This window comes from Janthinobacterium sp. GW821-FHT03C10, from assembly GCF_059420865.1.
Genome location: NZ_JBWKUN010000001.1, coordinates 686,384 through 741,618 on the forward strand (window position 1 = coordinate 686,384; position 55,235 = coordinate 741,618).

The following is a 55,235-nucleotide window of genomic DNA, read 5'->3' on the forward strand; positions in this document are numbered from 1 at the left end:
CCGTGCCGTCGCTCATGTAGACGAATTGACTGTCGCTGGCCAGGCCCCAGCCTTCGCCCTGGTAGCTGAACTTGCGTTTCAATTTGAAGGTTTTCAGGTCGAAGACATAGCCCGTCTGCGAAATCCACGTCAGGCCCAGGATCTCATCGCCCACGTCCGTGATGCCTTCGCCGAACACATTCTTGTCGAGCATGCTTTTCTGCAGCACCTTGCCCGTCGTCAACTCCACCTTGCGCAAGGAAGACTGGCCGTTCTGGCCCGTGCTTTCATACAGATGCCCATCCTTGAACAGCAAGCCCTGGGTGAACGCCTGGGGATCGTGCGGGTAGGTGTTCTTGACGAAATAGCCATACACGGGAATGGCGGCATGGGCGTAGCCCATTTCACTCATCAGCCCCACGGTGCATAACAATCCCAGCAGCAATGAGCCGGCCGTGCGTTTGAGTCTGGTATTGACGTTGATGTTCATCGGGTCGGGCGGAAGTTGGGATTCGCCTATTGTAAACGTGCCGCGTCCGCCATGCGCGCCCTGACGAGCTCAAGCCAGGCGCGCGCCGCGAACGACAGCCGCCCGCCCCGGCGCCAGGCCAGCATCAGATTCCACTCCACGGGCGGGCCGTCCAGGGGAATCACGTCAAATTGCGCGGCATCAAGCGTGTCGCAATACATCTTCGGCAGCAGGCACACACCCACGCCCAGCCGCACCAGCGAGGCGATAAAGTCCCACTGACCGCTGCGGCCCGTGATGCGCGGCGCGAAACCGGCGCGCTGGCAGGCATCCTGCACGATGTCGTTGAGGGCAAATGCGGCGCCGTAGAAAATGAAGGGGCTGTCGGCCAGCTCGGCCAGGGCGACCGAGGCGCGGCCCTGCCACGGCGAGCCAGGCGCGGCCAGCAGGCACAGCGGCGAGCGTACGAGGGGCAAGGCTTCGAAATCCTGCCAGGTGGCCGCATTGCCCGGGTAGTCGAGCATGGTGCCCAGTTCCACCGTGCCGGTGCGCAAGTCGCGCTCGATGGCCTGCGTGCCACTTTCATACATCTTCAGTTCGATGCCCGGATAGCGCTGGTGGTATTCGGCCAGCCATGGCGCCAGGGTCGAGTGCGTCTGCGGCGACACGCCGACGCGCAATTCGCCCCGCTCCAGATGTTGCAAGTCGCGCAATTCCACCTTCAGTTCCGCGTGCAGGGCCAGCAGTTCATGCGCGCGCGACAGCACCACCTTGCCCGCGTCCGTCAAAGTAAAGCGCTTGCCGGCGCGGTCCAGCAGAGCCAGGTCCAGCGATTGCTCCAGCTGTTGCACCATCTTGCTGACGGTGGGCTGCGTCACGTGCAGCCTGGCGGCCGCGCGCGTAAAACTGTTCTGTTCGACCACTTCGACGAAGTAGCGCAGGGAGCGGATATCCATAATGCATTCCAAAATAGAATGATGATCATGAGTTTAAGTCATTTTGTCTTTTGATGTGGGCTCACTACAATGAAACCTTCCTCCTGCCGTTTGAAAGCCCGCCGTGAAAGCCTTGCCCTGTTCCGCCGCCGCCCTGCCCTCCGTCCCCGTCTGGCGCCAGCCCGCGCAGACCGCGTGGCAAGTGGGTATCATGATTGCCGCCTGGTGGCTGGCCGACGCGGCCGCGTCCGCCCTGCACTTGCCGTTTTCCGGCGGGGTCGTAGGCCTGTTCGTGCTGGTGGCCCTGCTGCTGGCGGGCTGGGTGCGTCCGACCACCATCGAACTGGGCGCGAACTGGCTGCTGGCCAACATGCTGCTGTTCTTCATACCGCTGGTCGTGTCGGTGGTGCAATTTACGCAACTGTTGAAGTCGCAGGGCTTGATGCTGTTCGTAAATATCGGCCTGGGCTTTGCCAGCGTGATGCTGGCCACGGCGCTGACGGTGGAAGGGGTGTGCCGCTATGAACGCAAGTTGCGTCTGAATAAGCTGCTGCGCCAGCGCGCAGCCCGGGCGGCAGCATGAGCACCCTGCTGCTGTCGCTGCTGTTCCTGCTGCTGACCCTGGTATTGTTCTACGCCAACCAGGCCGTGCACCGCCGCCACCCGCATTTTCTGCTCACGCCCGCCATCTGCACCTCGGCGATATTGATTGTCATCGTGCAGGCCACCTCGACGCCGTTCGCCACGTATTTCGGCGAGACGCGCTGGCTGCCGTGGCTGCTGGGCCCGGCCACCATCGCGTTTGCGCTGCCCATCTTCCAGGAGCGCAAGCTGATCCGCAAGCATTGGCTGGCCTTGTCGCTGGGCAGCTGCGCCGGCATCGTGGCATCGGTCGCCGCCACCCTGCTGCTGGACCGGGTATTTGGCGTGCACGGCGACATGGCGCGCAGCCTGCTGGCCCGCTCCGTCTCCACGCCGTTCGCGCTGGAAGCGTCGCGCCACATGGGCGGCTCGGCGCAGCTGACGGGCATCTTCGTGGTGATGACGGGCTTGTTCGGCTTGATGCTGGGCAAGCCGCTGCTGAAACTGCTGCCCTTGCGCATGCGCATCGCCCGCGGCGCCCCATACGGCGCGGCCGCGCACGGCTTTGGCTTGTCCGTGGCGCGCCGCGTGGGCACGGAAGAAGGCGCAGTGGCCAGCTTGACGATGATCTTTTCCGGCGTCGTGACGGTGCTGCTGGCGCCGCTGCTGGGGCATGTGCTGGGCTAGCGGCCCGCTTGCAGCGCCTGCATGCCATGCACGATCAGGTCGATTCCCGCCAAAAAATCCGCGCGGTCGTCGTGCGCGCGCAGTTGGCCCGCCACCTTGCGGGCAAACGGAAACGCCTGCGCATCGAGGCGTGACCAGGCGCCCGCCAGGGTGTCGAGGAAATGCGCGCGTTCCAGGCCCCGTTCCCGGGCGATGACGGCATTGGCCGCATTCTGCCCGCTCACGCCCAGCAGATAATTGAGCAAGGCGCAAGCCGCCATCCACTGCCGGTCCTGCGGCACGCCCAGCGCATCGACCTGCCGGCCCAGGCGCTCCAGGATGCGCACGGTGGGCAGCTGGCCCGGCGCACGCGACAGGGCCGAGCCCAGCCATGGATGCGCATCCATGGCCTCGAACATGGCCAGCGCCACGGCGCGGATGCCCGCCTGCGGCGTATCGCCAGGCGGGGCGGCCTGCATGGCGCGGGCGACGATGGCGTCGCTGGCGGCCGTGAACAGGTCGTCCTTGTCGGCCACGTGCCAGTAGATGGCACCCGCTCCCGTGGCCAGGCGCGCGGCCAGGGCGCGGAAGGTCAGGCCGCCCTCGCCCGCTGTGTCGAGCAGGGCAATGGCGGCGTCGATGATGGTGTCGCGCGTCAGCGAGTCGGCGCGTCGTGGTGGGGTCGCTACGGTATGGGGCATCGCTTATCTTGACACAGATGATGGCTTGCCGCAAAATTCTTCTGGAACGTCGTTCCACTGTTATTTTGAACACCACCTGAAGGATCACCATGCATATCGCCATCATCGGCGCAGGGCTGGGCGGGCTGATGCTCGCCCGCGTGCTGCACGTCCACGGCATCGCCGCCACCGTGTATGAAGCGGATGCGTCGCCCCAGGCGCGCCGCCAAGGCGGCATGCTCGATATCCACGAAGAAACGGGCCAGCAAGCGCTGCGGGCGGCCGGCCTGCATGACGCCTTCCGCGCCCTCATCCATGCGGGCGGCGAAGCGAGCCGCGTGCTCGACCAGCACGGCACGGTTCTGCACGACGAAGGCGACGACGGCACGGGCGGCCGCCCCGAAGTGGCACGCGGGGAACTGCGCCGCATCCTGCTCGATGCCTTGCCTGAAGGCTGCGTGCGCTGGGGCCACAAACTGACCAGCATCGCAACGCTGGACGGCGGCCAACACCTTTTACACTTTGCGCATGGCGCCACGGCGGCCAGCGACCTGCTGGTAGGCGCGGACGGCGCCTGGTCCCGGGTGCGGCCGCTGCTCTCCAGCGCGCAGCCCGCCTACAGCGGCATTGTTTTCATTGAAACGTATCTGTTCGACAGCGACCGCCGCCATCCGGCCAGCGCGCAAGCCGTGGGCGCCGGCGCCCTGTTCGCGCTGGCGCCCGGCAAGGGCATCCAGGCCCACCGCGAAGCCGATGGCGTGCTGCATGCGTATGTGGCCCTGAGTAAACCCGAGGAGTGGCTGGCAGGCATCGATTTTGCCGACCCGGCCGCCGCGCGGGCAGCCATCGCCGCCCAGTTTGCCGGCTGGACGCCGGCGCTCACGGCCCTGATCACGGATGCGGACACGCCGCCCGTGCCCCGTCCCGTGCACCTGCTGCCCGCCGGCCACCGCTGGCAGCGCGTGGCGGGCGTAACCTTGCTGGGCGACGCGGCCCATTTGATGGCCCCGGCTGGAGAAGGCGCCAACCTGGCCATGCTGGACGGCGCCGAGCTGGCGCAGGCGCTTGCCGCGCACCCAAGCGACGTGGCGGCGGCCCTGCTGGCGTACGAAACGGCGCTGTTTGCGCGCAGCAGCGCGGCCGCGGCGGAGTCGGAGCGCATCCTGCGCCTGTGCTTCGGCGACGACGCGCCGCACGGCCTGGTGCGGTTCTTTACGGGCATGCAGGACGCCGGCCCGGCGCGCGCAGTGTGAACGGCGGCGCCAAAGCCCCACGCCGGCGGCCTTTATCGGGGATAATACGTCTTTCCCCATTCCAAGCAGCCGCGCCACGATGAAATACCCCGCAGTCCTTCCCTTCAGCGACATCCTGCCACGCCTGCATGAATTCGACGCCATCATCGACGTGCGCAGCCCGTCCGAGTTCGCGGAAGACCACTTGCCGGGCGCCATCAACCTGCCCGTGCTCGACGACGAGCAGCGCGTGCGCGTCGGCACGCTATATAAACAGACCAGTGCCTTCGAGGCGAAGAAGCTGGGCGCGGCGCTGGTGGCGAAGAATATCGCGCGGCATATCGAAGACGGTTTCCTCGGTCATCCGCAGCATTGGAAGCCGCTCGTCTACTGCTGGCGCGGCGGCAACCGCAGCGGCGCCATGGCGCACATCCTGGCGCGCATCGGCTGGCCTGTCACGCAGCTCGACGGCGGCTACAAGGATTACCGGCGCCACGTGAACGCCGAGCTGGCCACCCTGCCCGCGCGCTTCGATTTCATCAACGTGCTGTGCGGTCCGACAGGCAGCGGCAAGAGCCGCTTGCTGCAAGTGCTGGACCGGCAAGGCGCGCAGGTGATCGACCTGGAGCGATTGGCGGCGCACCGCGGCTCCGTGCTGGGCGGATTGCCCGAGGAAGACCAGCCCTCGCAAAAGGCGTTCGAAAGCGCGTTGTGGCAGCAGTTGCGCCAGTTTGACCCGGCGCTGCCCGTGTTCATCGAATCGGAAAGCAAGAAAGTGGGCCGCGTGCGCGTGCCCGACGCGCTGATGGAAAAGATGCGCGCGGCCGCCTGCACGGACGTGCGGCTGGCCACGGACCAGCGCGTGCAATTGCTGATGCAAGACTATGCGCATTTCGTCGGCGATGCACAGCGCCTGAACGTGCAGTTGGCCCTGTTGACGCAGCTGCACGGCAAGGAGAAAATCGCCCATTGGCAGCAGCTGGCGACGGCGGGCCGGATGGCCGAGCTGGTGGAAGAGCTGCTGGTCCAGCATTACGACCCCGTCTACCGGCAATCGATCGCCCGCAACTTCAGCCGCTATGCCCAGGCGACGCCGCTGGTCTTGCCCGATATTTCAGAACATGCCTTTGAGCAAGCCGCGCGCGCATTATGTGCTATCGTCGGCGAACCCCGTACCGCCAGCGCCGCGTAAGCGCCGGCGCAGCTTTTAGTGACCTTTTTCAGCAGGATGACGACCATGTCCGATAGCGCAGCAACATCCAATACACCCATCCGATTGACCGAATTTGCCCATGGCGGCGGCTGCGGCTGCAAGATTGCGCCCGGCGTGCTGGCCGACATCTTAAAGGGCAGCGGTGGCTTTCCCCTGCCGAAGGAATTGCTGGTCGGCATAGAAACCTCCGACGACGCGGCCGTCTACCAGCTCAACGACGAGCAGGCGCTGATCGCCACGACGGATTTCTTCATGCCCATCGTCGACGATCCCTTCGACTTCGGCCGCATCGCCGCCACCAATGCCATTTCCGACGTGTACGCCATGGGCGGCACGCCCATCATGGCGCTGGCCCTGGTGGGCATGCCGATCAACAAGCTGCCCGTGGAAACCATCGGCCTCATCTTGAAAGGCGGCGAAACCATCTGCGCCCAGGCCGGCATCCCCATCGCGGGCGGCCACACCATCGATTCCGTCGAGCCGATCTACGGCCTCGTCGTGCTGGGCCTGGTGCATCCGTCGCAAGTGAAGCGCAACGCGGGCGCGCGCGCCGGCGATAAACTGGTATTGGGCAAGCCGATCGGCGTGGGCATCCTGTCGGCCGCGCTGAAGAAGAATGCGCTCGACGCGGACGGCTACGCCTCGCTGATCGACAACACCACCAAATTGAATACCCCGGGCAAGAAACTGGCCCTGCTCGACGGCGTGCATGCGCTGACGGACGTGACGGGCTTCGGCTTGCTGGGCCACACCCTGGAACTGGCGCGCGGCGCCAAGTTGCAGGCGCGTATCGCCATGGCTGACGTGCCGCTGCTGCCGCAAGTGCAGCAACTGGCGCAGAATGGCAACATCACGGGCGCCTCGGGCCGCAACTGGCAGGGCTACGGCGCGCAAGTGGCGCTGGACGACAGCCTCAGCGCCATCGACAAGGCGATCCTGACGGACCCGCAAACGGCCGGCCCCCTGCTGGTGGCCTGCGCGCCGGAAGCCGTCGAGCAAGTGCTGGCGATTTTCCGCGCCGAAGGCTTTGGCGACGCCGGCGTCATCGGCGAGATGCAGGATGGCACGACCGGTGTTTCCGTATATTAATGAACAATCTTTCAAAGGCATTCCCATGACCACGTTCTCCAACAAGTTCCCCGCCATCCTGGCCACCGTCGCCGCCACCCTGGCCATCCACAGCGGCCTGGCGCAGGCGCAGCAGGTATTGCGTGTGTCCGCCATCCCCGACGAAGCGCCGACGGAATTGCAGCGCAAGTTCAAGCCGCTGGGCAGCTACCTGGAGAAAAAGCTGGGCATGAAGGTGGAATTTACGCCCGTCACCGATTACGCGGCCTCCGTGGAAGGCTTGATCAATCACAAGCTCGACATGGTCTGGTTCGGCGGTTTCACGTTTGTACAAGCCAACGTGCGCAGCGGCGGCAAGATCGTGCCGCTGGTGCAGCGCGAGGAAGACACGAAGTTCCGCTCCGTGTTCGTGACCACCAGCAAGGACATCAACCAATTGTCTGACCTGAAAGGCAAGAACTTCACGTTCGGCTCGGAATCGTCGACCTCGGGCCACTTGATGCCCCGGTACTACTTGCTGGCCGCCAAGATCAATCCGGATACGGACATGAAGCGCATCGCGTTTTCGGGCGCGCATGACGCCACCGTGGCCGCCGTCGCCGGCGGCAAGGTCGATGCGGGCACCTTGAACATTTCCGTGTGGGAAAAGCTGGTGGAAGCGAAAAAGGTCGATCCCGCCAAGGTGCGCGTGTTCTACACGACGCCGGGCTACTACGATTACAACTGGAGCGTGCGCGCCGACATGAATCCCGTCGTGCGCAAGAAGCTGACGGACGCCTTCCTGGCCCTGGACCCATCGACGGCCGAAGGCAAGGAAATCCTCGAACTGCAGCGCGCCACGAAGTTCATCCCGACCAAGGCCGAGAACTACAAGGATATCGAAGCGGCCGCGCGCGACGCGAAGCTGTTGAAGTAAACGACGTCGACGCGTTTTATCGTAGGTCGGATTAGCGGCAAAGCCGCGTAATCCGACACAAGCGATAATGCCAACAATGTTGTCGGATTACGGCCTCCGGCCTAATCCGACCTACGCTGCCGTCGCATGGCGTCATCCGACACACCACCGCCCCCCCCACACCGAACATCGCATGACATTCCAACTTCACAAGGTCTGCGTCCACCACGCGGGTGCCGCCGGCAGTGCGCTGGCCCTGCGTGACGTGGACCTGGACGTGGCCCAGGGCGAACAGATCGCCCTGATCGGCCCTTCCGGCGCCGGCAAGACCAGCCTGCTGCACACCTTGGCCTGCGCGCTGCGCCCTGAGTCCGGCAGCTTGAGCATACTCGGCAGTTCTCCCTGGCAACTTGCCAACGGCGAACGCCACGCCTTGCGCGCGCGCCTGTTTTTGGCGCCGCAAACGCCGCCGCTGCCGCCGCGCCAGCGCGTCGTCAACGCCGTGCTGGCGGGCCGCTTGCCGCAATGGAGCTTGTGGACGGCCATCCGTTCGCTGGCCGCGCCCGTCGATCCGCGCGCCGCGTGGGAAGCGCTGGGCAAATTCAACCTGCAGGATAAGCTGTACGCCAGGGTCGACCGCCTGTCCGGCGGCGAACGCCAGCGCTGCGGCATGGCGCGCGCGCTCGTGTCGGATGCGCAACTCTTCCTCATCGACGAACCGCTGTCCGCGCTCGACCCCACGCTCGCCTTGCAGACGATCCATGTGCTGCAGGCGGAAGCGACGGCACGCAATGCCACCCTGATCTGCAGCCTGCACCAGGTGGACATCGCGCGCGCCTGCTTTACGCGCATCGTCGCCTTGCGCGACGGCCAGATCGTCTTCGACCTGCCTGGCTCCGAGGTCAGCGACGCCATGATCGCCGAGCTGTACCGCAACAAGGCGGACGCCGCGCCCCAGTTCGAGGCCGTGGAAGCGAAACTGGACGCCGCGAGGCCCCTTTGCTGAAGAATACCGCCATGCCGCGCGACCCCGCCTGGCGCGGCCGCCTGACCGGGACTGCCATCGTGCTGCTCGTGCTGTGGCCGATGCTGGTGCAGGCCGAGTTCAAGCCGTGGATACTCTGGGATGCGCAAAGCCTGGCTGCCACCTGGCAATTCATCGCCAGCTTCGTGCCGCCCGCCCACTCGCTGGAATTTTTGCAGCTGGTGGCCATTTCCAGCTGGGAAACCATCGCCATGGCCACGGCCGGCATGGCGCTGGCCATGCTGGGCGCCATTCCCTTGACCTTGCTGGTGACGGAGCGTTTGTCGATTTCGCGCATCGGTTCCGGCCAGGTGTCGCCGCTGGCCGCCGCCGTGCGCCACGCCGTCCGTGCGCTGCTGGTGCTGCTGCGCAGCGTGCCTGAACTGGTCTGGGCCTTGCTATTGGTACGCATCGTGGGACTGGGGCCGACGGCGGGCGTGATCGCCATCGCCCTCACGTATTGCGGCATGCTGGGCAAGGTGTATGCGGAAATCCTCGAATCGTCGGACGCCGCCGCCTGCAACGCACTATTGAATAACGGCAGCGGCAGATTAAAGGCATTGCTGTACGGCGCCCTGCCCGAATCGGCCGCCGAACTGGTCTCGTACACGATCTACCGCTGGGAATGCGCGATCCGCGGCTCCGTCGTCATGGGGTTTGTCGGCGCGGGCGGCCTGGGCCAGCGCATGGATGAATCGATGAAGATGATGGCGGGCAATGAATTGGCCACCATGCTGATGGTGTTCGTGCTGCTGGTGGCGGGCGCCGATGCCGTGTCCGCCATGCTGCGCCGGAGGCTGGCATGAAGACGGAACCGATGTTGCCCGTCCCTGCTCCCGTGCGCTGGTCGACCTGGGCCTTGCTGGCCGGTTTGCTGCTGCTGGTCATCGCCAGCTTCGCCACCCTGCCCCTGAAATGGGGAGAATTCTTCAGTGCCGACGCCGTGCGCACGAGCGCCGATTTCCTGCACGGCTTCGCCCCGCCCGAGCTGGCCAGCCCCTTCCTGATGAAAGTCGGCGTGGCCACCTTCGAGACCCTGGCCATGTCGGCCATCGGCACGGTGATTGCCGCTCTTCTGGGGGCGCTGCTGGCCCTGCCCGCCAGCGGGCGTTTCGGCGGCCTGGCGCGCAATGCGACGCGCGCCGTGTTGAATGTGCTGCGCTCGATTCCCGAACTGGTGTGGGCTTCGATCCTGCTGATCGCCGCCGGCCTGGGCCCGTTCGCCGGCACCCTGGCCCTGGCCCTGCACACGGTGGGCGTGCTGGGGCGCTTGTTTGCCGATGCCTTCGAAAATTGCCCGCCCTTGCCGGCCGCCACCTTGCGCATCAATGGCGCCCGGCCCGCCGTGGCCTTTTTGTATGCGACCTTGCCGCAGTGCGGGCCGCAGATGATGTCCTACACCCTGTACCGCTGGGAGAACAATATCCGCGCCGCCGCCATCCTCGGCGTCGTCGGCGCGGGCGGCCTGGGGCAGATGCTGAAGTACCATTTGTCGCTGTTCCAGATGCAGAACGCCGCCACCGTCATCGTCGCCATGCTGCTGATGGTGGCCGCCGTCGATGGCCTCAGCTACCTGCTGCGCCGCGCCATGACCCGTTAATTTTCACTTTTCATAAGGAATACCCATGTCAGGCTGGTGGACGATTATCTCGACAGAAACGCCGGAGCAAATGGCCGATATGACGAAAGTCAACAAGGATGCGTTTCTCGCCAGCTGGGAAGCGGGCCTGTTCGGCGCCGACTGGATCGCGCAATTGTGCCAGCAAGGCAAGGCGACTCAGCTGGCCTTCAACGGCTTTCCCAACCGCTACACGGCCCAGGCCGGCGTCATCGCGCCCCTGCTGCTGGCGGGCATCGCCGAAGCGCAGGAGGGCGAGTTTCCGCAAGATCAGCTGACGGGCTGGCCCGGCAGCATTACCGTGTATCCGGAGCGCATCGCCGCCTGCGCGCCCGGACAGCTGCTGACGGTGGAAATATGGGATCAATCATGACAGCTCAACATGGCAAGGTTCCCCTGCAGACCGAGCACCTGGCCTGGTTCAGCCAGCACCTGGGCGGGCGCTTCCGCACGGCAGGATTGCGCATTCAATTTCATGACAACCAGCAAGCTGGCATCCATTGGCAGGTGGCATGTCCCGAAGAATACCAGGCGGCCATCCTGCAAGGCTTGCATGAGGGCATGAACGACGCTTTCCCCCACTATCTGGCAAGCCACGGCATGTGGATCACGGCCGTGCTGGTGGACGACGTCAACTCTTCACCCGATGCCTTTTACCGCGCGGGCTTGCTGGTGGTCGCCCAGGCCAGGGCACTGCTGGAACTGTCAGGACGCGCATACAACTTGGCGTGAGCAAATGTACGGGAACGGCAGCAAACCAGGCTGCGATCCTGTTAATATTATTCAATACTTTTCACCTCCACGGCCGCCCCGGCCAGTTAAGGAATGCCGCAGCGTTGAATCCCCTTCTCATCCGCGCCACCACCGCCAGCGACTGGCCAGCGCTGAAGTCCACGCGCCTGGCCGCGCTGCTCGATGCCCCCACGGCCTTTGGCGCCAGCCACGCCAGCGCGGCCCGTTTTTCCGATGCCGACTGGCGGCAGCGCGCCGTCAGCACGCGGCAGCGCGCGTTTTTTCTCGCCTTCGATGGAGAGCAAGCCATCGGCCTGGCCGCGCAAGTGGTGGCCGGCAATGGCGAGTGCCATTTGATCGCCATGTGGGTACAGTCCGCATATCGCGGCCTGGACGTGGCGCAAGGCCTGGTCGACGCCGTGAAACAATGCGCGGTGAACAACGGCCATTCCCGGCTGGTACTCGACGTCGCGCCCGAGAATGTACGCGCGGCAGCGTTCTATCAGAAACAGGGCTTTGTGTTCTTGCCGGAATGGGAAGCGCTGGAAAGCCATCCGCATATTCAGGTACAGAAGATGGAGTGGCTGGCGCCGGCATAATGGCCTTATTTTGTTATGTATCCGGCGGCCAGTCCGGCGGCTATGCGATATCTTGCCATCGAATCCGGGAAAACAGCGGTTTCAAGCACTTCATTCATCCCAATTGACGCTCTGTCTTAAAAACCTGCTCGTCCCTGTGTTTTTTTCTACACTCACGTTTTCATTGATGAATAGAAAGATCGGGTATGCGTGCCATTAAAAGAGCGGGGTTTCTGCTGTGTTTGTGCGGTGCTGCGGCGCAGGCCTGCGCTGATACGGAACCAGCCGCGGAACAGGCCAGCCAAGAGGCGGCTGCGTCAGTCAGCGTAAAGGGCATGCGGGATCCGGACTGGAAGCCCTACAGTGCCATGCTCAAGGGCGTCGAACGCTTCGAGGAAAAGCATGCGCTGGCGCCCGGCACGGAGTTGAAATTCATCCTGGAGCCGCGCCGTGCCGACGTTGACATGCATGGCATCGCGCTGCGGCTGGAAAGCGACGAGGCGGGCCTGGCGATACCGTTGGAGGAGCGCAATATCTTCAGCTTGCCCGTCGGACAGGGTCCGCTGTACTACAAGGCCGAGCTGACAGTGAACCGCAAGGCGGGCTCGGTCAGGTGGATACCCTACGTCAGGAGCGCGGCGACCAGCGACACGCTGCGCCGTCTGGGCGACCTGCGGCTGGCCTGCGAAGTCCACTGGGCCATCGACAAGGAGACCTTGCCTTTCGCCATGCGCACCATGATGAGCGCAATGGGCGGGCCCTGCAATTTCGTGTCGAAAAAGGGCACCTACAGCTTTACGGAAACGCGGCGCATCACGGCCGCGACGATCAGTTTCAATGGGAAAAGCGCGCCCGTGCCATTCAGCGGCTCGTCGTTCACTCCGCCGTTGCGGGAGCAGGACTGGAGCGACGACAGTTCGATCGAACTGACATTCGAGAACGACCACACTGCGCAGTGACTACCGAAATGTCTACTTGACCCGCTGCTTCTCCAGCTTGCGCGCCAGGGTGCGCCGGTGCATGCCCAGCCTTCTCGCCGTTTCCGAGATATTGAAATCCGTCTCGGCCAGCATTTCGTGGATGCGCTCCCACTCCAGGGTCTTGATGTTGGTGGCGCGATTCGTCAGTTCGATGTCGGCGTTGCCGGCCACGTGGCCGAAGGCCGCTTCGATGTCGTCCGTGTTCGACGGTTTCGCCAGGTACTGGCAGGCGCCCAGCTTGATGGCTTCGACGGCCGTGCCGATGCTGGCGTAGCCCGTCAGCACGACGATCAGCATTTCCGGGTCGTGCTGGTGCAGCATCTGCACGCAGGCCAGGCCCGAGGTGTTGCCATTGAGTTTCAAATCGACGACGGCGTAGTCGGGGCAATGCTGCTCCAGCAAGGCGCTGGCCTCGTCGAAATTGGTGGCCAGGATGACCTGGTAGCCACGCCGTTCGAACGAGCGGCCCAGGGTGCGGGCAAACGCGGCATCGTCTTCCACGATCAGTAACAGACGGTCATCCTGCATGGTGGTCGCTTTCTCTTTCCAGTTTGATGGCCGCCAGCGGCAAGGCCAGGTGCACCACCGCCCCGCCCTGCACCCGGTTGCGCGCCGTCACCGTGCCGCCCAGGGTACGCGCGACATTGACCACCAGGAACAGACCGAGGCCGCCGCCGGGCTTGCCCTTACTGCTTTGATATGGCTTGCCCAGGTGCGTCAGCATCGACGGCTCGAAGCCGGGGCCCGCATCGGTAACGACCAGGTGCAGGGCGTCCGCTTCGCGCGTCGCTTCGAAGCGCAGCCACTCGGGCGACGCTTCCAGCGCATTGTCGAGCACGTTGCAGATGGTTTGTTTCAGGGTCGAATCGAAGACGACGGGCACGTCGTGCTCGATGCGGTTATCGTACTCGAAATCCTGGATCGGGCGGCTCGTGCGCCACTCGTCGACCAGGTCGTTGAGGAAGGTATTGATCGTCGTCTTGACGGAAGATTCCCCGCGCGCCTCGCCCGCAGACAATAAAATGCCGCTGACGATGCTCTTGCAGCGCTGCAATTGCGCTTGCATTTCCGTGATTTCTTCCAGCAATTCGCTGTTCTTGCTCAGTTCCGGCATGCGGCGCCAGTCGCCGAGGATGACGGACAGGGTCGCCAGCGGCGTGCCCAGCTCGTGCGCGGCGCCCGAGGCCAGCAGGCCCATGCGGATGATGTGCTCTTCTTCCGCCGCGCGCTGGCGCAAATCGGCCACCTTGGCGTCGCCGGCGCGCTGGTTGCGGTTGATGCGCGTGATGAACACCACCAGCAAGGCGGCGTTCAAAATAAAACAGATCAGCAGGCCCTGCACGTACAGGCTGGAAAACCCCCGCTCGGGGTCGATCGGCAGGATCAAGGGGCCGGGCAGCAAGGCCAGGCCGGCCAGGCACAGGCTGGTAATGGCCACCATGATCCAGGTCGACCACACTTCCAGCAGCACGGCGCTGAGGATAACTTGCAGTAAGTACAGGAAGGCAAACGGGTTGCTGATGCCGCCGCTCAGGTAGAGCTGTGCCGTCAGCACGGTGACGTCGACCAGCAGGGCAAGAAAGAGCGCCGTGTTGGAAACGGGCTGGCGCTCGTGCCAGCGCAAGAGGCTGGCCAGATTGAAGGCGATCAGGCAGGACAGCACTTCGAGCATGTAGGGCACGGGCAAGGCGATGCCCAGTCCCACGCCCACGCCGAAGATGGTGCTGATCTGGCCGATCACGGCCAGCCAGCGCAGCTGGATCAGCAGCTTCATGTTCTGGTGGCCGGCCGGATGCTCCATCTCGGCCGCCACCGTACCGCGCTCCAGTACTTCGCGGTTGGGCAGGATTTCAATCCTGCCCGGCATGGTCGCTTTCTTGCGTGGCGGCGCTACGGCGCGCGCGGCGGCGCTTGTCCTCGCGCACGATCCACCACGTGATGCCGGCCACCATCAGGGCCAGGGCGAACCAGGTCAGCGCATACACGAGATGGTTGTTGTGGAAGGAGATCACGGTCAGGCCGCCGACGGGGGCGTCAACGGCCGTTTCCGATTTTTCCTTCGCATCGACGAAATACGGCGCCACGTTGGTGAGCATGTGCGAGGCGGCGATGGCGGCCACGTCGCGCGAATACCAGTGCTGCGTGGCGGGACTGTTTTCACGCAGGAAACCGCCGCCCGTCTCGCTGACGCGCAGCAAGCCGTCGACCTCGACGATGCCGGGCGGCGTGCCGGCGGCGATGCCGGCGCGCTTGGCCACGAAGCCGCGGTTGATGAGTACGGTGCTGCCGTCGGTCAGGCGCAAGGGTGTGATTAACCAATAGCCGCTGCCCAATGCCGTCGTTGCCTGCACCAGGGTATTCAAAATGGGGAGATAGGTACCGGAGAGTCGCACGTGGCGGTATTCATCCGTTTGTGGCGTGATGCTGACCCAGGCTGCGGGTCCAGGCGCGTCCGTTGCGGGCGCATGTACGCGTTGTTCGACGCGCTCGATCAGGTCAAGCTTCCAGAACAGGCGCTTGACTTGCCAGGTGCCCAGGGCACAGAAACCGGCAAACAAGATCCCCGCCAGCAAGGCTAGCGCATACCGCACAGCCATGCCGCGTGGGCCTGGCGCGGCATCTTGCGATGCGGCGCCAGGGGCGCGCCCGGTGTTGCTTGGGCGCGTATTACTCATCATGGAGCCGTTTTCGTATGCATGTACTCAGGCATCAGATCCGGCATCATGTTGTGGTTCATGTGGTACATGACCCACAGGGAACCGGCCATGGCGATACCCACGATCATGATCGTGAAGATCAGCGCCATCATGTTCCAGCCGCCTTCGGACTTGGTGTTCATGTGCAGGAAGTACACCATGTGCACCACCACTTGAACGGCCGCGAACGCCAGCAGGACGAGGCCCATGGTGCCCGAGTTGGTGATGGCTTTCGTCATCACCAGCCAGAACGGAATGGCCGTCAGGATCACCGACAGGATGAAACCGATGGCGTAGCTTTTCAGGCTGCCATGATCGTGGTTGTCATGGTGGTGGCTATCGCCGTGTGTGTGGTGGTCGCTCATGGCAGCACTCCCATCAGGTAGACAAAGGTGAAGACGCCGATCCAGATGACGTCCAGGAAGTGCCAGAACAGCGACAGGCACATCATGCGGCGGCCGTTTTCCGGGGTCAGGCCATGCTTGTTCAACTGGAACATCAAGGTCACGAGCCAGATCACGCCGAACGTCACGTGCAAGCCGTGGGTACCGACCAGGGCAAAGAACGACGACAGGAACGCGCTGCGTTGCGGACCGGCGCCTTCGTGGATCAGATGCATGAATTCATACATTTCCAGCGACAGGAAGGCCAGGCCGAACAGGCCCGTGATGCCCAGCCAGACCAGGGTGCTGCGCAATTGCTTGCGCTGCATGGCCAGCATGGCGAAGCCGTAGGTGATCGACGACAGCAGCAGCATGGCCGTGTTGACGGCCACCAGCGGCAGGTCGAACAGCGCGGCGCCCGTCGGGCCGTCCGCATAGCTGCGGCCCAGCACTGCATAGGTGGCGAACAGACAGGCGAAGATCAGGCAATCGCTCATCAGGTAGAGCCAGAAACCCAGCAGGCTGCCGTTTTCCGGGTGGTGCTCGCGCACAAAGTAGCTGCGCGTGCTTGGTGCGGCGCCAGCGGCGCCGGTGTTATGGGCGATGGTATCAGACATGGCTGCTCAGCAATTTAGTATAAGCGTCTTCGGTACGGACCACTTCTTCCGCAGGAATGTAGTAATCGCGCTTGTAGTTAAAGGTATGGACGATGATGGTGACCATCATGATCACGAAGCCGATGCTGGCGACGAGCCACATTTGCCAGATCAGGCCAAAACCGACCAGTGCGGACAGTGCGGCGATCACGAAACCAGCCCAGGTGTTCTTCGGCATGTGGATCTTCGTGAAACCGGACGTCGGACGCTGGTAACCGTGTTTCTTCATGTCAGTCCATGCATCGAGTTCGTGCACTTGTGGCGTGAAGGCGAAATTATAGTCTGGCGGTGGCGACGACGTCGACCATTCCAGCGTACGGCCGCCCCATGGGTCGCCGGTGACGTCGCGCAGGGCGTGACGGTTGCGGAAACTGACATAGAACTGCATCAGCAGGGAACCGATGCCCAGCGCGATCGAGACGGCGCCGAACCAGGCGATGATGGTCCAGATTTGCAGCGACGGATCTTCAAAGTGGTTGACACGGCGGGTCACGCCCATCAGGCCCAGCACGTACAGCGGCATGAAGGCCAGGTAGAAGCCGACGAACCAGAACCAGAACGAGCATTTGCCCCAGAACGCGTCGAGCTTGTAGCCGAAGGCTTTCGGGTACCAGTAGTTAATTGCAGCAAATACACCGAACACCACGCCGCCGATAATCACGTTATGGAAGTGGGCGATCAGGAACAGGCTGTTGTGCAGCACGAAATCCGCTGGTGGTACGGCCAGCAGCACGCCGGTCATGCCGCCGATGGTGAAGGTGACCATGAAGCCGATCGTCCACAGCATCGGCAGTTCGAAGCGGATACGGCCGCGGTACATGGTAAACAGCCAGTTGAAGATCTTCGCGCCCGTCGGGATCGAAATGATCATCGTCGTGATGCCGAAGAAGGAGTTGACGCTGGCGCCCGAACCCATGGTGAAGAAGTGATGCAGCCATACCAGGTACGACAGGATCATGATGACGCAGGTGGCGTACACCATCGAGGCGTAGCCGAACAGACGCTTGCTGCTGAACGTGGCGACGACTTCCGAGAACACGCCGAACAGCGGCAGGATCAGGATGTAGACTTCCGGGTGACCCCAGATCCAGATCAGGTTGACGTACATCATGGCGTTGCCGCCCAGTTCCGTCGTGAAGAAGTTAAAGCCGGCAACGCGGTCCAGCGACAGCATGGCCAATACAGCCGTCAGCACCGGGAAGGCGGCGACGATCAGGATGTTGGTGCACAGCGCGGTCCAGGTGAAGACAGGCATTTTCATCCAGGTCATGCCAGGCGCGCGCATCTTGACGATGGTGGCGATCAGGTTGACACCGGACAATAGCGTCCCGACCCCGGCAATCTGCAAGGACCAGATGTAATAGTCTACCCCCACGTCCGGACTGCCGACGATGCCCGACAGCGGCGGATAGGCCAGCCAGCCCGTGCGGGCGAATTCGCCGACGAACAGCGAAGCCATCACCAGGACGGCGCCCATGGTGGTCATCCAGAAGCTGAAGTTGTTAAGGAAAGGGAAAGCCACGTCGCGCGCGCCGATCTGCAGCGGCACCACGTAGTTCATCAGACCCGTCACGAAAGGCATCGCGACGAAGAAGATCATGATCACGCCGTGGGCGGTGAAGATCTGGTCGTAGTGATGCGGTGGCAGGAAGCCGGCATTGTCGCCAAAGGCGATCGCCTGCTGGGTACGCATCATCAGCGCGTCGGCAAAGCCGCGCAGCAGCATGACGAGGCCCAGGATCATGTACATGATACCGATTTTTTTATGGTCGATACTGGTGATCCAGTCGCGCCACAGGGTACCCCAGACGCGGAAATACGTCAGTGCCGCAACGAGTGCGATACCGCCCAGGGCGACCATGGCAAAGGTCACCAGCAGGATAGGTTCGTGAAATGGAATTGCATCCCAAGTCAGACGGCCGAATATAAGCTTCGTCAGATCAATATGGTCTAGCATTGTTACTCTCAGAGAAAAAAGGGAGGCGCCAGGCAAGCGGCGCCAGTATCTGCAGCGCAATGCGCTGCGGGATTCATGCAGTCGTTACTTGGCTTGAACGCCCTTTTCAACCACTGCATCGCTAGCGACTACTGCCGTTACGGCCGCTACCGGGCTTTTTGCCATCGTCAATTTGTATGGCTCGACCGGCGTCACGCACAGGGCGTCGGAAACGATGGTGCGGTTCAGGATTGCCTTGTACAGATCGTTAGGCACGGCGCTGTAGCGGCGCACCGGATCGCGTTCGCTAGGCTGGGCCAGCGACAGGTAGTCGTCGCGGTTCAGCGCACCGCCACCGGCACGTGCCGATTCCACCCATTTGTCGAAGTCCGCATCGTTGACGCCGTGGAACTTGAAGCGCATGCCCGAGAAACCGGCACCGCTGTAGTTCGCGGAGAAGCCTTTATAGACACCCGGCTTGTTGATGACCGCATTCAACTGCGTTTCCATGCCCGGCATGGCGTAGATCTGACCTGCCAGTGCGGGGATGAAGAAGGAGTTCATGACGGACGACGCGGTGATCTTGAAGCGGATCGGACGATCGACGGGCGCGTACAGTTCATTCACGGAAGCGATGCCTTGCTCCGGGTAGATGAACAGCCATTTCCAGTCCAGGGCCACGACTTCGACGATCATCGGCTTGTGGCTGGCGGGAATGGGACGGTTGGCGTCGATACGGCTCAATGGGCGGTATGGATCGAGAGTGTGGGTGCTGATCCAGGTCAGCAGGCCCAGCACGATGATGATCAGCAGGGGCGCGCCCCAGATAATCAGCTCGAGGCGAGTCGAGTGGTCCCAGTCCGGCTCGTATTTGGCCGCGGTGTTGTTTTTTCTATAGCGCCATGCGAACAGCAGGGTCAGGGCGATTACCGGAACGATAATCAACAGCATCAGCAATGTCGAGATGACAATCAGATTGCCTTGCTGAACTGCGATGTCGCCAGACGGATTCAGTACCACCGTATTGCAACCAGCCAACAATGCGAGAGGTAAAAGAAGCAGTCCGCGACGAACTTTTAATGAAAACATACAGGAAAGTCCAGTACAGGGGATGAAGATATGGTACTGTATTCTCACTGGAGCGCACTGGCAATTGGACGTTTTGTCCTACCCCTTGCTCGGACTTTCACTTGGTAGTCGAGGACTTCTCCTACAACTATCTAATGAATAGTCCTGCTCCGGGCGTGAGACACCCGGGGTAAGTTACGCGTTGGCCGAACTCGAAACGATATTGGAGACGATCATCATGTCCAGCACGCGCACACACAGCGGCGATGTACCCGCCGACTTTTCCCCCCATTCCCTGCGCGACGCACGCGGGGCCGGCACGGTCGAATCGCATATCGACCCCGGTGAGATCGCCGTCGGCGTGATCATCGGCCGCGCTTCCGAATACTTTGACTTCTTTGTCTACGCCATCGCCTCGGTGCTGGTGTTTCCGCGCGTCTTCTTCCCGTTCGAGGAACGCCTGGAAGGAACCTTATATGCGTTCCTGATCTTCTCGTTCGCCTTCATCGCCCGTCCGTTCGGCACCGTGATCTTCATGGAGATCCAGCGCCGCATGGGACGCAGCGCCAAGCTGACGTTCGCCCTCTTCCTCCTGGGCGTGTCGACGGCCGGCATCGCTTTCCTGCCGACGTACTCCCACCTGGGCTTTGCCGCCATCATCTGGCTGTCCGTGCTGCGCATCGGCCAGGGCGTGGCCCTGGGCGGCTCGTGGGATGGCTTGCCGTCGCTGCTGGCCCTGAACGCGCCGGAAAACAAGCGCGGCTGGTACGCCATGCTGGGCCAGCTGGGCGCGCCCACCGGCTTCCTGATCGCCGCCGGCCTGTTCTGGTTCATGCTGACCAGCCTGACGGATGAAGACTTCCTCGACTGGGGCTGGCGCTATCCCTTCTATGTGGCCTTCGCCATCAACGTGGTCGCCCTGTTTGCCCGTCTGCGCCTGGTGTCGACGAATGAATATGCGCGCCTGCTCGACGAACGCGAACTGCAGCCCGTGAGCGTGTTTGAAATGAGCCGCGGCCAGGGCCGCAACGTGCTGATCGGCGCACTCGCCGCGCTGGCCAGCTATGCGCTGTTCCACCTGGTCACCGTGTTCCCGCTGTCGTGGATTTCCGTCTACCAGACGCGTTCGGCCCCGGACTTCCTGCAAATCCAGATGATGGGCGCCGTGCTGGCCGCCGTCGGCGTCGTGATTTCCGGCTTGCTGGCCGATAAAGTGGGCCGCCGCACCACCCTGGGCGTGCTGGCCGTACTGATCGCCATCTTCAGCGCCTTCGTGCCGACCCTGATGGGCGGCGGCAATACGGGCCAGGACGTGTTCATCCTCGTGGGCTTCAGCCTGCTGGGCCTGTCCTACGGCCAGGCTGCCGGCGCCGTGACGGCCAACTTCCCTGCCCGCTTCCGCTATACGGGCGCGGCCCTGACGTCCGACCTGGCCTGGCTGGTCGGTGCCGGCTTCGCGCCGCTGGTGGCGCTGGGCCTGTCGGCCAACTTCGGCCTCGCCTATGTCAGCTTCTACCTGCTGTCGGGCGCCGTCGCCTCGCTGGCCGCCCTGAGCCTGAACCGGGCGCTGGAAATCCGCGACTGACATATATATATAGTGTGTGTAGCGCATACTGCACTGAAAAAACGCCGGCACCGTCCGGCGTTTTTTCATGCCCCGGCCAGGCTTACTGTATCGCCAGCTGCCGCCCGCCCGTGCCTTCCTTCTTCGGCAATTCCAGCAGCAGCACGCCATTTTCATAGCGCGCCTGCGCACCGGCCTCGTCCACCTCGTGCGGCAGCACGAAGCTGCGGTATTGCTGGCCGTACTCGCGTTCGCTGCGCACGGTCTTGCCGCCGTCGTCGCGCGTCACCCTTTCATCCTTGAGTTCGGCACTGATGGAGACGCGGTTGCCGTCGATGGAGACCTTGATGTCGTCCTTGTTGACGCCTGGAATGTCTGCCTGCACCTGATAGGCTTGCTCGGTTTCGGAAATGTCGACACGCATGCGTGACGAACCCGCATCGCGCAGGCGCAAGGCGGGCGCGAAAAAGTCATGCATGAAATCTTCCATGTCGCTGAACGGGTCGAAACGTGCCAGCGGGTTTTGCGGATCGCGACGGGTCAATTGATTAGCCATGATGTCCTCCTGCAAGGGCTGGTTTGCACACGGCGGTCATCCGCAGGGACGCCGCCACCTCCTGCATCTTAGGATGCGAACCGCTTGTCTCTTTGATCTGTCTCAATCGCGGCCAGCTTGATTTTTCCTCTACTTTGATCTGTGCGCTGGCGCGCTTTGCACCGCCTTGCGAGTCGGCAATTTGGCGCAAGGCTGTTATGCTAGCGCACGCTATGCTTGACCACCAGAAATCTTGCATTTCAATTAAAATTGACTTTTTCGCGACAGCCTTACACGGACATGATGAATACCAAGACCCCGATCGACTCCTTCAGCTTTCGCCGCATCCTCGCCCGCAACGTCACCTTGCCGCTGCTTATCGGGGTCGTCACGGCCCTCGTGTTTGTCGGCTTGATCGCCTACCTGCTGTCGGCCCTGCGCTCGGTCGAGCATTCCGAACGGGTGATCGGCAATGCGAACGAGGTCATGAAGCTGTCCGTCGACCTGGAAACAGGCATGCGCGGCTATCTGCTGACGGGCGATGAAACGTTTTTGGCGCCGTATAAATCGGGCAAGGCAAAGATCGCCGTGGAAATGAGCACCCTGCTCGAGCTCGTTTCCGACAGCCCCATCCAGGTGGACCGCTTGCGCCGCATCCACGCGCTGCAAGGCCAGTGGATGGAGTACGCGGAAGCCGTGATCGCCCAGCGCCGCAACAACCAGGAATTCCTCGCGCGCGTGCGCCAAGGCGAAGGCAAGCTGGAATTCGACGAAATCCGCCGCGAATTCCTCACCTTCCTGTCCATGGAGCAGCGCCTGCGCCAGGAGCGGGCCGACTCGGCAGAAGGACGCACCATGCTGGCCGTGGTGGTGTTCCTGATCCTCAGCCTGGGATTGTCCGGCTTGCTCGCCTACCTGGGACGGCGCGAGCTGCTGCGCCTGTCCGATATCTATAACGATGCCCTCGAGCAGCGCGGCAAGGACAACGACGTGCTGCAGGAGCAAGCATGGCTGCGCACGGGACAGACGGAGCTGGCGGCCCACACGAGCGGCCAGCTGGGCCTGCCTCAGCTGGGACGGCACGTGCTCGATTTCCTCGCCCACCGGCTGGAAGTGGCCGTCGCCACCCTGTACGTCGTCGACGAGGATGGCAGCCTGCGCCGCACGGCCGTGTACGGTTTCAACGAACAGGGCGTGAAGGAAAAACAGGTGTTCAAGCTGGGCGAAGGCCTGGTGGGCGAGACGGCGCGCGAAAAGCGCCTCAAGCATGTGCAGCAAGTGCCCGAGAATTACCTGACCGTGACGTCGAGCCTGGGCAGCGGCGCGCCGCTGGAACTGGTTTTGGCGCCCGTCAACAATGAAGGCGTCGTCAACGGCGTCATCGAACTGGGTTTTACGCATCCCGTCAGCGCCCGCGCCAAGGAATGGCTGAACCTGATTGGCGCCAATATCGGCACCTCGCTGGAAGCGGCCCTGTACCGCCAGCGCCTGCAAAATGTGCTGGAAGAAACCCAGCAATTGAATGAAGAACTGGAAGTGCAGCAGGAAGAGCTGCGCACGGCCAATGAAGAGCTGGGCGAGCAGTCGCGCGTGCTGGAACAGTCGCAAGCCCACCTGGAAGAGCAAAAGGCGGCGCTGGAGCAGTCGAACGAGCAGCTGGCCGTGCAGGCGCTGTCGCTGGACCAGAAGAACATGGCCATCGGCCAGGCGCACGCCCAGCTGGAAGCGCGCGCCGAAGAGCTGCAGCGGGCCAGCCGCTACAAATCCGAATTCCTGGCGAACATGTCGCATGAGCTGCGCACGCCGCTGAACAGCTCGCTCATCCTGTCGAAGCTGCTGTCGGACAACAGCAGCGGCAATCTGACGCCGGAGCAAGTGACGTTTGCGCAAACCATCTATTCGGCCGGTAACGACCTGTTGACCCTTATCAACGATATCCTCGACATTTCCAAGGTCGAGGCGGGCAAGCTGGAATTGACGCCGGACGCCGTGCCTTTCGACGAGCTGCTCAGCAGCATGAAGATGCTGTTCGGCGCCCAGGCGCAGCAAAAGAAACTGGTGTTTGACGTCAAGGTGGCGCCGGATACGCCGCCATCCTTCGTCAGCGACCGCCAGCGCCTGGAGCAGATCCTGAAAAACCTGCTGTCGAACGCCATCAAGTTTACCGATGCGGGCACGGTGTCCCTGCACGTGAGCGCCGATGCGGCCGGCCAGGTGCGCTTCCAAGTGCAGGATTCGGGCATCGGCATCGCCGATGACCAGCAGCACAAGATCTTCGATGCCTTCCACCAGGCCGACGGCACCACCAGCCGCCGCTACGGCGGCACGGGCCTGGGCCTGTCGATCTCGCGCGACCTGGCCGCCTTGCTGGGCGGCGGCATCGAGCTGGCCAGCACGCCGGGCCAGGGCAGCACGTTTACCCTGGTGCTGCCGGCCGTCATGCCGGAACGCGCGGTGGACGCGGCGGCAACGCCCCCCGCCGCGCCGCAAGCGCCCGCAAAGACAGTGGCCGCCGCGCCGAAGGCGGCACCCGCCGCCAAGCCGGTGCCGCTGCCCACCTTCCAGGATGACCGCGATAGCGTGCCCCCTGCCAAGACGGGCCAGCGTTCCGTGCTGGTGATCGAGGACGAGCCGTCGTTTGCCGGCATCCTGTTCGACCTCGCGCATGAAATGCAATACCGCTGCCTGGTGGCGCACGGCGCCGACGAAGGCTTGCGCCTGGCGGAAGAATTCCTGCCCGACGCCATCCTGCTCGACATGGGCTTGCCGGACCGCCCGGGCTTGCTGGTCTTGCAGCAATTGAAGGAAAATCCGCTGACGCGCCACATCCCCGTGCACATCGTCTCCGGCAACGACCAGATTCAGGAAGCCATGCAGCTGGGCGCCATCGGCTACGCCACCAAGCCGCGCACGCGCGAGCAGCTGAAGGAAGTGTTCCGCAAGCTCGAATCGAAATTCACGCAGCAGATGAAGCGCATCCTGCTGGTCGAGGACGACGAACGCCAGCGCGAAAGCGTGGTGCACCTGATCAGCGACAACGACGTGGAAATCACGGCCGTGGCCTTGGGCGAACAGGCGCTGGAATTGCTGAAGACACAGATTTTCGACTGCATGATCATCGACTTGAAGCTGCCCGATATCCAGGGCAACGAATTGCTCGAACGCATGGAACATGAAGAGCTGTGCTCGTTCCCGCCCGTCATCGTCTACACGGGCCGCAACCTGAGCCGCGAGGAAGAAGCGGACCTGATGAAGTATTCGCGTTCCATCATCATCAAGGGCGCCCGTTCGCCCGAGCGCCTGCTCGACGAAGTGACTTTGTTCCTGCACAAGGTGGAGTCCGAACTGTCGAGCGAGCGCCAGGGCATGCTGCAACAGGTGCGCAGCCGCGAACGCGTGTTTGAAGGGCGCAAGATTTTGCTGGTGGACGACGACGTGCGCAATATCTTTGCCCTGACGAATGCGCTGGAACAGAAAGGCGTGGTGGTGGAAATCGGCCGCAACGGCTTCGAAGCCATCAGCAAGCTCAACAGCGTGGACGATATCGACCTGGTGTTGATGGATGTCATGATGCCGGGCATGGATGGCCTGGAAGCGACGCGCCTGATCCGCGCCGATGGCCGCTACAACAAGCTGCCCATCATTGCGATTACGGCCAAGGCCATGAAGAATGACCAGGAAGAATGCCTGCAGGCGGGCGCGTCCGACTACCTGGCCAAGCCGATTGACCTGGACCGCCTGTATTCGCTGCTGCGCGTGTGGATGCCGAAGATGGAACGCATCTGATGCCACGCCACGCGATGGAAGGTTGCTGATGTTCCCGCGCTACACGGATGCGCAACTGCACGCGCTGATGGAAGCCATCTATCAGCGCTACAGCTACGACTTTCGCGACTATTCCCTGCCCTCGCAGCGCCGGCGCCTGAACCAGGCGCTGGAGCGCTTCCATTGCGCCGACCTGCCCGCCTTGCAGCAACTGGTGCTGGATGACGCGGCCAGCTTTGGCAGGCTGCTGCAGATTTTGACCGTGCCCGTCACGCAGATGTTCCGCGACCCGGCGTTTTTCTTCGCCTTGCGCGAACACGTGGTGCCCGTGCTGAAAACCTACCCGTCGCCGACCATCTGGGTGGCCGGTTGCTGCACGGGCGAAGAAGCGCTGTCGCTGGCCATCGTGCTGCACGAGGAAGGATTGCTCGAACGCAGTACGATCTACGCCACCGACATCAATCCGCAAGCGCTGGCCACGGCCGCGCGCGGCGTGTATCCGCTGCACCGGCTCGAGGAGTATGGCGCCAACTACCTGGCAGCGGGCGGCCTGGGCCAGCTGGCCGACTACTACACGGTCGAGCACGCCACGGCGCGTTTCCAGCAGCGTCTGCTCGACAGGATCAACTTTGCCGACCACAGCCTGTCCACGGACAGCGTTTTTATTGAAACGCAATTGATTTGCTGCCGTAATGTGTTGATTTACTTCAATAAAACCTTGCAGGAGCGGGCCCTGGGCCTGTTCCACGATTCGCTGTGCCACCGGGGTTTCCTGGGCCTGGGCAGCAAGGAAAGCACGCATTTCACGCGCTTTGCCGCCGACTTCGAGCCATTGCCGGGTCCCGAAAAGCTCTACCGCAAGCGTGCGCCGTCGCACGCCGCTTCCCATTACGCTGGACGGCACATGCCAGGAATGAAACATGATGAATGAAACAAGCACCAAACTGCTGATCGTCGACGACTTGCCGGAAAACTTGCGCGCGCTCAATGCGCTGATCCGCGAGAGCGACCGCAGCGTCTACCAGGCATCGTCGGGCGAAGAAGCGCTGGCCCTGCTGCTCGAACACGATTTCGCGCTGGCCATCCTCGACGTGCAAATGCCGGAAATGGATGGCTTCGAGCTGGCGCAATTGATGCGCGGCACGGAAAAGACGCGTCACATCCCCATCGTCTTCGTCACGGCGGCCGGCAAGGAAATGAATTTCGCCTTCCAGGGCTATGAAAGCGGCGCCGTCGATTTCCTGCACAAGCCGCTCGACATCAATGCCGTGCAAAGCAAGGTCAACGTGTTCGTCGCCCTGCACCAGCAGCGCAGCGAGACGCGGCGCCAAGTGCAGGCGCTCGAACACAGCCGCCAGCAGCAGGAAGCGTTATTGAAGGAACTGCGCGCCACCCAGGCGGAACTGCAACGCTCGCTGCGCCTGCGCGACGAATTCATGTCCATGGTGGCGCACGAGCTGCGCACGCCCTTGAATACGCTGTTCCTCGAGACGCAGATGCGCACCGTCAACCTCGAGCGGGGCAACCTGGCCGCCTTCGAGCCTGAAAAGCTGGGCAAGATGGTGGCGCGCGACGGGCGGCAGATCCGCAGCATGGTGCGCCTGATCGACGACATGCTCGACGTCTCGCGCATTACCAGCGGCAAGCTGTCGATCCGCCGCGAAGCCGTCGACCTGACCAGCCTGGTGCGCCGCGTGGCCGACGACCTGGGTCCGTATGCGGCCGCCACGGGCAGCGTGCTGGAAGTGCTGGCCTTCGAACCCATCCAGGGGTACTGGGATGCCTTCCGCGTCGAGCAGATCGTTGTCAACCTGATCAGCAATGCCGTGCGCTACGGCCAGGGCCAGCCCGTGGAAATCAGCCTGGCGCACACGCAGAACAGCGCCGTCATCGAAGTGCGCGACCATGGCATCGGCATCAATGCGCGCGACCAGGAACGCATCTTCGACGCCTTCGAGCGCGTCATGCACCAGGACCGCACGGGCGGCCTGGGCCTGGGCCTGTTCATCACCAAGCAACTGGTCGATGCGCATGGCGGCGCCATCACCCTGCAAAGCCAGCCCGGCAATGGCGCCCTGTTCAGCGTCACCCTGCCGCTGGCCGGCAGCTGAGGCCCGCATGAGCAGCACACCCGCCCCCCGCAGCCAGGCCGGCGCCAGCGGCGTCGCCTTCTTGCTGCAACTGGAACGCCGGCTGCGGCTGCTGCAAGACACGGGCGAGATCCTGTCCCTGTCGGCGCAGCTGCTGGGACAGCGCCTGGGCGCCCAGCAAGTGGCCTGTTTCGATATCGACCAGACCCTGCAATGCCCTACCCTGCAGCATGCGTGGAGCGACGGCCTGGCGCCGGGCGCCACCGGCGAGTATTTCCTCGGCGATTATGCCGCCCGCCTGGCCGATGCACTGGCCGCCGGCCAGGCGCTCGCCGTCAGCGATGTGGCGAGCGACCCGCGCACGGCCATGCCGGCCGCGCTGGCCACGTTCTCGCGCCTGGGCATCCGTGCCTTCCTGAACATTCCGATTGCCAAGGAAGGCCGCCTGGCGGCCCTGTTCGTCGTGCACAGCAGCGCGGCGCGCCTGTGGCATGCGGACGAGATCGAACTGGCCGTGCAAGTGTCGGAACGGGTCTGGTCGACCATCTTGCGGGCGCAGGCGGAATCGCGTTTGCGCGCCCTCAGTGCCAGCATGGAAACGCAGGTGGCCGAGCGCACGCGCGAGTTCGGCCGCACCTGGAACGTCAGCCCCGACTTGCTGGGCGTGCTCAACCTCGACGGCTATTTCGAGCACTCGAACCCCGCCTGGCAAGCCACCCTGGGCTGGTCGGCGGAAGAAATCCGCACGACGAAATTTTTTGAACTGATCCATCCCGAAGACTTGACGCGCACGTATGCGGCCTGGGAAGCGGCCAACCAGGGCCAGCCGGCGCTACGCTTCGAAAACCGTTACCGCCACAAGCTGGGCGGCTGGCACTGGCTGTCGTGGGTGGCCGTGCCCGAAGGCGAGAAGGTGTATTGCAGCGCGCGCGACATCACCGTGGAAAAGAAGCTGGAAGCGGACCTGGCCGCGCGCAACAGCGAGCGCGAGCGGCTGTGGCGCAGCGCGCAAGACCTGATGGTGGCCATCGATGCCGACGGCTGCTTTGCCGCCGTCAACCCGGCCGCCGGCGCCATCCTGGGCTGGCTGCCCGAGGAAATGCTGGGCCGCAGCCTGTTCGACTTCGTGCTGCCCGAGGATGCGGCCGCCACGCGCCAGGCGCTGGCGCAAGTATCGCGGGAAGCCATGCCCAGCTTTGAAAACCGCTACCGGCACCGCGATGGCGGCCACCGCTGGCTGTCGTGGGTGGCGGCCACCGAAGGCGACCTGGTGTTTGCCACGGGGCGCCACGTCACCCTGGAAAAGGAAGCGGAAAGCACCTTGCGCCGCATGCAGGAATCCCTGCGCCACAGCGAGATGGCCCTGCTGCAGTCGCAAAAGCTCGAAGCGCTGGGCAAGCTGACGGGCGGCGTGGCCCATGATTTCAATAACGTCCTGCAAATTATCTCAGGCAATCTGCAATTGCTGCAGATGACCCTGGACGGCGACCCGCTGGCCGCCAAGCGCATCGCCAGCGCCTCGTCCGCCGTGGAACGGGGCGCCAAGCTGTCGGCCCAGTTGCTGGCCTTTGCGCGGCGTCAACCATTGAAACCGCTGGTGACGGACCTGGCGCAGCTGCTGCGTTCGACGGAAGAGCTGCTGCGGCGCGCCACGGGCGAAACCATCGAGACGCGCCTGCTGCTGGCCGACGACTGCTGGCGCGCGCTGGTCGACCCGCACCAGCTGGAAAACGTCATCCTCAACCTGGCCATCAACGCGCGCGACGCCATGGCCGGCCAGGGCCAGCTGACCATCGAACTGAGCAACAGCGTGCTGGGCAGCGACTACGCGGCGCGCCATGCGGACGTGGCGCCCGGCGACTACGTGCAGCTGGCCGTCTCGGATACGGGCACGGGCATTCCGGCCGAGCTGCTGGACAAGATTTTCGAACCGTTCTTCACGACGAAAAGCGAGGGCGAAGGCACGGGACTGGGCCTGTCCATGGCGTACGGCTTCCTGCGCCAGAGCGGCGGCCACCTGACGGTCGACAGTTTGCCAGGCCACGGCAGCACCTTCCGCATCTACCTGCCGCGCTCGCTGGAAGCGGAAACGGAACTGCCGCTGCAGCTGGGCGGTCCCGTGCTGGGCGGCAAGGAAACCATCCTCGTGGTGGAAGACGACGTGCAGGTGCAGACGACGGTGGTGGACATGCTGCGCGGCCTCGGCTACGTCGTGCTGCGCGCCAGCGATGGCGAAAGCGCGCTGGCCATCGTCGGCAGCGGCGTGCCCATCGACCTGCTGTTTACGGACGTGGTGATGCCGGGCAAGGTAGCGAGCACGGAACTGGCGCGCCAGGCCCGCCTGCTGCTGCCGCAGCTGGCCGTCTTGTTTACCTCGGGCTACACGCAGGACGCCATCATGCAGGGCGGCCGATTGGAACCGGGCGTGGAACTGTTGAGCAAGCCTTACCGGCGCGAGGACCTGGCGCGGCGCATCCGCCACCTGCTGGCCAATGGCCGCCACGTGACGGCCCTGCACCAGTACCGTGCGCAGCTGGCGCCGCAGCCCGCGCCGGCGCAGCCGGAGGGAAGGCATATCCTGCTGGTGGAAGACAATGCCGATGCGCGCGCCATGACGAGCGAACTGCTGGCCATGCTCGGCCACACGGTACTGGCCGTGGGCACGGCAGAGGAAGCCTTGCCGCTGCTGGCCACGCCGGGACTGGAACTGCTGCTGACCGATATCAGCCTGCCGCAGATGTCGGGCGCCGAGCTGGCCGAACTGGCCGCCCGCGAGCAGCCGCAGCTGGAAGTGGTGTTTTCCACCGGTCATGCGCCCGCCAATTCCGGCGTGCTGGACCCGCAGGCGCGTTTTCTGGTGAAACCATTTACCCTGGAGCAATTGCAGCGGGCCTTGCTGCCGCCAGGTCAGTAGACGTCGAGCTGGCGCGCCTTCAGCGCGTTGGCCAGTTCCTCCAGGCCAAACGGCTTGCGCAGGAAGCGCGCGCTGGCGTCCTGCATCAGGCTGGCGCCCCAGTCGTGTCCTGAAGCAAACACCACGTCCAGCCGCGGCCAGTGCGCGCGCGCATGGCGCGCCAGTTCCAGGCCGGACATGGTGGGCAGGCTGATGTCCGTCACCAGCACGTCCAGGCCAGGCATGGCCAGGAGCGGCATGGCCGCCTCCGCGCTGGCCACGCCGTGCACGGTGTGCCCCAGCATATTGAGCATTTCCGTGGTCATTTCGCGCGCATCGTCATTGTCTTCCACCAGCAGGATGCGCCGCCCGGACGGGTCGGGCGCGCCCACCAGGCGACGGTCGGCCAGCAAATGGCGGATGCGCCGCGCCAGGTCTTCGCGCTGGTAGGGTTTACTCAACAGTTCCACGCCCGGGTCCAGGCGCCCGCCCCGCATGATGGCGTTATGCGTATAGCCCGAGGTAAACAGCACGGCCAGCTCGGGCAGCAGCAGCCTGGCTTGCTGCGCCAGCTCCTTGCTGCTGACGGGACCCGGCATGACCACGTCCGTAAACAGCAGGTCGATGGCCACGCCCGTGCCCAGCAGGGCCAGCGCCGAGGCGCCGTCGTCCGCATGCAGCACGTCGTAGCCGAGGCCGCGCAACATGTCGACCACCGTGTGCTGCACGGGCGCATCGTCTTCCACCACGAGGATGGTCTCGCCGCCGCCCAGCACGGGGCCCGTCAGGCCCGGCGGCGGTTCGGCCAGCTTTTCCAGCGAACGGGGCAGATAAATCTTAAACGTCGTGCCCGCACCGGGCGCGCTGTGCACCTTGATGTGGCCCGCGCTCTGGCGGATGAAGCCGTACGCCATGGACAGGCCCAGGCCCGTGCCCTCGCCTTCCTTTTTCGTCGTGAAGAAGGGTTCGAATATCTGGTCGATCACGTCGCGCTCCATGCCGTGGCCCGTGTCCGTGATGGTCAGAAGCACATATTGCCCCTCCAGTACATCGGCATGCAGACTGGCATAGGCGGCGTCGAGCGTAACATTGCTCAAGGTGAAAGTGAGGCGGCCGCCCTTGTCCATCGCGTCGCGCGCGTTGATGGCCATGTTCAGCAGCACATTTTCCATCTGGTTCGGGTCGACCAGGGTATGCCACAAACCTTCGCTGATGAAGGTTTCCTCGGCAATCGCCTCGCCCAGGGCGCGGCGGATCAGCTCGTGCATGCGGCGCAGCAAGCGTCCCAGGTCCGTCACCAGCGGCTTCAACGGTTGACGCCGCGCAAAGGCCAGCAGTTGCGACGACAGCTTGGCGCCCCGCTCGACGGCCGAGGCGGCCGAATCGAGGCGCCTGGCCGCCTGCGGATTGTCGGCCACCGTCAGCTTCAGCAACTGCAGATTGCCGGAAATGATTTGCAGCACGTTGTTGAAATCGTGGGCCACGCCGCCCGTCAGCTTGCCGATCGATTCCAGCTTTTGCGCCTGCAACAAGGCTTGCTCGCTGCGCACCAGCGCCAGACGCGCCTCTTTCTCATCGGTGACGTCGCGGCCGATGGCGTGGATCAGCTTTTGCGCCGGCACGGCCGTCCAGGAAATCCAGCGATAGCCGCCATCGCGCCGGCGGTAGCGGTTTTCCATGCGCAAGGTGGGCGCGCCGTGGGCCAGGCGCGACAAGTCCTGCAGGGCCGCCATGCGGTCGTCGGGATGCACGAGGCTGATGAAATCCATGCCCAGCGATTCGATTTCCGGCCGCTCGAGAATCTTGCTCCAGGCGGGATTGACGGCGATGATCATGCCGGCCAGGTCCGCCACCAGCATGATGTCGGTCGACAGCCGCCACATGCGGTCGCGGTCGGCCGTGCGGTTGGCCATTTCCAGTTCCAGCGAGGAATTCAGGTAGGCCATCTTTTCCAGCACGTTCTTTTGTTCCTGCACGTCCGTATTCGTGCCCACCCAGCGCAGCACCTTCCCCGCCTCGTCGAACAGGGGCAAGGCGCGCGCCAGGAACCAGCGGTAAGCGCCGTCGCTGGCGCGGCGCAAGCGGAACTCGTGTTCGTAGGCGCTGGCCGTGGCGACGGCCCGTTCCCAGCTGAGCTGCGTGGCCTGCACGTCGTCCGGATGCACGCAGTGGCGAAAGCCGTTCGATACGAGCGACTTCATCGATTGCCCCGTGTATTCGCACACCTGTTCGTTGACCCAGTAGGTGGCGCCGCTGCCATGCGCCAGCCAGGCCTGGTTGGGCATGGTCGAGGCGAGCGAACGGAACTGCGCCTCGCTGTCGAGCAAGGCATTGCGCGCCTGCCAGTGCTCGTCGATATCCTCGCACGAGCCGTACCATTTCACGGGATTGCCCTGCTCGTCGAGCCGGCAGTACGCGCGCGAATGCACCCAGCGGTACAGACCGTCCTGCCGGCGCACGCGCATTTCCGCGTCAAAAGGCTGGCAGCTGCCCACCGCTTCGCTCCACGCCGCCAGGGAATGGCGCACGTCCTCGGGGTGGACGGCATCGAGCCAGCTGGTACCGAGGCCGCTGCAGCCCGTCCATTCGCGCCAGCGCTGCGCCACATAGTCGAGCTTGCCGTCGACGTCGGCCGTCCACAGCACTTGCGTGTTGAGTTCTATCGCGTAATGAAAGTGTTCGCGGCTGTCGTGCAGCGCCTGTTCCAGCTGGCCCCGTTCGATGACATGCGCGGCCACGCGCGCGGCCAGCGCCAGCAGTTCGATTTCGGGTTGCGTGGGATGGCATGGCGCCTGGAAAAACAGGCCCAGCACGCCCAGGATATGCCCCTTGGCGCCAAACACGGGCGCGACCCAGCAGGCGCGGTAGCCGTGCAGCATGGCTTCCTTGCGTCCCGCGCTCCAGTGCACGTCGCGCGTGATGTCGCCGCAATACACGGGCGCGCCGGAAAAGGCCGCCGTGCCGAACGGGGACGGCTGGTCGCCGCCGTGGCGCAAGGCCAGGCACAGGTCTTGCGGCAGGCTGGGCGCGGACAAGCCGCAAAAGCGGTCGGCCTCGTCGATGAGCACGAGGCAGGCATGCGCGCCGCCCTCGGCCAGGTCTTGCAGCGCCAGCAACAAGTGTTCCAGAGCATGGGCCAGGTCGGCGCCTGCCGCGATGCTGCCCAGCGCACTATGCTCGGCGTCCAGCAAGGAAAGAATGTTGTTTGCGTGCACCGTGTCGATAAGGGGAAAACTGATGCCGAAATATACCATGGGGCAACGCTCTTGCAGGAGGAAAACAGCGCGTTGCTTGATCTCCGCGGCCACGCGGCCCTATGCTAAAGTGTTGCTCTCTTCTCAAGCGAATCCCAGCATGCCTACCTCCTTGCCGTCCTCCCTGATCGCCACCGCCCTGCTCGCCTCCGTCCACGGCGCCGTCGCCGCCCCCATGAGCCTGGACGACTACCTGGCCCTGAACGGCCCCGCGCCCACTGCGCAGATCGCGTATGGCCCGGCGCCATCGCAATACGCGCAGCTGTTCCGGCCCGAAGGCAGCGGCCCGTTCCCCGTCGTCGTGCTCGTCCATGGCGGTTGCTGGACGGTGGCCTTCGGCGGCATCAAACAGATGCGCAACGTGGCCGGCGCCCTCGTGGCGCAAGGCATCGCCGTGTGGAATGTCGAGTACCGCCGCGTCGACGAGCCGGGCGGCGGCTACCCAGGCACCTACGAAGACATGCACGCGGCCCTGGACAGCCTGCAGCAGCACGCGCCCGAATACCAGATCGACACGCGCCGCATCCTCGCCATGGGCCACTCGGCCGGCGGCCAGCTGGTGCAATGGATCGCCGGCCGCGAAAAACTGCCAAAGACCAGCCCCCTGTACCGCGACACCTACTTGCCAGTAAAAAATATCCTGAGCCTGGGCGGCCTGGCCGACCTGCGCCACGAAAAGGAATTGATCAAGAGCAGCTGCGAGCGCGACATCGCGCAACTGGCAGGCAGCGCCAGCACCGAGCGCCCCGACATCTACAGCGACACCAACGCCGCCGACCTGATCCCCAACGGCAGCCGCACAGTGCTGGCGACCGGAGAACTCGACACCATCTCCCCGCCCAGAGTCGCGCACGACTACGCGGCCAAGGCCCGGCTGGCCGGCGACCACGCGGCGGTGCTGATCTTGCCCGGGGCCAGCCATTACGACGAGATTGCGGCGACGTCGAATGCGTGGAAGATGATTTTGCCGGTGGTGCGGGAGATGCTGGGGATGGCGGGCGATCAGAACCAATAAGGCAATTGATCAATGCATGCGAATACGCAGTTTTCGAACCGGGCGATGAAGGTAAACCATGCGGGAGAGCAAGGTGCCATCAGCATTTATACCGGCCAGATCTTCGTGGCCCGTTTGACCGCAAGCCTTCTCGTGCCGGAACTGCGGGCCTTCAGGGCGCATGAGCAGGAGCACAGGACGATATTTCATGACGTTCTCGAACGCCGTGGCTTGCCGCGCTGCCGCAGCTATTCCCTGTGTGCGGCGGGTGGCTATGCGCTGGGCATCGCCACGGGGCTGTGCGGTGCGCGCGCGATCTCGCTGACCACCGTGGCCGTCGAACGGGTGGTCCTGCAGCACCTGCGGCACCAACTCACTATGTTGAGCGACGACGATGATGCGGCTGGCGCCATTAAAGCAGTCCTCAGGGACGAGCAGGAACATCACGACCAGGCATTAATCCATGCGCAAGGCAGCGGGATGTTCGGACGCATGCTGAGCGCTGTGGTATCCGGCGCCACGGAATCGGTGATCTGGCTGGGGATGCGCCTTTAGTCATACATTGCCCCAGGCGGAAAGCGGCCAGGAGCCGTCTCATGGGAATGATATGCCAAGCACAAAAATCAATGCAATGACCCAGCGCGAATGGCTTGAGCTTGGTTTTTTCTATGAGAGAGATGACGATCTCAAAGAATGGCGATTGCGAGGCCACAAAGCTGGACTTCAACAATTCGCCGAGGCGATACGCGCATATGCCGCCAACCCACGTAATAGGATTGTTTCGGAACACGAACACTTCGGACCGTACAAATATCTTGGAATCAGTGAAATCCATCAGTTAGCGCAACTGATGGAAGCTCGCCTGGATAAAGCACTCGTGGGCGATTGTGTTTTTCTTCGTTCCGAATTCGCGCCCTCATCACCATATGAGTTTATCCTGGAAATTGAGGGGGATAACTTTGACCCGTCAACGGCGGATCTTGACAGCTAGCCGTGACCATGACATTTTCTGCTAAAGTCTGCGCCGGAGCGTAGCTTGCTAACGGCAGCCTTCGGCCAGAAGCGGACGATGAATAATCATGATGAGGCGTAAAAGGAGTAGCAATGGAAGCAACACGGCTGCCGTCAAGGCAAATGGCGCAGCATGCCAAACGGCCTGTCATCCCGCTGAAGGTGTTCCTGATCGTGGTAGCAGTCGGGTTCGGGTACTTTATTTACGCGTCATCTGCTCGGATTTTGGGCGTTACCGGTACTTTGGTTTGTGTTTTTTATGTCTGGACCACCGTTTTGAATCGGCGTGAAAAGCATCGCCTTCAAACCCTGGCTTACGCCCGCGAAGGCGAATCGATATGCCACTTCGCCCGCAGTTTTGACAAAAGAAAAACCGACACCTGGATCATCCGCGCGGTGCATCAGGAATTGCAAGTTTTTCTTAGGCCGTTCATCGCGTTTCCAGTGCGAGCATCGGACTCGCTCACGGGCGATTTAGGCTTGGATGTCGATGACGTGGACGATCTCATAGTGGACGTTGCTTTGCGGGCCGGAAGATCGCTAGAACAGACCGAGCGCAACCCGTACTACGGCAAAGTGCGTACCGTTTCTGACGTAGTGCTGTTCGTAAATGCGCAACCATCGGTGTAACGAATCCATCTGTCCGCTTCGGGCGGAATCTGCGAACGATACCAACCGGCCACAAGCGGTCACTCGCGCGAGCAAGAAAAAATGGAAGATAAAATAATGCTCTTGCGGAAGATTCAATCAGCTATTCAGCAGATTCAGCCTCTGGCAGAGAAAGGCTGGCCGCCTGGGCAATCTATCCTACGACAACTAGGTTGGTGCGAAGTATTTGTGTCTGGATATCCTTCCGACCCAGCGCCAGGGCCGCTGTCCATGGGATTGATTGCCACTCGCGAACTCGACATGTACGGCGATAAGCCCGATCTCGCCTTGTTGATCAACGATATCCAAGACGCTGTGAATTCACTTCATTGATCCGCCTACTTCGGTAGTTCTATGACCGCTTCGGGGCGCAAGCAGACGTTCCTCAACCGCGAACCGGCAACGATAGCAAGAACCCGCCCGCCCCCTCAACCCAGGCTCCCCGGGCCCAGCGGGCCTGAAAAATGGCCAGGGCAAGGCGCGCGGGCGAAGACAGTACGCATGTACGGCGAGCCCAAGCAACGCAGCCATGGCCATTTTCTCAGGCCCGCGGCTCTGGCCCGCCGTTCAAAACAATACCCTCACTGAACACGCGCAAGGTACTGCGCCAGCTGGGCGAAGGTAGCCTTGAACCCCTGCGTCATCGACTCATGCCCTTCCAGGAAAGTCTCATGCTGCTCATCGGTGGCCTTGTGCGGCGTCGAGCGCAAGGTCATCGTCGTCTTGCCGTTTTCTTCCGTGAGGGTCATGACATTGAACGATTCCAATGGCCAGGTCGCGCTGACCGGATGCTGCACGGCATTGCCCTGCTTGTCGGCGAATGACAAAATCGAGACGATCTTTTCCGGCGCTTCAATCGTCTGGTAGGTGAACTTGCCCCACATCTCATAGCCATTGTCGGCGCGCATGCCGTAGTGGAAGACGCCGCCCGGCCGCAGGTCCAGCGCCAGCACGCTCAATTCGAAGCCGACGGGGCCCCACCATTGGGCCAGGCGCTCGGGCTCCACCCACGACTGGAACACCAACTCGCGCGGCGCGTCGAAGGTTTGCGTGATGACAAAGTCGCTGCTGTCGCGGTGCTGTCCGTCCTGCTTCTGTTTTTCCGTCGTCATGCTGTCTCCTGATGGTGGTGGGCTGACTGTTAATGTACCAGCGGCGCCGACAAACGGAAAGGCCTGTACGCCTGTCAAACCAGCATGCTAGAATATTGGTTAGAGACCTAACCATTAGACTGCTCACCTTATGATTTCTATCGAAGAGCGCTTTTCCGCCGCGCTCCACAAGACGGCGCGCGGCTGGCGCCATGCCATCGACCGGCGCCTGAAAGACCTGGACCTGGGGCAAGCGAGCTGGATGTGCATCGCCATGATCGCCAAATCGCCGCAGCCGCCCTCGCAAAGCGAACTGGCCCATCAACTGGGCGTGGAAAACCCCACCATGGTGTCGATGCTGGACCGGCTCGTGAAATCGGGCTTCGTGCAGCGCCAGCCGTCGGAAACGGACCGCCGCGTGAAACTCGTCGTGCTGACCGAGGCAGGCATGCAGGTCTATGAGACCGTGCGCAAGGAAGCGGACGGCTTCCGCAAGGAACTGCTGCAGGGCATAGATCCCGATCAACTGCGGGCCGCCACCGAGTTGCTGGAAGCGCTACAGGCTGCGACGGAGAAATCCGCATGAGTTCGGCCACAGCCAGTGCCACGCCGGCGCTGCCCGCTTCACAGGACCCCAGCCTGAACCGGCGCATGATCACGATTTCGATCATGCTCGCCACCATCATCCAGGCGCTCGACGGCACCATCGCCAACGTCGCCCTGCCCCACATGCAGGGCAGCCTTTCCGCCTCGCAAGACCAGATCACCTGGGTGTTGACCTCGTTCATCGTTGCCGCCGCCATCGCCACGCCCCTGACGGGCTGGCTGTGCGACCGTTTCGGCCAAAAAAACACCTTTCTCGTGTCGGTTGCCGGCTTCACGCTCGCCTCCGTGCTGTGCGGCCTGTCCGGCACCCTGTCCGAGATCGTCGCCGCCCGTCTGCTGCAAGGCGTGTTCGGCGCGGCCCTGGTGCCGCTGTCGCAGGCGGTCTTGCTCGACATCAATCCGCGCGAAAAGCACGGCTCGGCCATGGCCATCTGGGGCATGGGCGTGATGATCGGCCCCATCCTCGGGCCCACCCTGGGCGGCTGGCTGACGGACAGCTACAGCTGGCGCTGGGTCTTCTTCATCAACATCCCCATCGGCGCCATGGCCTTCTATGGCATCTGGCGCTACATCCGCAAGGACCCGCCCAACCGCCGCATGCACTTTGACATGTTCGGCTTTGCCACCCTGAGCCTGTCCATCGGCGCGCTGCAGATGCTGCTGGACCGGGGCGAGCAGAACGACTGGTTTTCTTCCACGGAAACGTGGATCGAAGCCATCGTGCTGGCCATGAGCCTCTGTTATTTCATCGCCCACACGGCCCTGCGTCCGGCCGGCAAGTCCTTCCTCGACTACCGCCTGCTGAAGAATTCGAACTATGTGAGCGGCTTGCTGTTCATCTTCATCGTCGGCATGGTGCTGTTCGCCACCCGCGCGCTGACGCCGTCGATGCTGCAAGGCTTGATGAATTACCCGGCGGCCATTGCCGGCCTGGTGACCGCGCCCAGCGGCTTGGGCACGATGCTGGCCATGCTGATCGTCGGCAGGCTGACGGGCAAGATCGATACGCGCATCCTGCTGGGCGTGGGCTTTTCCATTACCGCGTTTTCGCTGTGGCAGATGGCCAATTTCACCCTGGACCTCGTGCCGAAGACGGTCGTGTGGAACGGCATCATCCAGGGCATCGGCCTGGGCCTCGTCTTCGTGCCCCTGAGCGCGGCCACGTTTGCCACCCTGTCGCCGCAGATGCGGGCGGAAGGCACGGCAATCTATAGTCTGGTGCGCAATATCGGCAGCAGCATCGGCATCGCCCTCGTGCAGACCTTGTTGGTGCGCAATACGCAGATCGCCCATGCGTCCCTGACGGAACACATCACGATCGCCAATCCGGCCCTGCATGACCCCGGCATCGCACAGGTGTTCGACCTGGGCACGAGCACGGGCATGGCGGCGCTGAATGGCGAAATCACGCGGCAGGCGTCGATGATCGCCTACCTCGACGACTTCTGGCTGATGATGTGGCTGACCATCCTCGTGCTGCCGCTTTTGCTCCTGATTAAACCACCGAAGAAAAATGCGCCTGTCGTGGTCGACCACGCGGCCATGGAATAACCCTCATGCACACACCGATGAAACTCTCCCTCAGCGTCCTGACGCTCAGTCTATCCCTGGCCGGCTGCGCCAGCATCCCGCCCGACACGCAACAGCTGCCGCAGCAAGACCTGGCCACCGTGCAATTGGCGGCCGACATCCACCTGGCCAGCGAAGGCTGGCCCGCCGCCCAGTGGTGGCGCCAGCTCCGGGACGATCAGCTGGACCAGCTGATCGAACAGGCGCTGGCCGCCAGCCCGAACCTGGCGGTGGCGAATGCCCGCATCGGCTCGGCCCTGTCCGCGTTCGACGCGCAACATGCGGAGCGCGGCCCCAGGGTCGACCTGGGCGCGAACGCCAGCCGCCAGCGCTATTCGGGCAATGGCCTGATGCCCGCCCCCATCGGCGGCAATTACTACAACGAGGTCACGATGGGCGCGCAAGCCCATTACGACCTGGACTGGTGGGGCAAGCACAAGGCGCAGATCGCCGCCAGCCTGGGCGAAGTCAACGCGCGCCGTGCCGAGTATGCGATGGCGGAACAGATGCTGGCGGCCGAGATCGCCCGCCACTACTTCAGCATGCAAAACGGCTGGGCCCGCATGGACAACCTGCATGCGCTGGTGGCCCTGCAGCAGCAACTGGTGCTGGACAAGGAAAAGCGCATCGCCAACGGCCTCGGCGTCAGCGACGAGCATCTGTCCGCGCAAACGCGGCTGAGCCTGCTTCAGCAGCAGATCGCCCTGCTGGAAACGCAGGTCGTCACGGAACGGGAAGCCTTGCGCGCCCTGCTCGGCGGCGACAGCTCGGCACTGGCCAGCCTGCAGCCGAGGCAGGCCCAGGCGCTGCCGCATGCGCTGCCCGGCAAGCTGGGCATGGAATTGCTGGCGCGCCGGCCCGACTTGCAGGCGGCGCGTTGGCGGGTACAGGCGGCCATGAGCAAGATCGAGGCGGCGCAGGCATCGTTCTACCCCGACATCGACCTGGGTGCCTCGTTCGGCCTCGATGCGATCAAGCTGGGCAAGCTGCTCGAGTCCGGCAGCCGCACCCTGTTCATCGGCCCCGCCTTGTCGTTGCCCCTGTTCGACAGCGGCCGCCTGCAGGCGCAGCTTGCCGGCGCGCGCAGCGAACGCAACGAGCTGATCGCCGACTACAACCAGAACGTCTTCAATGTCGTGCGCGACGTGGCGCAGGCGGGCGCCAGGGTGCAAGGCGTGGAAAACCAGCTGCGCCTGCAGCAGGAAAACCTGCGCGCCAGCGAAGCGCAGCTGCGCAACGCGAATGCCCGTCTAAAACAGGGACTGGCCGACCGCGCCACCCAGCTGAATGCGGAAATGACCGTGCGCGGCCAGGTGGACCTGGGCATGCAGCTGCAAAACCAGCGCCAGAACGCGGAAATCAGCCTGACCGTGGCACTGGGCGGCGGCTACCGGGGCAGCAGCGATTTTGCCGCCGCGACGACACAACAATAACCATCGATTACGGAATACATCATGAGCAACGACACCACCACAGCCAGCAATGACAATCCCGGCAAGCGCAAAGCCGTCCTCCTCGCCATCACGGCAGCCTTTCTCGTGGCCGGCGCGGCCTGGACCGCCTACTATCAACTGGTGCTGTCCAGGGAAGAAGTGACGGACAATGCCTACGTGGGCGGTAACCTGGTCACCCTGTCCGCGCAAGTGACGGGCAATGTCGACGCCATCCGCGCCGACGAGACGCAGATGGTGAAAGCGGGCGCGCCGCTGATCACGCTGGACGCCATCGATGCGGACCTGGCCCTGAGCCAGGCCGAGGCGCGCCTGGGCAACGTCGTGCGCCAGGAGCGTGAGCGCTATGCCAGCGTGGCACAGTACGACGCCGTCATCGCGCAGCGCCGTCTGGCCCTGGCCACGGCGCAGGGCAACCTGGCGCGCCGCGCACCCTTGGCGCTGGACCACACGATCTCGGGCGAAGACCTTGTTCATGCGAAACAGGCCGTCGACGACGCCAAAGCGGCCTTGACGGTGGCGCAGCGCCAGGCCGAGTCCGCCAAATCGGGCGTGGCCGGCGTCAACCTGGCCAGCCATCCGGCCGTGCTGGCGGCCAGGGGCGACGTGCTGCAGGCGTGGCTGGCCGTGCGCCGCAACGCCGTGGTCGCCCCCGTCTCGGGCTATGTGGCCAAGCGCAGCGTGCAGCTGGGCTCGCACGTGACGCCGGGCACGCCCCTGATGTCCATCGTGCCGCTGGACCAGTTATGGGTCGATGCGAACTTCAAGGAATCCGAATTGCGCAATATCCGCGTGGGCCAGGCGGCCGCCATCGAAACGGACTTGTACGGCAGCAAGGTGGTCTACCACGGCAAGGTGCTGGGCATGTCGGCCGGCACGGGCAGCGCGTTTTCGCTGTTGCCGGCGCAAAATGCCACGGGCAACTGGATCAAGGTGGTGCAACGCGTGCCCGTGCGCATCACGCTCGATCCGAAGGAACTGGCCGCCCACCCGCTGCGCATCGGCCTGTCGACGACGGTGACGGTCGACACCAGCCATGGCGAAGGGGCGACCCTGGACCAGCCGATGGTGGCGTCCACCGTCTACACGACCAAGGTGTTGGAGCAGCCCGTGGGCGAGGCGGAGAAAATGGCCGATGCCATCATTGCGCAGAATCTTCTGAATTGATGCGTAGGTCGGCTTAGCGCAACGCGCGTAAGCCGACAACATTGTTGGTACGGCCGTTGGTGGTGTCGGATTACGCGGGGCGTTGCCCCGCTAATCCGACCTACCTGGCTTTACCGGCCGCCGCCACCTGGTCCAATATGTGCTTGGGCACGGCCGCATAATGCTTGAATTCCATCGTGTAGGTGGCGCGGCCCTGGGTCAGCGAGCGCAGGGTGGTGGAATAGCCGAACATTTCCGCCAGCGGCACCAAGGCCTTGACGATGCGCCCCGCGCCGCCGGGAATGTCGTCGACGCCCTGCACCATGCCGCGCCGGGCCGTCAAGTCGCCCATGACGTTGCCCATGAATTCTTCCGGCGTTTCCGCCTCCACCTGCATCATCGGTTCCAGCAGCACGGGCGATGCCTTGCGCATGCCATCCTTGAAGGCGATGGAGCCGGCCATGCGGAACGCGTTTTCGTTGGAATCGACGTCGTGGTAGGAGCCGAACGTCAGCGTGGCCTTCACGTCGACGACCGGATAGCCGGCCAGCACGCCCGCCTTCAGGGTTTCGATGATGCCCTTGTCGACGGCGGGGATGAATTCGCGCGGCACGACGCCGCCCTTGATGGCGTCGACGAACTGGTAGCCCGTGCCAGGCTCCAGCGGTTCGAGTTTCAGCACCACGTGGCCGTACTGGCCCCGTCCGCCCGATTGCTTGACGAACTTGCCCTCGATGTCTTCCACCATGCGCGTGATGGTTTCGCGGTACGCCACCTGCGGCTTGCCCACGTTCGCTTCCACGCCGAATTCACGGCGCATGCGATCGACCAGGATTTCCAGATGCAATTCTCCCATGCCCGACATGATGGTCTGGCCCGATTCCTCGTCCGTATGCACCCTGAACGACGGGTCTTCCTGCGCCAGGCGGTTCAGGGCAATGCCCATCTTTTCCTGGTCCGGCTTGGTCTTCGGTTCGACCGCCTGGGAAATCACGGGTTCCGGGAAGATCATCTTTTCCAGCACGATGACGTGGTCGATGGCGCACAGGGTGTCGCCCGTGGTGACGGCTTTCAGGCCCACGGCGGCGGCGATGTCGCCCGCATACACTTCCTTGATTTCCTTGCGCTCGTTCGCATGCATCTGCAAAATGCGCCCCAAGCGCTCGCGCGCGCTCTTGGTGGGGTTGTAGACCATGTCGCCCGAATTGACCACGCCCGAATACACGCGGAAGAAGGTCAGTTGCCCCACGAACGGGTCCGTCATGATCTTGAAGGCCAGGGCCGAGAAATGCTCGTCGTCGGCCGGATGGCGCTCCACTTCGTTGTCGTGCTCGTCGTGGCCCATGATGGGCGGCACTTCCAGCGGCGACGGCAGGTATTCGATGACGGCGTCGAGCATCGCCTGCACGCCCTTGTTTTTAAAAGCGCTGCCGCACAGCATGGGCACGATTTCGTTGCGGATGGTGCGCGCGCGCAAGGCCTGCTTGAGCTCCGCTTCGGTGAACGTGTCGCCATTCAGGTAGCGTTCCGTCATCTCGGTGGTGGCCTCGGCCGCGTGTTCGACCAGGTGCTCGTGCCATTCCTGCGCCTGCGCCAGCAGCTCGGCCGGAATCTCGCCATAGCTGAACTGCACGCCCTGGCTGGCGTCGTCCCAGGTGATGGCGCGCATCTTCAGCAGGTCGATGACGCCCGTGAAATGCTCTTCCGCGCCGATGGGCAGCTGGATGGGCACGGCCACGCCTTTCAGGCGCTCGGCGATCTGCTTGCGCACGCGCAGGAAATCCGCCCCCACCCGGTCCATCTTGTTGATGAAGGCGATGCGCGGCACGTGGTATTTGTTGGCTTGCCGCCAGACCGTCTCGGACTGGGGCTGCACGCCGCCGACGGCATCGTAGACCATCACGGCGCCGTCGAGCACGCGCATCGAGCGCTCCACCTCGATCGTGAAATCCACGTGGCCGGGCGTGTCGATGATGTTGATGCGGTGTTCGGGGAAGTTGCCGGCCATGCCTTTCCAGAACGCCGTGGTGGCGGCCGAGGTGATGGTGATGCCCCGTTCCTGCTCCTGCTCCATCCAGTCCATGGTGGCGGCGCCATTGTGCACTTCGCCGATCTTGTGATTGACCCCCGTATAAAACAGGATGCGCTCGGTGGTGGTGGTCTTGCCGGCGTCGATATGGGCGCTGATGCCGATGTTGCGGTAGCGCTCGATAGGTGTTTTGCGGGTCATCACAATCTCCATGGCTAGCCCGGCACGACCGTGTTTGCGCCGGTTTTCCAGTGTAGCAGACATCGATTTGCGCGGCTCGGGTGACCGGTTTTTACCATGCGTACAACACTGTTACCCCCGCGCACGGCTGGCGCACGGGGCAATCGAGGTATTCCGCTATACTTTCAAAACTATTAATCCAACAAAGATTAATCAGGATCAAGACGCACGGTGATTTATCGTGCAAGGCGACGCCGCCGGCATGCAGCCCAGGTGCGCACCGAATGACATGCCCCACTCAGCCTATGACCATCCAACTAAGAAAAATAATCCTCTCCTCCCTGCTGGCGTCGCCGGCGCTGGCCATGGCCGGCGAACTGGAACAGCAAATGCAGCGTTGCGCCGTGCTTGGTGACGCCAGCGCCCGCCTGGGCTGCTTCGACACTCTGGCCAAGGCGGCGGAAAAAGCCACCATCGCCGCCGGCGGCGACCCTGCCACAGCTGCCGTCACCCTGGCAGCGGCCGCCGAGGTCGCCCCCATCACGCCCGTCAGCCCGCCGGGCGTGGCCACGCCGGACGCCGTCAACGCCGCCATCCCCGCTATCGCGCAGGCTGGCGCGGCGCCGCCGGAAGCACCGATTTCGCGCACCCAGCAATCGTGGGAACTCAACGATGCCTCGAAGCGGGGCCTGTTCAACTTCCGCCCGCACCGCGACACTTATTTGCTGCTGGCCAACTACAGCGACGCCTCGAACGACGAACCGTTCCAGGATTTCACACCGGGCGGCATCAAGAGCCAGCACGTGGAATTGACGTTCCAGCTGAGTTTCAAGATGAAGCTGCTGGAAGACATCGCCGGCACGCCCATCGACATGTGGTTCGGCTATACGCAGCAAAGTTTCTGGCAGGCGTATAACCGCAAGGCTTCGAGCCCCTTCCGCGAGACCAATTACCAGCCGGAGCTGATGCTGATCTTGCCGATCAACAAGAATTTCGCGGGCGTGGAATTCAACTACCTGAACCTGGGCCTGGTGCACCAGTCGAACGGCCAGACGTCGACCCTGTCGCGCAGCTGGAACCGCGTGTATGCCGAGCTGGGCATGGAAAAAGACAACCTGGCCGTCACGACGCGCATCTGGCACCGCCTCGACAATGGCAAGACCGACAATGACAATATCGACATCACCGATTACATGGGGCATGGCGACTTGCGCGTGAGCTACCGCAACAAGGGCCATGAATACGCCGTGACGGCGCGCCGCAATTTCAGCAAGAAGCATGGCTCCATGCAGGCAAGCTGGGCTTTCCCATTGAAGGCCAACCTGAAAGGCTATCTGCAGCTGTTTTCCGGCTATGGCCAGAGCCTGATCGACTATAACTATTCGCAGAAATCGATCGGCGCCGGTTTCATGGTCGACCTGTAAGCGGTGTAAACGGTACATGCATAAAAAAATGGCGCCGACGGCGCCATTTTTTTATGGGAAATCCAGTTCAGTGCCGCCCGCCGCCCAGCACGCGGGCCGGCAGCATGACGATGGCGCGCAGCAATTCGAACACGCCTTCCACGCCGATGCCGATCAAACGGAACGGCAGCAACAGCAGCCAGGCCAGCGGATACAGCACGAGGGCCAGCAAGGCCAGGGGCCAGCACACCAGCAAGAGCAGCAGCCACAGCACGAATCCCAGCATCGCGTTTCCCCCTAGAATGAAATGTGCGGAGCAAGCCGTGCTTGCCCCGCTACCGTGACGGCACTGTAATCAAGCGCCGCCGCGGCGGCAACGGCCATGCGATGAACGGCACAATGCGGGGATGAACGGTGCAAAAACGGGAATGAACGGAGGCTTATTGGCCGACGCAAATCACTTTCGTGATGTATTCGTGCGCGTTCGGCTTCTTGCTGGCGGCCCATTTGATGGCCTGGTTGGCCTCTTCGATGGTCAGGATGGAAGCCTTGTCCTTCGACTTGATGAAGGACACGCCTTCAAACACGCCTTCCTTGCTGCGCATTACCTTGGCAAACACGGGCGGCTTGGTCTCGCCGTCGCTGATTTTATTCTGTTGCACGAGGTAACGCTGATCGATCTGTTCCATGATAATAAAGCTGTCCAGTGGTAAAAGACGGAATATACCCTGAATGGACAAACGCCGCAGGATGAAATCGCTGCGGTGTTGGCTTTAAATCAATGATGCTCAGGCGTAGACGGCGTTCTGCGTGGCAGGCTGCAGATTCACGTCATAGATCACCTGCGCGCGGATCGACGTTTCCAGCGAAGGAATCGAACCGCCCGCGCGGTACTGGAAGCTCACCTGCAGCACGTCGCCCGCCTTCACGGCCAGCGGCGCGGCCAGCGGCAGGCACATGTAGTGATTCAGCCAGTCGATGGTGGTCGAGCGCTCGGGCACCACGGCCAGGATGTTCTTGGTGACGAAACGCAAGGCGTTCAGGGTGCCGCTGCGCTCGACGACGAACTTGCCGTCGAAGCCGAACACGCTATCCGTCGGCTGGCTGAAGTCGATGATGCTGTAGACGGACGGCGGCGCCAGTTCCAGCACGCCCGGATGGATGGCCGTGGTTTCCTGAAATTGCACGATGGGCGCGTAAAAACCCTCGAAATCGTATTCCTGCTGCATCGGCTGCACGGCCATGATGACGGCCTCGGGCAGGAAGATCGGCAGCGGGCCGCCGAAGCGGGCCAGGTAGCGGCGCTTGAACGACTCGATCACTTCCACCTGCTTTTCGCGCAGCATGCCTACATGGATCATTTCGCAGATGACCACGTCGACAGGCTCGGGCGGCAGATATTCAAAGGCGTCCGCGTGGACGACTTCCACCTTTTCACCGTTCGGGTTGAGCGCCAGCATCTTGCGCGCTTCCTTGACCATGTCCGGATTGAACTCCACGCACCAGACCTTGTCGGCGCGCGCGGCCGCGAACCACGACAGCACGCCCGTGCCGCCGCCCAGCTCCAGCACCTTCATCCCGGGTTTCACCGCATAATCGATCGCCGACTTGAACCCGTGCATGCGGTTCTGGTCCATCAACATATTGTGATGGTAATGGACGGGGATAAATTGCCCCAGGTAACAACTCTCGATTTCTCGTTCATTCAGCATGTCTGTCCTCTTGGAGTCTGGCTCCGATGGCCGATCGGTTTTGTCATTCCAGAAAGCAGTGATATCGCACGGGCTGCGCGCGGGGCGGCGACAATACAGCCGGCGCCTGACGGTGGTGGGATGGCCCATGCGAACAATCTCCTGATTAATGCGACACGATCATTATCGTTAATCGCCAGGGAGAACAAAGGGCTGAGGTGAGAGGCAATTCCATGCCAGTTTCAGCGCTGGCATGGAAAATATTACTAGAACGATCACTTGCGCGCTGCGCGCGCCTTCTGTGCCGCTTCGATGATGGCGACCACGCCCGGCTTGTCGCCGGCCTGGGCGAACTGCACGGCCGTCCAGCCATGGTCGCTCTTCAGGCTGGCGTCCGCGCCCCAGGACAGCAGCAGCTTGACGGCGCCCTCCTGTCCTTCGCGGGCGGCAAACATCAGCGGCGTGACGTTGGCGGGCGCGCGCGCATCGACGACGGCGTCGCGGTCCAGAAAAATCTTCATGATGGGCAGGTCGCCGGCCGAGGCCGCATAGTGGAGCGCCGTCCAGCCGCTCTGGTTGACCTTGGCGCCCTTGGCCAGCAAGGCGTTCACCGCGTCCAGCTTGTGCTTGTAGGCGGCCATCATCAGCGCCGTGTTGCCGTTGGCCGAACGGGCCTCGATGTCGATGCCCGGCGCGTCGAGCAGCACCTGGAAAACCCGGTCCGCATCGTCGCGCAAGGCCAGCACGAGGGGAATATCGCCGCGCTGCGCGTCAGGCTGGTTCGGATTCATGCCCTCAATTAGCATGCTGCGCACGCCGCTGGCGTTGTTGACGGACACGGCGCGGAAGAACGCATCGGGTTCCGGCGCCGCCTGACTGGCGGCGGCGCAGCACAGCAACATCGCCAGCGCGAGCTTTTTCATCATGTTTTACCTTAAGAAGTTATGGCAACTGATTGAATAACTTGAAGAAATTTTCCGTCGTCTGGCGTGCCACCTGTTCCAGGGGAATGCCTTTCAGGGTCGACAGGTATTCCGCCACGTGGGCCACATAGCCCGGTTCGTTCATGCGGCCGCGGAACGGCACGGGCGCCAGGTACGGCGAATCCGTTTCGATCAGGATGCGCTCGAGCGGCACTTCCAGCGCCACGGCCTGCAAATCCTTGGCGCTCTTGAACGTGACGATTCCGGAAAACGAAATATAGAAACCCATATCGATGGCGGCGCGCGCCACTTCCAGCGATTCCGTAAAGCAATGCATGACGCCGGCCACGCCGCCGTCGGCCACGCCCGCGCCCTCTTCGCGCATGATGCGGATGGTGTCTTCGCTGGCCGCTCTTGTGTGGATAATCAAGGGTTTACGGGTGATTCTTGAAGCTTTGATGTGAGTCCTGAAACGCTCGCGCTGCCACTCCAGGTCGCCCGTCAGGCGGAAATAGTCGAGACCCGTCTCGCCGATGGCGATGATCTTCGGGTGGTCGGCCAGGCGCACCAGGTCTTCCACCGACGGTTCAGGCGTGTCTTCGTAGTCGGGATGCACGCCGACGGAGGCAAAGATATGCGGATACTGCTCGGCCAGGGCCAGCACCTGCGGAAAGTCCGGCAGGTCGACGGACACGCACAGCGCGTGCGTCACCTTGTTCTCGGCCATCTTGGCGAGGATCTCGGGCATGCGAGCGGCCAGCTCGGGGAAATTGATATGGCAATGGGAATCGATATACATAAGGCGGGATTGTACCGGAGGGAGCAAAAACCGGCAGGGCAACGGCGGCGGCGCGCGTCCCCTGCCGGGGCGGTTCGGATGCTGGCAGCCGATTACATCTGCGAGGCAGGATGTTCCGCCAGCGGAACGAAGTTGCCGGTCGACTCGTCGAGCGCGTCGAGGGAGCCGTTCTCGATGTCGTACACCCAGCCATGCAGGGTCAGCCGATGTTGCGCCATGGCCAGCGCCACCGAGGGATGGGTGCGCAGGTTATTCAGCTGCGCCACCACGTTGGCGCGCACCATGCCGTCGATGCGCGACTGCTCCGTCGGATGCTCGACCGATTCGTTGATCATGCGCGCCGCGTCCGCATGGTGCAGCCAGCTGCGCACGGCCGGCATGTGATCGAGGCAGGCGCAGGTGGCGATCGCCTTCATCGCGCCGCAATCGGAATGGCCGCAAATGACGATGTCGGTCACGTTCAGGGCAGACACGGCAAACTCCACCGTGGCGCTGACGCCGCCCGGCTCGGGTCCGTACGAGGGCACGATGTTGCCCGCGTTACGGATCACGAAGAGTTCGCCTGGTTCGCGCTGCGTCACCAGTTCGGGCACCATGCGGCTGTCCGAGCAGGAAATGAACAGGGCCTTGGGAGTTTGTCCCGTGGCCAGGGTCTTGAACAGCTCGCGGCGCTCAGGAAAAACCTCTTTTTGGAAACGTAGGAATCCAGCAATAATGTCGCGCATAATCAATAGGGATCGTTATCTGAGCCGGTATTATCGCTGAATGGCGCGGGTTTCGCCTATTGCCCCGCCTACTGCCCTTCTGGCGGCTGCCACAGCTCCACCTTGTTGCCCTCGGGATCGATGACCCAGCCGAACTGGCCGTATGCCGAGTCGGGCGCCTTGTCCAGCACGTTACAGCCTTCGTCACGCAAGGCTTGCAGCAGCGCATCCAGGTCGTCGACCCGGTAATTGACCATGAAGGACGCCTTGCCGGGCGCGAACTGCTCGCTGTCCTTGGCCGCCACGGACCAGATCGTGGTGCCGGCCGTGGGCTGGCCAGCGGCGTCCGTCCAGGTGAAGGCGGCGCCGCCCCAGGGCTGCACGTCCAGGCCCAGGTGGCGCTGGTACCAGGCGCGCAGCGCCGCCGGGTCTTGCGCGTGGAAAAAGATGCCGCCGATGCCAGTGACCCGTTGCATGCACGCCTCCGTTGCTGTCCAGTGCCTCGACTGTAACACCGGCTTGCCGGCGTGGCAAACGGCACGGAGATAGTTCACATTAACTTTTCAATGTAAGCGATTGATTTTATTGGCAACTGGATGCGTAGTCGAGCAACATGTCTTCGAGGAACAGCTTGGGCGACAGGGGATGCTCGGCAATCGCCCGGCGTTCGTTGGCCGACTTGATGGCGGCCATCAGGCGGCTGACGTTGATGCGCCCTGCCAGCGCCTCCAGTTCGCGCCGGTGGCGCGGGTAGTAGCGGATGGTGCCGGACAACTTGACGGAAAACACGTCGTACAGCCAGCGCTGCAGGGACGCCACCAGCGGCGCCAGTGGCGCCTTCTGTAATTTGTCGGCCGCCTTCAGGGCCGCTTCCACGCCGGGATTGGCCAGTACCTGCAGCAACTGTTCCGTTTCCTCGCGGCCGCCCGACTCGGACTGGGCCAGCGCGGCCAGCGGCGCGCCGCCCTGCTCGCGCAGCCAGCTGTCCGCGTCGTTCAAGCCCTGGGCCTTGAGCCAGGTCAAAGCCTGCTCGTGGCTGGGCATGGGCAAGGCAAATTTGCGGCAGCGCGACAAAATCGTCGGCAGCAAACGGTCCAGACTGTTCGATGCCAGCAGGAACAGGGTGCCCGGCGGCGGCTCTTCCAGCGTTTTCAGCAAGGCGTTCGAGGCGGGCGTGTTGAGCGCCTCGGCCGGATACAGTACCACCACGCGCAAGCCTTGCCGGTGCGTGGAAATGTTCATGAAGTCCGCCAGGTTGCGGATCTGCTCGATCTTGATGTCTTTCGACGGCGTCTTGGTCTTGGCGCTTTTCTTCGCGCCCTCACCCTCTTCGCCATCGTCGGCCACCTCGTCTTCCAGCGCTTCCGGACGCACGCGGCGGTAATCGGGATGGTTACCCTGGCTAAACCAGCCGCACGAGGCGCAGGCGCCGCAGGCATGGCCGTCGGCGCGCACGTCTTCGCACAGCAGCGCTTGCGCGAAATGCTCGATGAAGTCGGCCTTGCCGATGCCTTGCGCGCCATGGAACAAAATGGCGTGCGGCATGCGCGGGCGCAAGGCTTGCAACTGCTGCCAGGCGTCCTGTTGCCACGGATAGAGAGAACTGGTCATATTATTCTTTGTCAATCAACGTGTTGCAACACTTTGTTCAAGCAATTCATCAAGCAGTTTTGCCAGCTGAACCTGGATGTCGGCAATGCTTTGCGTGGAATCGATGATGCGGAAACGCTGCGGGAACTGGGCCGCACGGCGCAGATACTCATTGCGCGTGGCGGCAAAGAAGTCGGCCTGCTCCTGTTCGAACTTGTCGAGCGCACGCGTGGCGTCCAGGCGGGCTCTAGCCACGGCCAGCGGCACGTCGAACAGGAACGTGATGTCCGGCTGCAGATGCGGATGCACCCACGCTTCCAGCTGCTCCATCTTGCGCAAGTCCATGCCGCGCCCGCCGCCCTGGTAGGCGAAACTGGCATCCGTAAAGCGGTCGGAAATGACCCACTCGCCCCGTTCCAGGGCGGGCGCGATGACTTGCGCGATGTGTTCGCGGCGGCTGGCGAACATCAGCAGGGCTTCCGTTTCCAGGTGCATCTTTTCATGCAGCAGCAGTTCGCGCAGCTTTTCGCCCAGGCTGGTGCCGCCCGGTTCGCGCGACGAGACGAGGGTCACGCCCCGCTGCCGCAGGTAATCGGTAACAAAGCCGATATGCGTCGACTTGCCCGCGCCATCGATGCCTTCGAAGGTGATGAAGCGGGGTTGATAGTGTTGTGTCATGAAACTCTTGATCTGATAAGGATATTAGCGCTGGTACTGGTTCACGGCGCGGTTATGGTCGGGCAAGTTGGCCGAGAACTGGCTGGTGCCGTCGCCGCGCGCGACGAAATACAGGGCCTGCGTGCGGGCCGGCGCCAGGGCCGCCGTCAGCGATTGCGCGCCGGCCAGGGCGATCGGCGTGGGCGGCAAGCCGCCGCGCGTGTAGGTATTGTACGGGGTGTCCGCTTCCAGGTCGCGTTTGCGGATCTTGCCCTGGTAGTTATCGCCCATGCCATAGATTACGGTCGGGTCCGTCTGCAGCAGCATGCCCGTCTTGAGGCGGTTGACGAACACGCCGGCGATCATGGCCCGCTCGGACTTTTGGCCCGTTTCCTTTTCCACGATGGACGCCATGATCAGCGCCTCGTACGGGTTTTTATATGGCAAGGCCGGATCGCGCTTGTCCCACGCTTCGGACAGCCGGCCGATCATGGCCGTGTGCGCCTGCCTGAAAATCTGCATTTCGCTGGCGCCCTTGGCGAACAGATAGGTATCGGGGAAGAACAGGCCTTCCGGCAACACGTATTCCGGGCTGATCTTCGCCATCAGTTCCTTGTCGGACAGGCCCGCCGTATCGTGCTTGAGGCCGGGATGATTCGCCATGGCCGCGCGCATCTGCTTGAAAGTCCAGCCTTCGATGATGGTCAGCGACTCCTGCGCGAACTCGCCGCGGGCCAGCTGCGTGATCAGACGCTGCGGCGTCGTGCCCGGTTTCAGCTCGTAGGAGCCGGCCTTGATCTTCGAAGTCTTGCCTTCGATGCGCGCCAGCATGTTGAACAGGATGGGCACGATGGGCACGCCCGCGTCCGCGATCTGCTGGCCGGCCGCATGCGCGCCGCTGCCCGGGCTGATCGTAAACGGGATCGCTTCGCCGTCCGTGGTGATGGGCTGCTGCGCCCAATACACAAAAGTACCGCCCACGCCGATGGCGGCGATGACTGAACTGACTACAAGTTTTTTAAAGAAAGCCATTGTTCCGATTCTTGTGATGCGCTCGCTGGCGGGCAACGCGCGCTTGTTATGATCGTTCATTTGTGAAGCAAGTGCGCGCAAAGCGGCGCCAACACTGGCAATCTTGCCGCTGCCGACGCAATCTGCGCGACATCACTATAATGAACCCGTAATGATAATGCTTAATCGCTGATCTAATGGAAATTATGAATAACTGGAATCAATTTTTAACTGCCCAAGGCGCCCGCCCCGCCGCCACCGATGGCGCGCCTGACGGCACCGCACTTGCCACCGGCGTCTCCCCCATCGCCGATTTCGGCTCATCCCTGACCGTGCCCCAGCTGCAAGAAGGTTTTGTCGCGGCCATCACGGACCAGGGCTTGATCGGCTTGAACGGCGACGATGCGGCCAGTTTCCTGCACGGCCAGTTGACCAATGACGTGGAACATCTGAACCAGGAGCAAGTACGCCTGGCCGGCTACTGCACGCCGAAAGGCCGCCTGCTGGCCAGTTTCCTGATGTGGCGCAACGCCACCACCATTTATCTGCAATTGCCGCGCGCCATACAGCCGGCCATCCAGAAGCGCTTGCAGATGTTCGTGCTGCGCGCCAAGGCCAAGCTGCACGATGCATCCGTTGATGAAGCCAATCAAGTCGTCCTGGGCCTCGGTGGACTAAGGGCCGGTGCGGCCCTGTCCGCCTGCTTCCCCGCCCTGCCCGCCACGCCGTTCAGCAAGGTCGAGCACGCGCTGGGCACCCTGCTGCGCGTGGCCGATGCCTTTGGCAGCGCCCGCTATGAATGGCTGACGTCGGCCGCCACGGCGCGCGACGTGTGGCCGCAACTGACTGAAAAACTGGCCAAGGGCGGCAATGACGCCTGGCAATTGTCCGACATCCACGCGGGCATCCCGCAGATCACGGCCGCCACGCAAGAGCAATTCGTGCCGCAGATGGTCAACTTCGAGCTGCTGGGCGGCGTCAATTTCAAGAAAGGCTGCTACCCGGGCCAGGAAATCGTCGCGCGCAGCCAGTACCTGGGCAAGCTCAAGCGCCGTACCACCCTCGTCAGCATCGCTGACGCAAGCGTCGTGGCCGGCGGCGAACTGTTTGCCGTCAGCGACCCCGAGCAGCCTTGCGGCATGGTCGTCAACGCGGCGCCGAACGGCGTGGGCGGCATCGACGCCCTCGTCGAAATGAAGCTGGGGGCAATCGAAGAAGGTTCAAGCGCCGCCGGCGCCGTGCGCTACGGCTCGGCCCAGGGTGCGGCCGTGCATTTCCTGCCCATGCCTTACGTGCTCGACGCACTCGACTTGTGAGAATGCCATGAAAGATTTGTACATTTATTATCAGGTCAAGGAAGAGCACGCCCAGGCGCTGGAAGCCCGGGTGCGCGCCTTGCAGGCGAAACTGGCGGCCGCGTCCGGCGTGGCGCCGCAACTCAAGCGCCGCCCCGAGGCCAAGGATGGCTTGCAGACGTGGATGGAAATCTACCCCGTCGTCGGCGAAGGTTTTGCCGAACAACTGGCCGCGGCCGCCGACGAGGCGGGCTTGCTGTCCCTGACGGCAGGCGCGCGCCATACGGAAGTGTTCATGGATTTGCCCCCATGTGCCTGATCGTTTTTGCCTGGAAAGTCAATCCGCACATCCCGCTGATTGCCGCCGCCAACCGCGACGAATTCTATGAACGCGCCAGCGCCCCCGCCGGGGCCTGGCCGGAACACCCGCAAGTGTATGCAGGCCGCGACCTGCAGGCGGGCGGCAGCTGGATGGGCATCACCCAGGCCGGCAGCGGCAGCTCGCGCTTTGCCGCCATCACGAACATCCGCAGCCCGCAAGACCGCAATCCGGACGCTCCCTCGCGCGGCGCCCTGGTGGCCGACTACCTGGCGGGCAGCATGTCGCCGCAGGACTATATCGCGCAGATCCGCCCCGGCTGCAAAGCCTACAACGGTTTTAACCTGGTGCTGGGCGACGCCACTACCCTGATCTGGTTTTCCAACCGGGGCGATGGCGATGCGCGCAATGGCCAGCCCCTGGAACCGGGCATCTACGGCCTGTCGAACGCCCTGCTGGACGCGCCGTGGCCGAAGGTCCTGAAGACCAAGGCCCAGTTCGCCAGCCTGCTGTGCCAGGGCGCGCCCGACGAAGCCTACTTCGACATGCTGGCCGACACCACGCGCGCCCCGGACTTCCGCCTGCCCGACACGGGCGTGCCGCTCGACCTCGAGCGCGTGCTGTCCG

Annotated in this window: 55 protein-coding genes (2 of these 55 running past the window's edge); 31 read left to right on the forward strand and 24 right to left on the reverse strand. The window is 63.2% G+C overall.

Going from position 1 to position 55,235, the window contains the following annotated elements:
- Window positions 1-469: the 5' portion of a glutaminyl-peptide cyclotransferase gene (locus AC07VH_RS02785; protein WP_494786700.1), read on the reverse strand. The gene continues 350 nt to the left of window position 1, outside the view; 469 of the gene's 819 nt are visible here — the first part of the coding sequence; the start codon lies at window positions 467-469; its stop codon lies beyond the left edge, outside the window.
- Between the two features lie 26 nt (window positions 470-495).
- Window positions 496-1,404: a LysR family transcriptional regulator gene (locus tag AC07VH_RS02790; protein WP_494786701.1), complete on the reverse strand. Its 909-nt coding sequence runs from the start codon at window positions 1,402-1,404 to the stop codon at window positions 496-498.
- A 103-nt stretch (window positions 1,405-1,507) separates the two neighbouring features.
- Here AC07VH_RS02790 and AC07VH_RS02795 point away from each other — a divergent pair, with 103 nt between their 5' ends.
- Both AC07VH_RS02795 and AC07VH_RS02800 read left to right on the forward strand, forming a co-directional pair.
- Window positions 1,508-1,966: a CidA/LrgA family protein gene (locus tag AC07VH_RS02795; protein ID WP_494786702.1), complete on the forward strand. Its 459-nt coding sequence runs from the start codon at window positions 1,508-1,510 to the stop codon at window positions 1,964-1,966.
- Window positions 1,963-2,652: an LrgB family protein gene (locus tag AC07VH_RS02800; RefSeq protein WP_494786703.1), complete on the forward strand. Its 690-nt coding sequence runs from the start codon at window positions 1,963-1,965 to the stop codon at window positions 2,650-2,652. Before AC07VH_RS02795 ends, AC07VH_RS02800 begins: the two co-directional genes overlap by 4 nt.
- Here the strand turns inward: AC07VH_RS02800 and AC07VH_RS02805 are convergent.
- Window positions 2,649-3,332 (reverse strand): TetR/AcrR family transcriptional regulator, encoded by a 684-nt coding sequence (locus AC07VH_RS02805; RefSeq protein WP_494786704.1) that lies wholly within the window; start codon window positions 3,330-3,332, stop codon window positions 2,649-2,651. The two genes, AC07VH_RS02800 and AC07VH_RS02805, sit on opposite strands and share 4 nt — an antisense overlap.
- 89 nt (window positions 3,333-3,421) lie before the next feature.
- Between AC07VH_RS02805 and AC07VH_RS02810 the strand changes: the two genes are divergently transcribed.
- From AC07VH_RS02810 to AC07VH_RS02860, 11 genes are all read left to right on the forward strand, one after another.
- On the forward strand, window positions 3,422-4,564 hold the full coding sequence (locus AC07VH_RS02810) for an FAD-dependent oxidoreductase (RefSeq protein ID WP_494786705.1): 1,143 nt from the start codon (window positions 3,422-3,424) through the stop codon (window positions 4,562-4,564).
- Between the two features lie 79 nt (window positions 4,565-4,643).
- On the forward strand, window positions 4,644-5,735 hold the full coding sequence (gene mnmH / locus AC07VH_RS02815; protein ID WP_494786706.1) for a tRNA 2-selenouridine(34) synthase MnmH: 1,092 nt from the start codon (window positions 4,644-4,646) through the stop codon (window positions 5,733-5,735).
- 45 nt (window positions 5,736-5,780) lie between these two features.
- Window positions 5,781-6,845 carry a selenide, water dikinase SelD gene (selD, locus tag AC07VH_RS02820; RefSeq protein ID WP_494786707.1) on the forward strand — a complete coding sequence of 355 codons (1,065 nt, stop codon included), beginning with the start codon at window positions 5,781-5,783 and terminating at the stop codon, window positions 6,843-6,845.
- A gap of 25 nt (window positions 6,846-6,870) precedes the next feature.
- Window positions 6,871-7,740 (forward strand): putative selenate ABC transporter substrate-binding protein, encoded by an 870-nt coding sequence (locus tag AC07VH_RS02825; RefSeq protein WP_076568598.1) that lies wholly within the window; start codon window positions 6,871-6,873, stop codon window positions 7,738-7,740.
- 172 nt (window positions 7,741-7,912) lie between these two features.
- The gene (locus tag AC07VH_RS02830; protein ID WP_494786708.1) at window positions 7,913-8,725 is read left to right on the forward strand and encodes a phosphonate ABC transporter ATP-binding protein; all 813 of its coding nucleotides are present in this window, start codon (window positions 7,913-7,915) and stop codon (window positions 8,723-8,725) included.
- A gap of 11 nt (window positions 8,726-8,736) precedes the next feature.
- A complete protein-coding gene (locus tag AC07VH_RS02835; protein WP_494787107.1) occupies window positions 8,737-9,549 on the forward strand; it encodes a PhnE/PtxC family ABC transporter permease in 813 nt (270 codons plus the stop codon).
- The gene (gene phnE / locus AC07VH_RS02840) at window positions 9,546-10,343 is read left to right on the forward strand and encodes a phosphonate ABC transporter, permease protein PhnE (protein ID WP_494786709.1); all 798 of its coding nucleotides are present in this window, start codon (window positions 9,546-9,548) and stop codon (window positions 10,341-10,343) included. The genes AC07VH_RS02835 and phnE overlap by 4 nt, the downstream gene beginning before the upstream one ends.
- A gap of 25 nt (window positions 10,344-10,368) precedes the next feature.
- Window positions 10,369-10,734, forward strand: coding sequence for a hypothetical protein (locus tag AC07VH_RS02845; protein ID WP_494786710.1), 366 nt, complete (start codon window positions 10,369-10,371; stop codon window positions 10,732-10,734).
- A complete protein-coding gene (locus AC07VH_RS02850) occupies window positions 10,731-11,093 on the forward strand; it encodes a hypothetical protein (RefSeq protein WP_494786711.1) in 363 nt (120 codons plus the stop codon). The genes AC07VH_RS02845 and AC07VH_RS02850 overlap by 4 nt, the downstream gene beginning before the upstream one ends.
- A gap of 104 nt (window positions 11,094-11,197) precedes the next feature.
- The gene (locus AC07VH_RS02855; RefSeq protein WP_494786712.1) at window positions 11,198-11,692 is read left to right on the forward strand and encodes a GNAT family N-acetyltransferase; all 495 of its coding nucleotides are present in this window, start codon (window positions 11,198-11,200) and stop codon (window positions 11,690-11,692) included.
- A 314-nt stretch (window positions 11,693-12,006) separates the two neighbouring features.
- Window positions 12,007-12,630 (forward strand): hypothetical protein, encoded by a 624-nt coding sequence (locus AC07VH_RS02860; protein WP_494786713.1) that lies wholly within the window; start codon window positions 12,007-12,009, stop codon window positions 12,628-12,630.
- Window positions 12,631-12,642: 12 nt separating this feature from the next.
- On the opposite strand, the gene AC07VH_RS02865 is transcribed toward AC07VH_RS02860, so the two are convergent.
- The 7 genes from AC07VH_RS02865 to cyoA form a co-directional block, all read right to left on the reverse strand.
- Window positions 12,643-13,179: a response regulator transcription factor gene (locus AC07VH_RS02865; RefSeq protein WP_034788474.1), complete on the reverse strand. Its 537-nt coding sequence runs from the start codon at window positions 13,177-13,179 to the stop codon at window positions 12,643-12,645.
- The gene (locus AC07VH_RS02870) at window positions 13,169-14,518 is read right to left on the reverse strand and encodes an ATP-binding protein (RefSeq protein ID WP_494786714.1); all 1,350 of its coding nucleotides are present in this window, start codon (window positions 14,516-14,518) and stop codon (window positions 13,169-13,171) included. The genes AC07VH_RS02865 and AC07VH_RS02870 overlap by 11 nt, the downstream gene beginning before the upstream one ends.
- Window positions 14,502-15,329: an SURF1 family protein gene (locus tag AC07VH_RS02875; RefSeq protein ID WP_494786715.1), complete on the reverse strand. Its 828-nt coding sequence runs from the start codon at window positions 15,327-15,329 to the stop codon at window positions 14,502-14,504. The genes AC07VH_RS02870 and AC07VH_RS02875 overlap by 17 nt, the downstream gene beginning before the upstream one ends.
- Window positions 15,326-15,712: a cytochrome o ubiquinol oxidase subunit IV gene (gene cyoD, locus AC07VH_RS02880; protein WP_034788483.1), complete on the reverse strand. Its 387-nt coding sequence runs from the start codon at window positions 15,710-15,712 to the stop codon at window positions 15,326-15,328. The genes AC07VH_RS02875 and cyoD overlap by 4 nt, the downstream gene beginning before the upstream one ends.
- Window positions 15,709-16,347, reverse strand: coding sequence for a cytochrome o ubiquinol oxidase subunit III (gene cyoC, locus AC07VH_RS02885; protein ID WP_475413830.1), 639 nt, complete (start codon window positions 16,345-16,347; stop codon window positions 15,709-15,711). Before cyoC ends, cyoD begins: the two co-directional genes overlap by 4 nt.
- Window positions 16,340-18,343 (reverse strand): cytochrome o ubiquinol oxidase subunit I, encoded by a 2,004-nt coding sequence (gene cyoB / locus AC07VH_RS02890; protein WP_489627249.1) that lies wholly within the window; start codon window positions 18,341-18,343, stop codon window positions 16,340-16,342. Before cyoB ends, cyoC begins: the two co-directional genes overlap by 8 nt.
- An 84-nt stretch (window positions 18,344-18,427) precedes the next feature.
- Entirely contained in the window at window positions 18,428-19,411 is a 984-nt protein-coding gene (gene cyoA, locus AC07VH_RS02895; protein WP_230537640.1) for a ubiquinol oxidase subunit II, read from the reverse strand.
- Between the two features lie 217 nt (window positions 19,412-19,628).
- On the opposite strand from cyoA, the gene AC07VH_RS02900 reads away from it, so the two are divergent.
- The gene (locus tag AC07VH_RS02900; RefSeq protein ID WP_494786716.1) at window positions 19,629-20,975 is read left to right on the forward strand and encodes an MFS transporter; all 1,347 of its coding nucleotides are present in this window, start codon (window positions 19,629-19,631) and stop codon (window positions 20,973-20,975) included.
- Between the two features lie 82 nt (window positions 20,976-21,057).
- Here AC07VH_RS02900 and AC07VH_RS02905 read toward each other — a convergent pair whose 3' ends face one another.
- Complete coding sequence (locus AC07VH_RS02905; protein ID WP_494786717.1) at window positions 21,058-21,510, reverse strand: Hsp20/alpha crystallin family protein; 453 nt, start codon at window positions 21,508-21,510, stop codon at window positions 21,058-21,060.
- A 282-nt stretch (window positions 21,511-21,792) separates the two neighbouring features.
- On the opposite strand from AC07VH_RS02905, the gene AC07VH_RS02910 reads away from it, so the two are divergent.
- The 4 genes from AC07VH_RS02910 to AC07VH_RS02925 are packed head-to-tail and all read left to right on the forward strand — an operon-like array spanning window position 21,793 to window position 30,258.
- Window positions 21,793-25,275, forward strand: a complete 3,483-nt coding sequence (locus AC07VH_RS02910; protein ID WP_494787108.1) for a response regulator — start codon at window positions 21,793-21,795, stop codon at window positions 25,273-25,275.
- A gap of 28 nt (window positions 25,276-25,303) precedes the next feature.
- On the forward strand, window positions 25,304-26,185 hold the full coding sequence (locus AC07VH_RS02915; RefSeq protein WP_494786718.1) for a CheR family methyltransferase: 882 nt from the start codon (window positions 25,304-25,306) through the stop codon (window positions 26,183-26,185).
- Window positions 26,175-27,365, forward strand: coding sequence for a hybrid sensor histidine kinase/response regulator (locus AC07VH_RS02920; RefSeq protein WP_475413836.1), 1,191 nt, complete (start codon window positions 26,175-26,177; stop codon window positions 27,363-27,365). Before AC07VH_RS02915 ends, AC07VH_RS02920 begins: the two co-directional genes overlap by 11 nt.
- A gap of 7 nt (window positions 27,366-27,372) precedes the next feature.
- Entirely contained in the window at window positions 27,373-30,258 is a 2,886-nt protein-coding gene (locus AC07VH_RS02925) for a hybrid sensor histidine kinase/response regulator (RefSeq protein WP_494786719.1), read from the forward strand.
- Here the strand turns inward: AC07VH_RS02925 and AC07VH_RS02930 are convergent.
- Complete coding sequence (locus AC07VH_RS02930) at window positions 30,252-33,491, reverse strand: PAS domain-containing protein (protein WP_494786720.1); 3,240 nt, start codon at window positions 33,489-33,491, stop codon at window positions 30,252-30,254. The two genes, AC07VH_RS02925 and AC07VH_RS02930, sit on opposite strands and share 7 nt — an antisense overlap.
- Before the next feature lie 100 nt (window positions 33,492-33,591).
- Here AC07VH_RS02930 and AC07VH_RS02935 point away from each other — a divergent pair, with 100 nt between their 5' ends.
- The 5 genes from AC07VH_RS02935 (at window position 33,592) to AC07VH_RS02955 (ending at window position 36,477) form a co-directional block, all read left to right on the forward strand.
- Window positions 33,592-34,506 (forward strand): alpha/beta hydrolase, encoded by a 915-nt coding sequence (locus AC07VH_RS02935; RefSeq protein WP_494786721.1) that lies wholly within the window; start codon window positions 33,592-33,594, stop codon window positions 34,504-34,506.
- A gap of 12 nt (window positions 34,507-34,518) precedes the next feature.
- Window positions 34,519-35,040, forward strand: coding sequence for a demethoxyubiquinone hydroxylase family protein (locus tag AC07VH_RS02940; RefSeq protein WP_494786722.1), 522 nt, complete (start codon window positions 34,519-34,521; stop codon window positions 35,038-35,040).
- Between the two features lie 52 nt (window positions 35,041-35,092).
- Window positions 35,093-35,476, forward strand: a complete 384-nt coding sequence (locus tag AC07VH_RS02945; protein WP_494786723.1) for a hypothetical protein — start codon at window positions 35,093-35,095, stop codon at window positions 35,474-35,476.
- Between the two features lie 113 nt (window positions 35,477-35,589).
- Window positions 35,590-36,126, forward strand: a complete 537-nt coding sequence (locus tag AC07VH_RS02950) for a hypothetical protein (RefSeq protein ID WP_494786724.1) — start codon at window positions 35,590-35,592, stop codon at window positions 36,124-36,126.
- A gap of 81 nt (window positions 36,127-36,207) precedes the next feature.
- Window positions 36,208-36,477 carry a hypothetical protein gene (locus tag AC07VH_RS02955; protein ID WP_070308428.1) on the forward strand — a complete coding sequence of 90 codons (270 nt, stop codon included), beginning with the start codon at window positions 36,208-36,210 and terminating at the stop codon, window positions 36,475-36,477.
- A gap of 248 nt (window positions 36,478-36,725) precedes the next feature.
- Here AC07VH_RS02955 and AC07VH_RS02960 read toward each other — a convergent pair whose 3' ends face one another.
- Entirely contained in the window at window positions 36,726-37,256 is a 531-nt protein-coding gene (locus AC07VH_RS02960; RefSeq protein WP_494786725.1) for an SRPBCC family protein, read from the reverse strand.
- Between the two features lie 130 nt (window positions 37,257-37,386).
- On the opposite strand from AC07VH_RS02960, the gene AC07VH_RS02965 reads away from it, so the two are divergent.
- The 4 genes from AC07VH_RS02965 to AC07VH_RS02980 are packed head-to-tail and all read left to right on the forward strand — an operon-like array spanning window position 37,387 to window position 42,028.
- Complete coding sequence (locus tag AC07VH_RS02965) at window positions 37,387-37,821, forward strand: MarR family winged helix-turn-helix transcriptional regulator (protein WP_494786726.1); 435 nt, start codon at window positions 37,387-37,389, stop codon at window positions 37,819-37,821.
- Entirely contained in the window at window positions 37,818-39,392 is a 1,575-nt protein-coding gene (locus AC07VH_RS02970) for a DHA2 family efflux MFS transporter permease subunit (RefSeq protein ID WP_494786727.1), read from the forward strand. Before AC07VH_RS02965 ends, AC07VH_RS02970 begins: the two co-directional genes overlap by 4 nt.
- 17 nt (window positions 39,393-39,409) lie before the next feature.
- The gene (locus AC07VH_RS02975; RefSeq protein ID WP_494786728.1) at window positions 39,410-40,843 is read left to right on the forward strand and encodes an efflux transporter outer membrane subunit; all 1,434 of its coding nucleotides are present in this window, start codon (window positions 39,410-39,412) and stop codon (window positions 40,841-40,843) included.
- 21 nt (window positions 40,844-40,864) lie between these two features.
- Complete coding sequence (locus AC07VH_RS02980; RefSeq protein WP_494786729.1) at window positions 40,865-42,028, forward strand: HlyD family secretion protein; 1,164 nt, start codon at window positions 40,865-40,867, stop codon at window positions 42,026-42,028.
- Window positions 42,029-42,128: 100 nt separating this feature from the next.
- On the opposite strand, the gene fusA is transcribed toward AC07VH_RS02980, so the two are convergent.
- Window positions 42,129-44,237 (reverse strand): elongation factor G, encoded by a 2,109-nt coding sequence (gene fusA, locus AC07VH_RS02985; RefSeq protein ID WP_494786730.1) that lies wholly within the window; start codon window positions 44,235-44,237, stop codon window positions 42,129-42,131.
- A gap of 284 nt (window positions 44,238-44,521) precedes the next feature.
- Between fusA and AC07VH_RS02990 the strand changes: the two genes are divergently transcribed.
- Window positions 44,522-45,640 carry a phospholipase A gene (locus tag AC07VH_RS02990; RefSeq protein ID WP_475414374.1) on the forward strand — a complete coding sequence of 373 codons (1,119 nt, stop codon included), beginning with the start codon at window positions 44,522-44,524 and terminating at the stop codon, window positions 45,638-45,640.
- Window positions 45,641-45,707: 67 nt separating this feature from the next.
- Here AC07VH_RS02990 and AC07VH_RS02995 read toward each other — a convergent pair whose 3' ends face one another.
- The 10 genes from AC07VH_RS02995 to mltG all read right to left on the reverse strand — a co-directional run bounded on the left by AC07VH_RS02995 (window position 45,708) and on the right by mltG (window position 53,015).
- Complete coding sequence (locus AC07VH_RS02995; protein WP_070218341.1) at window positions 45,708-45,905, reverse strand: hypothetical protein; 198 nt, start codon at window positions 45,903-45,905, stop codon at window positions 45,708-45,710.
- 154 nt (window positions 45,906-46,059) lie between these two features.
- Entirely contained in the window at window positions 46,060-46,308 is a 249-nt protein-coding gene (locus AC07VH_RS03000) for a hypothetical protein (protein ID WP_070218342.1), read from the reverse strand.
- A 99-nt stretch (window positions 46,309-46,407) separates the two neighbouring features.
- The gene (locus tag AC07VH_RS03005; RefSeq protein WP_494786731.1) at window positions 46,408-47,331 is read right to left on the reverse strand and encodes a class I SAM-dependent methyltransferase; all 924 of its coding nucleotides are present in this window, start codon (window positions 47,329-47,331) and stop codon (window positions 46,408-46,410) included.
- A gap of 254 nt (window positions 47,332-47,585) precedes the next feature.
- Window positions 47,586-48,236 carry an ankyrin repeat domain-containing protein gene (locus AC07VH_RS03010; RefSeq protein ID WP_494786732.1) on the reverse strand — a complete coding sequence of 217 codons (651 nt, stop codon included), beginning with the start codon at window positions 48,234-48,236 and terminating at the stop codon, window positions 47,586-47,588.
- A 16-nt stretch (window positions 48,237-48,252) separates the two neighbouring features.
- A complete protein-coding gene (locus tag AC07VH_RS03015) occupies window positions 48,253-49,032 on the reverse strand; it encodes a TatD family hydrolase (RefSeq protein ID WP_494786733.1) in 780 nt (259 codons plus the stop codon).
- Between the two features lie 92 nt (window positions 49,033-49,124).
- Window positions 49,125-49,757: a carbonic anhydrase gene (locus AC07VH_RS03020; RefSeq protein WP_489627230.1), complete on the reverse strand. Its 633-nt coding sequence runs from the start codon at window positions 49,755-49,757 to the stop codon at window positions 49,125-49,127.
- A gap of 68 nt (window positions 49,758-49,825) precedes the next feature.
- Window positions 49,826-50,212: a VOC family protein gene (locus AC07VH_RS03025; RefSeq protein WP_475414369.1), complete on the reverse strand. Its 387-nt coding sequence runs from the start codon at window positions 50,210-50,212 to the stop codon at window positions 49,826-49,828.
- Between the two features lie 106 nt (window positions 50,213-50,318).
- Entirely contained in the window at window positions 50,319-51,347 is a 1,029-nt protein-coding gene (locus tag AC07VH_RS03030) for a DNA polymerase III subunit delta' (protein WP_494786734.1), read from the reverse strand.
- Between the two features lie 15 nt (window positions 51,348-51,362).
- Window positions 51,363-52,004, reverse strand: coding sequence for a dTMP kinase (tmk, locus tag AC07VH_RS03035; protein ID WP_494786735.1), 642 nt, complete (start codon window positions 52,002-52,004; stop codon window positions 51,363-51,365).
- Between the two features lie 24 nt (window positions 52,005-52,028).
- Window positions 52,029-53,015, reverse strand: coding sequence for an endolytic transglycosylase MltG (gene mltG / locus AC07VH_RS03040; RefSeq protein ID WP_475414366.1), 987 nt, complete (start codon window positions 53,013-53,015; stop codon window positions 52,029-52,031).
- 176 nt (window positions 53,016-53,191) lie between these two features.
- Here mltG and ygfZ point away from each other — a divergent pair, with 176 nt between their 5' ends.
- The 3 genes in view from ygfZ to AC07VH_RS03055 are tightly spaced (at most 7 nt apart) and all read left to right on the forward strand, a layout consistent with a single transcriptional unit that may run on beyond the window.
- Complete coding sequence (gene ygfZ, locus AC07VH_RS03045; RefSeq protein ID WP_494786736.1) at window positions 53,192-54,310, forward strand: CAF17-like 4Fe-4S cluster assembly/insertion protein YgfZ; 1,119 nt, start codon at window positions 53,192-53,194, stop codon at window positions 54,308-54,310.
- A 7-nt stretch (window positions 54,311-54,317) separates the two neighbouring features.
- The gene (locus tag AC07VH_RS03050) at window positions 54,318-54,608 is read left to right on the forward strand and encodes a DUF4936 family protein (RefSeq protein ID WP_475414364.1); all 291 of its coding nucleotides are present in this window, start codon (window positions 54,318-54,320) and stop codon (window positions 54,606-54,608) included.
- Window positions 54,599-55,235, forward strand: partial view of an NRDE family protein gene (locus AC07VH_RS03055; protein WP_493046236.1) — the 5' portion only. The gene runs 101 nt beyond the window's last position; the window shows 637 of its 738 coding nt (coding positions 1-637); its start codon is at window positions 54,599-54,601; the stop codon falls past the right edge of the window. The genes AC07VH_RS03050 and AC07VH_RS03055 overlap by 10 nt, the downstream gene beginning before the upstream one ends.

What these genes read in the sequence shown, in the direction of transcription:
- AC07VH_RS02790 (WP_494786701.1), bottom strand. Translation starts at nt 1,404, where the DNA reads ATGGATATCCGCTCCCTGCGCTACTTCGTCGAAGTGGTCGAACAGAAC.
- AC07VH_RS02800 (WP_494786703.1), top strand. Translation starts at nt 1,963, where the DNA reads ATGAGCACCCTGCTGCTGTCGCTGCTGTTCCTGCTGCTGACCCTGGTA.
- AC07VH_RS02805 (WP_494786704.1), bottom strand. Translation starts at nt 3,332, where the DNA reads ATGCCCCATACCGTAGCGACCCCACCACGACGCGCCGACTCGCTGACG.
- AC07VH_RS02810 (WP_494786705.1), top strand. Translation starts at nt 3,422, where the DNA reads ATGCATATCGCCATCATCGGCGCAGGGCTGGGCGGGCTGATGCTCGCC.
- mnmH (WP_494786706.1), top strand. Translation starts at nt 4,644, where the DNA reads ATGAAATACCCCGCAGTCCTTCCCTTCAGCGACATCCTGCCACGCCTG.
- selD (WP_494786707.1), top strand. Translation starts at nt 5,781, where the DNA reads ATGTCCGATAGCGCAGCAACATCCAATACACCCATCCGATTGACCGAA.
- AC07VH_RS02825 (WP_076568598.1), top strand. Translation starts at nt 6,871, where the DNA reads ATGACCACGTTCTCCAACAAGTTCCCCGCCATCCTGGCCACCGTCGCC.
- AC07VH_RS02830 (WP_494786708.1), top strand. Translation starts at nt 7,913, where the DNA reads ATGACATTCCAACTTCACAAGGTCTGCGTCCACCACGCGGGTGCCGCC.
- AC07VH_RS02835 (WP_494787107.1), top strand. Translation starts at nt 8,737, where the DNA reads ATGCCGCGCGACCCCGCCTGGCGCGGCCGCCTGACCGGGACTGCCATC.
- phnE (WP_494786709.1), top strand. Translation starts at nt 9,546, where the DNA reads ATGAAGACGGAACCGATGTTGCCCGTCCCTGCTCCCGTGCGCTGGTCG.
- AC07VH_RS02845 (WP_494786710.1), top strand. Translation starts at nt 10,369, where the DNA reads ATGTCAGGCTGGTGGACGATTATCTCGACAGAAACGCCGGAGCAAATG.
- AC07VH_RS02850 (WP_494786711.1), top strand. Translation starts at nt 10,731, where the DNA reads ATGACAGCTCAACATGGCAAGGTTCCCCTGCAGACCGAGCACCTGGCC.
- AC07VH_RS02860 (WP_494786713.1), top strand. Translation starts at nt 12,007, where the DNA reads ATGCGGGATCCGGACTGGAAGCCCTACAGTGCCATGCTCAAGGGCGTC.
- AC07VH_RS02865 (WP_034788474.1), bottom strand. Translation starts at nt 13,179, where the DNA reads ATGCAGGATGACCGTCTGTTACTGATCGTGGAAGACGATGCCGCGTTT.
- AC07VH_RS02870 (WP_494786714.1), bottom strand. Translation starts at nt 14,518, where the DNA reads ATGCCGGGCAGGATTGAAATCCTGCCCAACCGCGAAGTACTGGAGCGC.
- AC07VH_RS02875 (WP_494786715.1), bottom strand. Translation starts at nt 15,329, where the DNA reads ATGATGAGTAATACGCGCCCAAGCAACACCGGGCGCGCCCCTGGCGCC.
- cyoD (WP_034788483.1), bottom strand. Translation starts at nt 15,712, where the DNA reads ATGAGCGACCACCACACACACGGCGATAGCCACCACCATGACAACCAC.
- cyoC (WP_475413830.1), bottom strand. Translation starts at nt 16,347, where the DNA reads ATGTCTGATACCATCGCCCATAACACCGGCGCCGCTGGCGCCGCACCA.
- cyoB (WP_489627249.1), bottom strand. Translation starts at nt 18,343, where the DNA reads ATGCTAGACCATATTGATCTGACGAAGCTTATATTCGGCCGTCTGACT.
- cyoA (WP_230537640.1), bottom strand. Translation starts at nt 19,411, where the DNA reads ATGTTTTCATTAAAAGTTCGTCGCGGACTGCTTCTTTTACCTCTCGCA.
- AC07VH_RS02900 (WP_494786716.1), top strand. Translation starts at nt 19,629, where the DNA reads ATGTCCAGCACGCGCACACACAGCGGCGATGTACCCGCCGACTTTTCC.
- AC07VH_RS02905 (WP_494786717.1), bottom strand. Translation starts at nt 21,510, where the DNA reads ATGGCTAATCAATTGACCCGTCGCGATCCGCAAAACCCGCTGGCACGT.
- AC07VH_RS02910 (WP_494787108.1), top strand. Translation starts at nt 21,793, where the DNA reads ATGAATACCAAGACCCCGATCGACTCCTTCAGCTTTCGCCGCATCCTC.
- AC07VH_RS02915 (WP_494786718.1), top strand. Translation starts at nt 25,304, where the DNA reads ATGTTCCCGCGCTACACGGATGCGCAACTGCACGCGCTGATGGAAGCC.
- AC07VH_RS02920 (WP_475413836.1), top strand. Translation starts at nt 26,175, where the DNA reads ATGATGAATGAAACAAGCACCAAACTGCTGATCGTCGACGACTTGCCG.
- AC07VH_RS02925 (WP_494786719.1), top strand. Translation starts at nt 27,373, where the DNA reads ATGAGCAGCACACCCGCCCCCCGCAGCCAGGCCGGCGCCAGCGGCGTC.
- AC07VH_RS02930 (WP_494786720.1), bottom strand. Translation starts at nt 33,491, where the DNA reads ATGGTATATTTCGGCATCAGTTTTCCCCTTATCGACACGGTGCACGCA.
- AC07VH_RS02935 (WP_494786721.1), top strand. Translation starts at nt 33,592, where the DNA reads ATGCCTACCTCCTTGCCGTCCTCCCTGATCGCCACCGCCCTGCTCGCC.
- AC07VH_RS02940 (WP_494786722.1), top strand. Translation starts at nt 34,519, where the DNA reads ATGCATGCGAATACGCAGTTTTCGAACCGGGCGATGAAGGTAAACCAT.
- AC07VH_RS02945 (WP_494786723.1), top strand. Translation starts at nt 35,093, where the DNA reads ATGCCAAGCACAAAAATCAATGCAATGACCCAGCGCGAATGGCTTGAG.
- AC07VH_RS02950 (WP_494786724.1), top strand. Translation starts at nt 35,590, where the DNA reads ATGGAAGCAACACGGCTGCCGTCAAGGCAAATGGCGCAGCATGCCAAA.
- AC07VH_RS02955 (WP_070308428.1), top strand. Translation starts at nt 36,208, where the DNA reads ATGGAAGATAAAATAATGCTCTTGCGGAAGATTCAATCAGCTATTCAG.
- AC07VH_RS02960 (WP_494786725.1), bottom strand. Translation starts at nt 37,256, where the DNA reads ATGACGACGGAAAAACAGAAGCAGGACGGACAGCACCGCGACAGCAGC.
- AC07VH_RS02965 (WP_494786726.1), top strand. Translation starts at nt 37,387, where the DNA reads ATGATTTCTATCGAAGAGCGCTTTTCCGCCGCGCTCCACAAGACGGCG.
- AC07VH_RS02970 (WP_494786727.1), top strand. Translation starts at nt 37,818, where the DNA reads ATGAGTTCGGCCACAGCCAGTGCCACGCCGGCGCTGCCCGCTTCACAG.
- AC07VH_RS02975 (WP_494786728.1), top strand. Translation starts at nt 39,410, where the DNA reads ATGAAACTCTCCCTCAGCGTCCTGACGCTCAGTCTATCCCTGGCCGGC.
- AC07VH_RS02980 (WP_494786729.1), top strand. Translation starts at nt 40,865, where the DNA reads ATGAGCAACGACACCACCACAGCCAGCAATGACAATCCCGGCAAGCGC.
- fusA (WP_494786730.1), bottom strand. Translation starts at nt 44,237, where the DNA reads ATGACCCGCAAAACACCTATCGAGCGCTACCGCAACATCGGCATCAGC.
- AC07VH_RS02990 (WP_475414374.1), top strand. Translation starts at nt 44,522, where the DNA reads ATGACCATCCAACTAAGAAAAATAATCCTCTCCTCCCTGCTGGCGTCG.
- AC07VH_RS02995 (WP_070218341.1), bottom strand. Translation starts at nt 45,905, where the DNA reads ATGCTGGGATTCGTGCTGTGGCTGCTGCTCTTGCTGGTGTGCTGGCCC.
- AC07VH_RS03000 (WP_070218342.1), bottom strand. Translation starts at nt 46,308, where the DNA reads ATGGAACAGATCGATCAGCGTTACCTCGTGCAACAGAATAAAATCAGC.
- AC07VH_RS03005 (WP_494786731.1), bottom strand. Translation starts at nt 47,331, where the DNA reads ATGCTGAATGAACGAGAAATCGAGAGTTGTTACCTGGGGCAATTTATC.
- AC07VH_RS03010 (WP_494786732.1), bottom strand. Translation starts at nt 48,236, where the DNA reads ATGATGAAAAAGCTCGCGCTGGCGATGTTGCTGTGCTGCGCCGCCGCC.
- AC07VH_RS03015 (WP_494786733.1), bottom strand. Translation starts at nt 49,032, where the DNA reads ATGTATATCGATTCCCATTGCCATATCAATTTCCCCGAGCTGGCCGCT.
- AC07VH_RS03020 (WP_489627230.1), bottom strand. Translation starts at nt 49,757, where the DNA reads ATGCGCGACATTATTGCTGGATTCCTACGTTTCCAAAAAGAGGTTTTT.
- AC07VH_RS03025 (WP_475414369.1), bottom strand. Translation starts at nt 50,212, where the DNA reads ATGCAACGGGTCACTGGCATCGGCGGCATCTTTTTCCACGCGCAAGAC.
- AC07VH_RS03030 (WP_494786734.1), bottom strand. Translation starts at nt 51,347, where the DNA reads ATGACCAGTTCTCTCTATCCGTGGCAACAGGACGCCTGGCAGCAGTTG.
- tmk (WP_494786735.1), bottom strand. Translation starts at nt 52,004, where the DNA reads ATGACACAACACTATCAACCCCGCTTCATCACCTTCGAAGGCATCGAT.
- mltG (WP_475414366.1), bottom strand. Translation starts at nt 53,015, where the DNA reads ATGGCTTTCTTTAAAAAACTTGTAGTCAGTTCAGTCATCGCCGCCATC.
- ygfZ (WP_494786736.1), top strand. Translation starts at nt 53,192, where the DNA reads ATGGAAATTATGAATAACTGGAATCAATTTTTAACTGCCCAAGGCGCC.
- AC07VH_RS03050 (WP_475414364.1), top strand. Translation starts at nt 54,318, where the DNA reads ATGAAAGATTTGTACATTTATTATCAGGTCAAGGAAGAGCACGCCCAG.